We start from the raw sequence: 57,106 nt of genomic DNA, 5'->3' as shown, positions 1-57,106 counted from the left end.
GAACCCGTGTTTCTTGCCGTGCGCGGATCTGAGCCGCGCCGCATAGGCTTCATGCGGCCGCGCCGCGCCGAAATCCTCGATGCGCGGCGCCAGCGCCTGGCAGTGGAGAAAGTGCCGCGCGGCGTGACGGTAGCGGCCTGATCGGACCGCAGCGAGCGTGAAGTCGATCATGGACCGGAGCGCGATGGTGGCTGCCAGCGGATGCTTCTCCTCGAGCGCCTCCGCGGCCGCCGTCATCAAGGGATAGAGATTGCCGTCGAGCTCGGCCTGACGGTCAATGACGAGGCGCGCCGCCGCGTCGAGCGCGGGCCAATGCAGGAGGAAGGCGAGCGCCTGATGGACGTCGGGAAACGCGCGGGCGTGGACCAGGGCCCGTTCCTCCGCCTCCATGTCCTCGAAATCCGGCAGCCGGCGCACAAAGGCGCGCAGGTGCTCGTCGCTCAGCGACTTGGCGAAGCAGGCCCACCGATAGGCCTGCGCCTCCGCGCCGCGCCCGAGCGCTTCGAGCGCCTCGGCGCGGACCAGTTGCCATTCCAATGCCCCCCCGGCGCCGGCCCGGCCCGCCGCGTCGAGCGCCGCGAGAGCCTCCTCCGCCCGTCCCGCCTGCAGCAGGCGGCCGGCGATCTCCGCCGCGACCAGCGGCGTCTTGCGGGTGCGCAGGGGCTGCTGCGCGATATAGGCGTCAACGTCGCCCAGGGCGTCGGCGATGTCCTGCAGGGCGGTGCGGACGGTCAGGTCCCGGGGGGTGCCATGGATCTCGTCGAGATAGATCGGCCCGGCGCTGCCCCAGGCCAGGATCTCGCGATCCTCCTCGGCCGGCCTCTCTTCGGGCTCCATCGACCACGCGGTGAGCAGCGCCTGAAGCTGTTCCAGTCCGCCGCGGCCGAGCGCCGGGGCCATGGCCGCGACGAGCTGGTCATATTGGCCCGATCGGCTGTCCCGCACGGCCGCGAAAACCCGGTCGGCCAGCACATCGGCCGCGACGCCGGCGAGGCCCGCGATCCTGGCGGCGTCGGCGCAGGCCTGGCGGAAGATCTCGAGCAGGGCGCCGCTGCCGTCTTCGGCGCGGTCGAAGACCGGCTCCCCCAGCCCCATGAACTGCCAGATTAGCTCGAAGGCCTCCGCCGGGTCTTCGGCGGCGATCGTCTCGGCGATGATCGTCCTTTGCGTGTCGAGGTCCTTCCGGAACGCCCGGATCTTGCGCCAGTTGATGGCGGTGCGGGCGCGGGCGATGCTTGCGAGCCGCTTGCGCACTTCGGCGGCAAGCTCGCGGCTGCCCTGGCCGCCCGCCAGTTCGAGCCGCAGCCGGCGCTTGCTCGCGGCGCTGCCGGTGCTGACCTCGATCAGCAGCTCCGCCAGCCGCCGGGCCCCGAGCGTCTCGAGGTTCTTTGCATTGAGCGTGGTTCTGGATGCCATTGACTGCCCTGGGTCGCGAAACTGCACATCGGCGCGCGGGCCGCGGGCCCACCTTCGATCCGAATGGCCCCGCGAGTCAACGCAAGGCCGCCGGTCCGCCGTGGGCGAGGCGCGTCCTCCGGCCGCCATCCCGGTCCGCATGCCGCCGCCGCGACATGCCCGCGCGCCGGGCAGGACCGGCCCCACAGCCATCTTCCCCCGGCCACCACGGATCTGCGATTATTGCATTGATGCGCCGCCCGTGATGGGCTAGAAGACCGCGTGTCAGCTGCTTTGCGGCGGGAGTTTTTTCCGGTTCCAGCAACCGCACCGCCCCCCTCGCCAGGCGCCACGGATGCACCCGTAGCTCAGCTGGATAGAGTGCTGCCCTCCGAAGGCAGAGGTCACAGGTTCGAATCCTGTCGGGTGCGCCAATAAATTCAAAAACTTAGCTGATTGCCGATACGCTGTTCGCAGGGATAGACCTGCCAGCGCTTGGCTTCTCCGTCACCGGGCATGGCGCGACTGACGTCGCGACCCACATCGTACTCGCTAGATAGAGAAAGGAAGGAGCACCATGCCGAAATTCATCACCATCGGATACGGCGACCGGGCCGGTTACGAGCGTACACCACAGCCGGTCAAGGACGCCGCCCATGCTCACGACGCCAGGCTGGTTTCGCACGGCGCCCTGATCGGCATCGCCGGCGCGCCGGTGCAGGTACGCAATCCGGATGCCGCTGGCGTGGAGACATGCGACGGCCCATTCATGTCCTCCGGTCTGCCGGTCGCCGGTTTCGCGGTGATCGAGGCTGCCAGCCTGGAAGAAGCCATCGAGAAGGTGTCTCATGTCCCCTGCGCCGTTGCCCACGGCGTCGTCGAAGTCTGGCCGCTGAAATAGCCGTTCAACAATGTGGAGGGAGAAAGGAAATGGCGAAGCTCGTATTCGGTATGAACGTGTCACTGGACGGCTATGTCGACCACATGAGGTTCCAGCCGGACCCCACCCTCTTTCGCCATTTCATTGGCGAGGCCGAGGCACAGGTGGGCAGCATCTACGGCCGCAAGATGTATGAGATCATGCGTTACTGGGACGAGGACCATGCCGACTGGGAACCGGAGGGAGCGGCCTTCGCCGCGGCCTGGCGGAAACAGACCAAATGGGTCGTCTCCCGCACCATGGCATCGGTCGGCCCCAATGCAAGGCTTGTTGAGGATGATCTGGAAGGTGCGGTTCGCCAGCTCAAGGCCGAGCGCGACGGGGAGATCGAGATTGCCGGCCCGAATCTGGCGCGAAGCCTCACCGACCTCGGCCTGATCGACGAGTACCTGATTTACCTTCACCCGGTCGTCCTAGGTCACGGCGCACCCTATTTCGCCGGCCCCCGGCCGCCGCTCCGCCTGCTGTCGCATCAACGGATTGGCGAGGATGTGCTCCGGTTGGCCTACGTTCCCGCTTGATCTTGCCTCACGGAGGGATTGTGGCAAAGCAGTCGCGTTTCCACGGACCACCGACCTTCGCATTTGAAAAGAAGCGACCACTAAATTTATCATTACAATATTAGGGACTCTGCATAGTTTTGGGGGTCCTATGCAAATGGGGGCCAATGACGGCTCCAGGCAAAGGAGCGGGTGCGAGAATGAAGCTCGATTTCTCAGCCACCGGAAGGGCCAGGGTAATCGCCGGGACCGTGATTGGCACGTTGTTCTGCATCGCTGCGGCAGTTTTTGTCGACTCCTATAATTTCCCCGATCTTTCGGAGCCCAAGATAAGACGTGCACTCTTGATCGACATCCTGCTGCCCACCGTGTTGGCGGCGCCACTGCTGTTCCTGCTTCTGCACAAGATGCGGCACTTGTCGATCGCACACCGGGATATCGCCATCACTGCCACAACCGACAGCTTGACAGCGGTTCTCAATCGCGGTGCATTCAAGATGCTGGTCGATGCCTATCTCGAACAGGCTCTCAAGCGGCCAGCGCAATCAGCAGGGGCATTCTTGGTCATTGACGCTGACCATTTCAAATCGATCAATGACCGGTTTGGTCACCAAAGGGGGGATGACGCCCTGCAGCTCATCGCACGATCGATCCAGAACTCGTTGAGATCGGGCGATCTTGTCGGGCGGATAGGTGGCGAGGAATTTGGGGTCTTCCTGCCAAAGGCGGGCGTCGATCAGGCCGGCGTCGTGGCCGAACGCATCCGTGTCAAGATCCGCGAAGTCGAATTTCCGCCGGCCACGAGGACACACACACTCTCGGTGAGCGTAGGTGGCGTGGCGTTTAGCGGGCATGCCGTTTACGATGATCTGTTCCGGGTGGCCGATCAGTGCCTTTACTCCGCAAAGGAGCGCGGCCGTGATCGGGTCATTTTCGAACGCCTTGCTGCCTGACGAACGGTGCGACGCTTGCCTATGCGCGGCGCATGCGGACTCCAACGACCATCATTCGCGTCAAGCAACATCTCCCGATCGGCGAGAACACGCCCTCAACATCATCCGGGCAAGACATTGAACCGCTGTCGAATCAACAAGGATGGATGGAACGAGTTGCTTGTCATCTCCGTGTTCGCTTATTTGCGATAGCGCTGTCTTCAAGGGAACGTATGGGTCACCAGACGTCAGCTTTCCAGCAATGTCTTGTAAACATCCCGGAGGAGGTTCTTCTGGACCTTGCCCATGGTGTTCCGGGGCAGCTCATCAACCACGATCACCCGCCTGGGCTGCTTGAAACGGGCGATCCTGGGCTTGATGTTTTCGAGGATCGCCGCTTCATCAAGCCGTGCGCCGGGTTTGGGGACCACCACGGCGACGACGCCCTCGCCGAAATCGGCATGCGGCACGCCAATGACGGCGGACTCAAGCACGCCGTCCTCCTCGTCGAGCAGCAGTTCGAGTTCCTTGGGATAGATATTGTAGCCGCCGGAGATGATCAGGTCCTTGGAGCGTCCGACGATCTGGACATAGCCGTCGGCATCGACGACGCCAACATCGCCGGTGATGAAGAAGCCGTCGTCGCGGAACTCCTCCTTCGTCTTCTCCGGCATCTCCCAATAGCCGGCAAAGACGTTGGGCCCCTTTACCTCGATGATGCCGATCTCGCCCTGGGGCAGCGGCTTGCCGGTTTCGGCATCGGCGATGCGCAGCTTCACCCCGGGCAGCGGAAAGCCGACCGTGCCGGCGCGACGCTCACCATCATACGGGTTGGAGGTATTCATATTGGTTTCGGTCATGCCGTAGCGCTCGAGGATGCGATGGCCGGTTCGCCCTTCGAACTGCACATGGGTCTCGGCCAGCAGCGGTGCGCTGCCGGAAACGAACAGCCGCATGTGGCGGACAAGGTCGCGGTTGAAGGCCGGTTCGTCGAGCAGCCGCGTGTAGAAGGTCGGCACGCCCATCAGGCAGGTGGCATCGGATATATTGGCAACGATCGCCTCGGCGCTGAAGCCGGGCAGGAAGATCAGCGATGCGCCGGCGCTTAAGATCACGTTGGTGGCGACGAAGAGGCCGTGGGTGTGAAAGATCGGCAGCGCGTGCAGCAGCACGTCGTCGCTGGTGAAATGCCAAACATCGACCAGCGTCTGCGCATTGGAGAGCAGGTTGGCGTGGGTCAGCATCGCGCCCTTGGAGCGGCCGGTGGTGCCCGAGGTGTAGAGGATGGCGGCAAGGTCGTCCTCTGCGCGAGCCACGGTGTCGAACGCAGTCGGCGCGGCAAGTCCGGCATCCGGGATCGAGCCGGCGCTGGTTTCGTGATCCTGCCAGACACCCATTGTCTCAAGCCCAATGCCGAGGCTTTCCGTCAGCGCCTCATAGTCGGCGCGCTTGCCCGGATCGCAGACGAAGATCCGCGGAGTGGCGTTGCCGAGGAAATATTCGATCTCGGCGGGCGTGTAACCGGTGTTGAGCGGCAGGAAGACGGCGCCGGCGCGGACGACGGCGAGATAAAGCATGATGGCTTCAATGGACTTTGGCACCTGTACTGCGACCCGGTCCCCCGGCCTCACGCCCAGGCCGAGGAGAACGTTGGCAAACCGGCCGGAGACATCTTCGACGTCACCATAGGTGAAACGGCGCCCGTCCCCCGGCAGGGTCGCAAACAACGCATTTCTATTCTGCGAAGATCCCAGCTTGTCTCCGAGCAGTCCGTCAAAGAGATAATTCTCAGCCATGTTCATTTCCTGCCGTTGCTTTGGGTGGCCGCTGCATCGGCCAGCAATTTCACGTCCCTTGACGCAAAGACCGTGTGGTTCTCGGCAAAGCCTTCGTGGAATTGCCCGATCTTTTTCAGATTGTAGAGATAATTGACCATCACCCCGCAGGACTGCCGAAGGCCGTTGGGGGAAAGATCGGCGCCCGCGTGGATGTCGTGCACCATCGCCCCATTGTTTAGGTGGAACCGTGCCACCGGATCGAGAGGCAGGCCCTTCGGATCCTTCTGGTTGATCAGATAGGTCGCGGCCTGCCTGCGCAGCCATTGGGACTGATCCTTGAGTGCGCCAAGATCACCCGTGTCCATCGCTTTCTCGAGGTCCTCGGCGGCAGCGCCTTCATTCGGCTTTTCCGACACCCTGTGCCGCAGCCAACGTCCGAAGCCGGGAATGGGCGAAAGTGTGACGAAGGTGTTGATCGATTTCAGTTCTGCTTGCAGATCCTCCACCACCTGCTTGATCAGGGAATTGCCGAAGGACACGCCGCGCAGCCCCGCCTGGCAGTTGGATATGGAGTAGAAGACGGCAGTGTCGGCGGTGTCGGCACTCAGGATTTCGCGGTTTTCCGCAAGGATCGCCTGAACCGAACCCGGCACGCCCCTGACCAGCGCCACTTCGACGAAGATCAGCGGATCGTCGGGCATGGCGGGGTGGAAAAAGGCATAGCAACGCCGGTCGGAAGGCTGGACCCGACGTCGCAGATCATCCCAGTCATCAATGGCATGGACGGCTTCGTACTTGATGATTTTTTCGAGAATGTTGGCCGGGCTCTGCCAGTGGATTCGTCGCGGGACCAGAAAGCCGCGGTTGAACCAGGAGCCGAAGAGGTGCTGGAAATCCAGGTCGGTCCGACCGAAGGCCGGATTGTCCTTGAGCAGCTTGAGCAGACGGGCACGCATCTTCACCAGTTCGCCGGTGGCGCCGGGAACCCGGTTGATGCGGCGCAACAGCTCCTGTCGCTTGGGCTCGGCGGCCTCCAACAGCACGCTGAGGTTCTCCGGCGACCGGTCGTTCTGATATTCTGCGATCGACACCTGCAACCGCTCGGTGTCGATGTCCATCTGCTCGGTGAGATAGTGGAAGAACTCGACTTCCGCCTCCGGCGTGAGTTCGCTGAAGCGGGACAAGATCTGCTGCCCCATGGTGTAGGACGCCCCCTCGCTCGACGTGGTGATGAGAGCCTCGCAGAGCGCGGAGATCGATCGGCCGTCGCCCTTGACGCGGGCGAGGCCGGGCCTTTCGAACAGGGTTGACAGCAGGTCGTAGAAGAAGCCCGGCCGGTTCAAAGCGCGCCTCCCATTACCAGGTCGGGCAGGAAGGTGGCGATCGACGGAAAGATGCACAAGAGCACGATAGCGAAGATCATGCACAGGACATAGGGCAGCGAGCCGCGCAGGATGGTGCCGAGCGATATGTCGGGCGCAATCGAGTTGATGACGTAGAGATTAAGCCCCACTGGCGGGGTGATCAGCCCGATTTCCATGTTGATGGTCAGGATCACGGCGAACCAGTAGGGGTCGAAGCCGGCACTGGTGATGATCGGCAGCAGGATCGGCGCGGTCATCAGGATCACCGCCACCGGCGGCAGGAAAAAGCCGGCGATCAGCAGAAACACGTTGATGATCGCCATCAGCACCCAGCGGTTGACCTCGAGATCCGAGATCCAGCCGGCGATGCTCTGGGTGACGAAGGTCGAGGACAGGGTGAAGGCGAACAGTTCCGAGGCTGCGATGATCATCATGATCATCACCGATTCCCGCGTCGAATCGCGGAACATCGAGATGAACGGCCTGGCCGAGAACATCTTGTAGACCACGATCACCAGCACGAGGCAGAACAGCGCGCCGACGCCGGCGGCTTCCGATGGCGTGGCCACCCCACCGTAAAGCACGAACAGGATGCCGACGACGATAGCCAGGAACGGCAGCACCCGCGGCAGGATCTCGAATTTCTGCCGGAGGGAATAGTGCTGGGTAACGTCCGACAGTTTCAGCCCGCTGCGCCAGCAGGAATAGAGTGTCCAAGCCATGAAGATGGCCGTCAGCATCAGCCCCGGGATCACGCCGGCCAGAAACAGCCGGCCGATCGAGGTCTCGGTCGAGATGCCGTAGACGATCATGGTTATCGACGGCGGAATAAGGATGCCAAGGGTGCCGCCGGCGGCGATCGAACCGGCGGAGATCTCGTCGGGGTAGCCGCGCTTGCGCATTTCGGGAATGCCCATCTTGCCGATGGCGGCGCAAGTTGCGGGCGACGACCCGGAAAGGGCGGAGAAGATCGAGCAGGCGCCGAGGTTGGACAGCACAAGCCCCCCGGGAACCCGGTTGAGCCACCGGTCGAGCGCCTCGTAGAGGTCCTTGCCGGCCGGCGAATTGGAGACCGCGGCCCCCATCAGGATGAACATCGGGATCGACACCAACGTGAACGAATTGAGACCCGAAAAGAAGGTCTCGCCCAAAATGTCGAGCGACCGGAACCCGTCGATGAGCAACAATGTCCCGATGGAAACGGCGCCCAGCGCAAAGGCGATCGGCATACCGATGGCGAACAGCGCTATCAGGACCACCAGAATAAGAAGTCCGATTTCAAGCGGGCTCATGCGGAGGTCTCCCCGGCGTCGGTCCAGTTCTTGTGGATCTCAACGACATATTGCAGGCACAGGATGATGATGCCGAGCGGCAAAGGCAGCAGCGGGATCCAAAGCGGCAGCGCCCAGACCGTATCGGTGGTCCAGCCCCTCGACAGCGCTTCGTAGAAATAGTGCCAGCCGGACCAGCCGAGCAGGCCGCAGAACATCAGGCTCAGAGTTGCGGCCAGGACGTCAAGGATACGCTTGCCATTGCCGCCGAGCATGTTGGGCAGAAGATCGACCGAGACATGTCCCCTGAGCATCAGCACGTAGGGCGCTCCGATGAAGGTGGAGGCGATCATGGCGTAGACCACGAACTCTGTCTGCCAGATGGTGGAGGCGCCAAGGAAATAGCGCATGAATACCATCTGGGAGACGACGAGGGTTGACGCGGCAATCAGCAGCATCGACGTCAGTCCGCACAGTCGCGACAACGCTTCGACCATCGAAACAAACCGATTCATCTAGTCAGTCCTGAACAAATGGTGGGATCGGGATTTGATGGGGACGAGGGGAGGCGGACCTCCCCTCACCTCCTGATCATTCGACCGCGAGCGCGTCGTCGATCAGCTTCTGGCCACCGTCCACCTTCTCGGCGAACTCCTTGTAGGCCGTCTCCTTGGCGATCGCCAGCCAGGCGTCGTAGTCTTCCTTCGACATCGACACCACTTCGACACCGGCCTGCTTGAAGGTCTCGACCATCTTGTCGTCGAGACCGGCTGCTTCCTTGTCGAAATATTCCTCGGCCTTCTTGCCGGCCGCCATCACGGCTTCCTGCTGTTCCGGCGTCAGCCGGTCATAGGTCTCCTTCGAGATCAGCATCGGCTCGTACATGAACCACAGCGAATTCTCGCCCGGCTCGGTCAGGCAGGTGACCTGCTCGTAAAGCCGGTAGGAGACGAAAGAGCCCGACGAGGTGTTGGTCGCGTCGAGCACGCCGGTCTGCATGCCGGTGTAAATCTCGGATGACGCCATCGAGGAAATCGAGGCGCCGGCGCCGACCAGCATCTGCTCAAAAGCGGGACCCGCGGCGCGGGTGACCTGGCCCTTGATCGATTCCGGCGAGGTAATGCAGTTCTTTTTCGATGCGAAGGCGCCGCCGAGCCAGGCGTCGGCGATGACGATGGCGCCGTTGTCCTCGATCAGCTTCTTGATCTCGGTCATGAAGGGCGACGAATTGAGCCGCTTGGCGCGGTCATGGTTGCGGACCAGACCGGGCATCAGCGTGGCCGAAAACTGCGGCACCCGTCCCGAAGCATAGTCGAGCGGGAACGAGGTGATGTCGAGCTGGCCCTTGGTCAGCGCCCCCCACTGTTCCTTTGCCTTGTAGAGCGACTGGCCCGGATAGACCTGAACATCGAGGCCGACATTTGCGGCCGCCAGTTCCTTGGCGAAGAGCTGAACCATTTCGTCGCGCGCGTCGCCCTTGCCGCCCGGAAACTGGTGCGACGCCTTCAATGTCTCGGCCTGCGCCAGGCCGGTCAGTGCGATGGATGCGGCGAGCATGCCCGCAAGCGAAGATAATCCTAGTTTCATATCTACCTCCCAGAAGATGGTTTGTCAGAACCTCCTCCGGTCCTGGCACCCATCGAGGGGACCATCTTTGGAATGCAATGTCAAACCCCTTGTATACAAAAATATTGGATTTGCATTTCTCTGCGGATCGGCGATGATGCCGCAATGAGCCCACGGATTGCAGATTCGGTTCGCGAACGTATCGAGCAGATGATCGTCACCGGCGAGTTCGCCGATGGCGAACGGCTGGACGAGGTGAAGCTTGCCGAACAGTTCGGCGTGTCGCGGACGCCGCTCCGCGAGGCGTTCCAGTCGCTCGCAGCCTCCGGGCTTCTGACGCTCGAAGCCCGCCGCGGCGCCTTCATAAGGCATCCGGACTTTGTCGAACTGGTCGAGATGTTCGAGGTGATGGCCGAGATCGAGGCAATGTGCGGGTTCCGCGCGGCTCGGCGGGTGACGCAGGACCAGATGGTTGCCATCGGCCTGACCATCGACGCCTGCGAGGCGGCGATCGCGATGGGCGATTTCGACGAATATTACCGCGAGAACGAAAAATTCCACCATCTGCTCTACGATGCTAGCGGAAACCGATTCCTGGCGCGCGAAGCGGCTCGGCTGCACAAGCGGCTCAAACCCTACCGCCGCATGCAATTGCGCACCAGTGGACGCATGCCCCAGTCAATGCGGGAGCACCGCACCGTCTACGCCGCGCTTCAGCGCGGCGATCCCAAGGCCACCGCCCTGGCGCTGCGCCTCCATGTCGCCATCCAGGGCGAACGCTTCAACGACCTCATGGTCAGTTACCGGCAAATGGCATCGCTCAAAACGGGGTGACAGGTTGTGCGTGTGAACGACCGGGCTGCCTATTTTTTGTTCGCCGTCCCGGTTTCGACCCCGGAGCGCATCCGCGACGGCCCGATCCATCCCGCGCCGAAGAAGCCGATCCCTGGCTTAGAACCGCGGCCCGCGCTGACCTGTTTCAAAGCCGTACTGTTGCTTGCGGAGAGCCTGGATCGCCTTTCCGTGAAAGGGTGAAGCATCAAAGTCTCTTCTCGACTGCGGCCGAACCCGGCAAAGGCCCTAATATTTCTGTTGATCAAGCCCTGCCCCGCCTGTCTCGTCTCTCCCCAGCCGACGGAAACGTCGCGCGCTGCATTTCAGCGCGGCCCTCCTTAGATGAGCCATCGCCTCAATCGCCGAATATGGATCCCCTAACATATCTGCCGCGAGGGAAAACATCAGGCCGCTCCAAGTTATTGACAGCCTGTATTGTAGAGGGTTGCTCCCCAGCCTTGCCGAATTGACAACTCTCGGTCGCTCCCGCGATGGTGACCGATGCGGGAGGTTTGCGTGGTAACAATATATATCGAAGAATCAGTTGATTGCAGGAGCAGGCTGGGCAAGGCAACCTCGCTGATCCGGGCCGGCAGCAGGGGGAACGGCACATGCAGAAGGAAGAGATCGGTAACGTTACAGTGGTCGGAACTGGGATCATCGGCGCCAGTTGGACTTGCCTCTTCCTGGCGCACGGCCTCGACGTGGTCGCCACCGATATTCGTCAGGGTGCGGAAGCCGAATTGACAGCCGCGGTCGAGCGGTTCTGGCCTACCCTGCCCCAATCCGTTCTCGCCAGCGGGCAGCGCGGAACGCTGCGCTTCGCGGCCGATCTCGAGGCTGCCTGCGCGCAAACCGGCTTCGTTCAGGAGAACGCGATCGAACGGCTGGACGCGAAGATCGAGCTGATGCGCCGCATCGACGCGGCCACGCCCGCGGATGTGGTGATTGCCTCCAGCTCCTCGGCGATTTCGGTGAGCGACATGCAGAGCGCCTGCGCCCGTCCCGAGCGGGTGGTGCTGGGCCATCCCTTCAACCCGCCGCATCTGGTGCCGCTGGTCGAACTGGCCGCCGGCGCGCGCACGCAAGCCTGGGCCCTGGACCGGGCCGAACAATTCTATACGCAGCTTGGAAAGGTCCCGGTTCGGCTCAACAAGGAGATCTACGGCCACATCGCCAACCGCATGCAGGCAGCGATCTTCAGGGAAGCAGTTCATCTACTGGAGACCGGTGTCGCCTCGGCCGAGGACATCGATCGCGCCGTCAGCGAGGGGCCCGGTCCGCGCTGGGCGTTGATGGGACCGCTGCTCACCTATCGCCTTGCCGGCGGCGACCGGGGCATGCAGGGTTTTTGGGACATGTTTGCGCCGATGCAGGACAAGCTCTGGGGGGAGCTCGGGGCGCCGGTGCCGGACGCCGCCCTGCAGGCGCGCGTGACCGAAGCCGTCGAGCAGTCCTATGGGGATCGCTCCGTGAGCGCGCTCGTAAAGGAGCGCGACATCCGTCTGCGGCAGGTGCTGGCGGCGAAGCGGCCACCGCAGGACTGAACGGCGCACCGTCGCAAGCAACTCCGATGGCCTGCGCGGATACTCCTTCGACACGAAAAGGCACGGCGACCGGAGCCGCCGTGCCCTGTCTTCTCGGGCGTTGAGCTTGGCTTATTTGCCGACCATCAGGCTCTGCGGCGCTTCGTCGCTCGCCATCCATGTTTCCAAGGCACCCAGCGGATCGAGGTCCGCCTGGGTTACTCCGCTCGGTCCGGCAGCGATGCCGCAATGGTCGAGGCCAGGGATCATGAAGAGTTTGACGTTCTTGGCAAGCTCCTCGGCGCCGCCCGCGGCCTCCGCCGCAGCCTCATGCCAAGCCACCGTGGTATAGGGCGGGACGATCGCATCGGCCCAGCCGTGCCAGACGATCATCTTGCCGCCCGCCTCGCGGAAGGCGGAGAGGTCGGGATCGTCGGCATTGTACATCTTGGCGGCCGCCGCCATGCGGGCCGGATCCTTGTCGAAGTCGAACTCGGTCGCCTTGTAAGCCGGGCCGGGATCTTCCGGATAGGCCATGTAGGAGCCGAAGGTCTGGGCGAAGAGCGGATTGAGGGCGGGGGATCCGGCCTCATTCCCGGTCAGCCAAACACGCCAGAACGGTTCCGAACCTTCCGGAACGCCACCGACGAACAGCACCTTGCCGGAGGAATCGACGGGCGACTTGCGCCATTTCTCCACCACTTCCCTTTCCTCGGGCGTAATGCACTGATTGCCCTCGGCTCCGGCTTCGCAGGTGATCGTGCTGAGATCGATTGTGCAGGCGCGCGGGTCGTCGATGGTTTTGTCTTCCTTGCCGTCGACGCCGTCGCACTGGCGCAGCACTTCCTCGGCGATCAGATCCACCTTGTCGGCCTTCAGGATCTGCTCGCCGTCGGGACCTGTATTGGCCTGGACCTGCCAGGCAAGCCCCGGTCCGGCGAGGCCGGTTTCATTGAGCGCCGGCGCCCCCGAGATGATGCCCTGGAACATCTCGGGATAGCGCAAGGCCGCCATGTGGGCCATCCGCCCGCCGGTGGAGCAGCCCTGGAAGATCGCCTGGTCCGACGGCTTGTCGTAGAACGCCTCGATCATCAGCTGCGCCACGCGGTTGGTCTCGCCGATGGAGCGCCAGCCCCAGTCCCGCTCGGCATTGACATTGCCATCGGCCCAGTCCGCATCGATGACAGTGAGCCCGTGGTGGCCGCTGTCGGTGGTCGCCGTCGCATAGCCCTTCTCGAGCCCCGGCCCCATGGCGTTGACGAAGCCGCTGCGGCCGCCGAGACTGCCGCAGAAACCGCCGCAGCCGACCTGGTAGTATTGCCCGTTCCAGCCCGAGAGCGGCAGCCGCACCTCGATGGCAATTGCCGGCAACGCCGTGGCGCGGACTTCGCAATAGGCCGGCGCAGTCCCCTCGGCGGAAACGACCCGCGCCGAGGTCACGAAGCCGGCCTCGAAGACGGTATCGCGCAGTGCGGCGCAGTCCGCTTCCGACTTGTCCTGGGCATGGGCCGCCGTGCCGATCATGGCGCCGGCGCTGATCAACGCCAGCATGGCGCCTCTTCGAAATAGATGCTGCATGGTCCTTCTCCTCCCGGGTTGGCCGGAGCGCGCGACCGATCCTCCTCGGTCGTCGCGTACCGGAATCCGTTCTGCATCCCCGCCGGGATCAGAAATTCACCTGATCTCCGCCCTTCAGCGCCAGCATCGCGCGCGCTTCCGTGGGCGTTGCGACATCGAGACCGAGTCCCTCCAGCACCTGACGGATCCTGCGCACCTGCGCGGCATTGCTTTGCGCCAGCTTGCCGGGTCCGTCCCAGAGCGAATCCTCAAGGCCGACGCGGACATTGCCGCCCATCGCCGCCGCCATCGTGGTGATCGGCATCTGGTGGCGCCCGGCGCCCAGCACCGACCACACGTAATCCTCGCCGAACAACCGGTCGGCCGTGCGCTTCATGTGCGAGACGTCGTCGGGATGGGTGCCGATGCCGCCAAGAATGCCGAAGACCGTCTGGATGAAGAGCGGTCCCTCGACGAGGCCGAGATCGCGAAAATGCGCCAGCGTATAGAGGTGGCTGGTGTCGTAACACTCGAATTCGAACCGCGTGCCGTTGCCGCCGCAATGCTCGAGAATATGCTCGATGTCCTTGAACGTGTTCTTGAAGACCGTATCGCGGGTCTTTTCGAGATAGGCAGGTTCCCAGTCATGCTGGAACTTCTCATAGCGGTCGAGCATCGGGTGAAGCCCGAAATTCATCGATCCCATGTTGAGCGAGGCGACCTCGGGAGCAAATTTCAATGCCGGCTGCAGACGCTCTTCCACCGTCATTGTCGGGCTGCCGCCGGTGGTCAGGTTCAGCACCGCATCGCTTGCCTGCTTGATGCGCGGCAGGAAGGCCGCAAACGCCGCCGGATCCTGCGTCGGACGTCCGTCCTCGGGATTGCGGGCGTGCAGATGAAGGATCGCCGCGCCCGCCTCCGCCGCCTCGATGGCCTGGGCCGCGATCTCATCGGCGGTCACCGGCAGGTGCGGCGACATGCTCGGGGTATGAATACCGCCGGTGATGGCGCAGGTGACGATGACCTTGCGAGGGGATTTGGCCATGTTCTCTTCCGTCCTTGCTGTCAGATGTTCTCGACATTGCCGCAGACGCTGATCGCCTGGCCCGAGATGTTGGCTCCCCCCGGCGAGGCCAGGAACAAGGCCGTGGCCGCGATGTCTTCGGGATCGACCATGCGCCGAAGCGAGATATTGGCGAGGTATTGCGCCTCCATGTCCTGGTAGCTCATGCCCGCAGCCTCGGCGCGGTCGCGGATCACCGCCTCCATGCGGGCGCCGCGCACGATGCCCGGAAGGATCGCGTTGACGCGAATGCCGTCGGGGCCCATCTCCTTGGCGAGGCTCTGGGTCAGTCCGACGATGCCCCATTTGGACGCGGCGTAAGGGGTCCGGAGCGCATAGCCCAGGCGTCCGGCGACGGACGAAATGTTGAGGATCACGCCGTTCTGGCTGGCGCGCAGCAAGGGCGCTGCGCGGCGCACCGTGAGAAACTGGCCGAGCAGGTCGATGTCGAGGGTCCGGCGGATGTCCTCGACAGAGAGTTCGTCGATCGATCCGGTCGGGCCGGCGATGCCGGCATTGTTGACCAGGACGTCGAGCCCGCCGAGCACTTCGGGGACGGTATCGAACAGGCGGCCTACCTGCGCCTCGTCCGACACATCGGCGCTGAGAATCCCTGCATCGGGATGCAAGGCGGCGAATTCGGCCAGGGCCTCCTCGTCGATATCGCAGACCAGCACTTTTGCGCCGGCTTCGAGAAACGCGCGGGCGATGGCGGCGCCGATGCCCGATGCGCCAGCCGTCACCAGCACCCGCAGGCCGGAACGCGGCCGCATCCGTTCAATGATGTTCATTGTCTGTCCAGTCCATGTGATTTCGGCAGGGAGGTCATGTCATGCCACCTCGAGCCAGTTGCGGCGCACGTCGCGATTGGCGTCGAGTTCGGCGGGCGTGCCGCGGAACACCAGTTCGCCATGGCCCATGACCATGACCTGCTGGGCCACCTTGAGGGCGATGGTGAGCTTCTGCTCGACCAGCACCACGGCGACGCCGCGGCGGCCGATATCGAGGATCACTTCCATCACCACCTCGACGATCCGCGGGGCCAGCCCCTCGGTCGGCTCGTCGATCAGCAGCACCCGCGGATTGCCGAGCAGCGAGCGGCAGATGGTCAGCATCTGCTGTTCGCCGCCGGAGAGATAGCCGGCGCGGATGGAGCGCCGTTCCCTGAGACGGGGAAAGTAGTCGTACATTTCCTCGACAGACCAGTGATGGGCGCCGGGGGCGCCCTTCTGGATCCCCATGGACATGTTCTCGTCAACCGTCAGGTTGGGAAACACCAGCCGTTCCTCCGGAACATAGCCGATCCCCTGCCGGCAGATCGCGTAAGGCCGTTGGCCGGCAAGCGGCTGGCTGTCCAGCGTCACCGTTCCCGATGTCGGCGGCACCAGGCCCATCATCGCTTTCAGCAGCGTCGAACGGCCCGATCCGTTTCGACCCAGCAGCGAGACGATGGAGGATTCGGGCACCTCCATGTCGATGCCGTGCAGGATGTGGCTCTTACCGTAATGGGCGTGAAGCCCCTTGACCTCGAGCAAGCTCATGACGCCGCCTCCTCGCCCAGATAGGCTTCCTGGACCGCCCGGTTGGCGCTGATGCGTTCGGGCGTGTCTGTCGCGATGATGTCCCCGTAGACCAGCACCGAGACCCGGTCGCAGAGGCTGAAGACGACGCCCATGTCGTGTTCCACCATCAGCAGTGTCTTGCCTTCGGTGACCGTGCGGATCAGCTCGATGGCCTTTTCGGTCTCCTCCCGGGACATGCCGGCTGTCGGCTCGTCGAGGAGAATGACCTCTGCGCCGGTGGTCAGCGTCATGCCGATCTCGAGCGCCCGCTGTTCGGAATAGGTGAGGTCGCCGGCGAGATCATGCCCGCGCGACTCGAGCCCGACCCGGGCCAGCACCTCGGCGGTCTCCTCATTGACCTGCCGCATGCCCGCAACCGGCCGGAACAGGCCGTAGCGCACCCCATGGCGCGCGAGCACGCCGATGCGCAGGTTCTCGAACACGCTCATGCGGTGGAAGATGTTGGTGATCTGGAAGGACCGCGCCAGACCGGCCCGGTTGATCAGATGCGGCGAGAGACCGGCAATGCTGTTGCCGTTGAGAAAGATCTCGCCCGAAGTCGGCGCGAACATCCCCGAGATCAGGTTGAAAAGCGTGGATTTTCCAGCGCCGTTGGGACCGATCACGGCGTGGCGTTCCCCGGCGCGGATATCAAGGTTCACGCCCTTGATCACCTCGATCGGCCCGAAGGACATGGTGATCGCAGCAAGGCGAAGGGCCGTCTGGGTTGTCGGTGTCGCGGTCATTTCGCACCTCCCGCGAGCAGCGGTTCTGTCGCTGTCGCATTGCTCGGGCCCTTGCGATCCCAGATGGTGCTGATCCTGCGTCGGGCGCGGATCAGAAGTGCGCCACCGCCGATCAGAAGAACGATCGGAAGCAGCCAGGTGAGAAGCCCGGTTGGATTCCAGCTGGCGCCAAAGAGTTCAAACGGCGGCAGGCCGCCCTCGGCATTGTGCCGAACCATGGCGTAGTCCTCGCCGAACAGCACCGCGACGGTTTCGGTCAGGAACACCACGCCCGCCGTGAGCAGCAACGCGCCGACAAACGCCAGCACGTAGTGGCCAGCCATGTTCCGCCAGTCGAGCTGCCGGCGATTGTGGATATGGTGCTGGATGACGCCGCCGATGCCGGTGGGGACATAGAGCATCACCAGGACGAAGATCAGGCCCTGATAGAACACCCAGGAGCGGGTCAGGTCGGAGACCAGGAACGAAAACAGCGTGAACGCCGTAGCCCCGATGACCGGCCCGAAGAACACGGTGGATCCGCCGACGAAGGTCTGGAGCACGACCTGGGCCGACACGTTGCTTGCGAACAGCGAATAGTTCGCGGTCTCGATCGAGATCGCCTGCAGCGAGCCGGCCACCGCGGTCAGCATTGCCGAGACCGTGAAGATGATCACCTTGGCGGTATGGGCGCTGTAGCCCAGGAAGCGCACCCGCTGCTCATTGTCCCGCAACGCCAGCGTCAGCCGTCCGAAAGGCGTGCGGGTATAGGCCCACAACGCCAAGCCGCAGACCAGGACCCATGCCAGGGTCAGGTAATAGACCTCGAGCATCGAGCCGAAGACGATGCCGTTCCACGGCATCCGCATCGAGGATATGCCGGATTCGCCGCCGAAGACCCCTTCCAATTGCGGAGCCAGCGAATGGAACAGCTCGGCGATCGCCAAAGTGACGAGGGCGAAATAGACCCCCGACCGCATGGTCGCGAAGTAGCCGGCGATCAGGCCGATGAGCAGGCCGGCCGCGGCGCCGGCCAGGGGCACGAGCGGAGTCGGAAACGGCAGCCCGCCCTCGATCGCCCGCATGAGATGGAGCGCGGCGAAGGCGCCCACCCCGAAATAGGCGGCATGGCCGAAGGAAAGCAGACCGGCCTGGCCGATCAGCAGGTTGAACGCCAGAGCAAACAGGCTGGCGATCAGCACATTGACCAGCATGTTCTGCCAGCCCAGTCCCAGGAAGGGCGGGACGATGACGAGCAGGGCCAGCGCGACTGCGAGAAGGAGAAGGTTTCGCATGGTCATCATCTCAGTTCCGCTCGCCCATCAGGCCGGCCGGACGCACCAGCAGGACGATCAGCATCAGCGCGAAGGGGATCGTTGCGCTGATCGAGGACAGCTCCAGGGTCAGCAGCCCGCCGACGGACCGGGCCCAGTCACCGAGACCGACGACGCCCAGGAGGTTGGCGAGAGACCAGTCGAGGCCCACGGCGAACGAGGAGAAGAGCCCGATCATCAGCGAGGCCAGCAACGATCCCTTGAGAGAGCCGAGCCCGCCGACGACGACAACCACGAACACTATCACGCCAAGTTCGAGCGCCATGTTCGGGTTGGTCGGGTAGAACGCTCCCGCCACCGCCCCTGCCAGTCCGGCAAGCGCTGCGCCGGTGCCGAACACGAACATGAAGACAATCGGAATGTTGTGCCCCAGGGCTTCCGCCATGGCTGGAAGCCGCTCGGCGGCGCGCACCACGATGCCGGTGCGGGTCCGCGTCAGCAGCACCCACAGGGCAGCGAACATCACCACGGCCACGGCTCCGATAAACAGCCGGTAGAACGGGTAAGTGGCGCCGAAAACCTCGAAGGCGGAAAACCGCAGCTCGGCGGGCATCTGATAGTTCACCGGAAAATCGCCGAAGAAGATCTTGATCAGTTCCTCGATGATCAGCGCCAGGCCGAAGGTCAGCAGCAGTTCATGGGCATGACCGTGGGCATGGACCCGCGGCAGCAGGAAGCGCTCCACCGCCATGCCGGCGAGGCCGACGACGATCGGCGCCACCAGGATCCCGACCCAGAAGCCGAAGACCGAGGAAACCGCATAGGCGACATAGGCGCCCATCATGTAGAACGACGCGTGGGCGAAGTTGAGGACACCCATCATGCCAAAGATGAGGGTGAGGCCGGCGGAGACCATGAACAGCAACAGGCCGTAGGTCACGCCGTTGAGCGTGGAGATGATCGCAAATTCCATGGGACTTCCGGGATGATGGGGCACGGGTGACCCGGCCGGCGGCTTGCGCCGACCGGGTCACGGTCCTGGGAGGATTACTCTGCGGGGCGTTCCATCTTGCAGCTGTCCTGCACCGGATAGATGGCGTCCTCGCCGGCAATGACCTTGACGGTCTCGAAGCCCATGTTGGTTTCATCTGCCGGATATTTGGGATTCTCCACGACCTTGGACACCACCACAGGGCGGATCGTCTGGTGATCTTCCTTGCGGACCGAGACCGGACCGAGCGGAGTTTCATAGGTGGTGTTTTCCAGCGCCAGGGCGATCTTGGTCACGTCGATGTCGCCGCCGCCGAAATCGACCGTGCCCAGCGCCTGTTGCAGCGCGCCGAGGGCAAAGGCGGAATGGCCTTCCACGAAGATCGGGTAATGCCCGGTCGCCGTCTTGTAGTCCTCGGCAAATTTTCCGTCGGTGGCCGCATTGTCATAATTGTTGGCGATGTAATGGCCAATCGCCGTCTTGCCGGCGTTCGCAATGTTGCCGGGCTGGTCGAGGAAGGCCGTGGCGAAGGTCACGTCCAGGCCTGCGTCGCCTGCGGCCTTCATCAGGAGCAGCAGGTCGTTCGACCAGTTGCCGGTGAACACCGTATCGGGAGCGGCTGAGCTGATCCGCGCCACGAAGGGCGCGAAGTCCTGGATCTTGTTGACGTCGTGCAGGACTTCATCGACCACCGTATAGCCGCCGTCCGCGGCGGCCGCGGCGGCCGCGGCCTGCATGTCCTGGCCCCAGGAATAGTTCTGGTTGATGGAATAGACCTTGGTCCCCAGATCACCGGATTCCTTCATCGCGCCGACCAGCGCGTTCACGCGCATCGGTGCGGTCGTCGTGTAGCGGAAATGGTAGAACTGGCACTTTTCGCCGGTCAGCTCCATCGCCTCGCCGCCGAGGTTGATGAAGATCACCTCGTCGCCGGGATTGCGCAGATTGTGCTTGCGCACATCCTCGGTCAGTTGGCCGGCAATGGCCGACGAAGCGCCCTGGAAAATGATGTCGACGCCGTCGGCCACGGCATTGCGGAACTTGTCCGCCGCATCGGGCGCTCCGCCGGCATTGTCATATTCGGTAACCACGACAGGCTCGCCGTTGAAGCCACCGGCTTCGTTGATGCGATCAACGCCGTATTTGACGGCATTGGCGTAAAGACGGCCCGTCGACGTCTGTGCGCCCGACAGGCTTTCGATGATGCCGATCTTCAAGGGTTCGGCGTGAAGCGGGGACGCGGTCAGGGCCGCTGCGGACGTGGCCGCGATCATGGCGAGACGTTTCAAGTTCTTCTCCTCCCGGATGATGTTTGCATGCGTGCCGTTGCGACCGGGTGGTTTGCATTTCCCGGTGCCCTCCTCGGACACGGCGGCAGTCTAAACACAGGAATTCTACTCTGTAAAGATTTTTGATATGTGATCACACATCAAATACACCGCGAAGAGGACGAGAGCCCGAAACCGTTGCCTGCCCAGGCGATTGCACGTACAACGCCCCCAGCGTGGCCGTTGGCGTCAGGTCCGCGGCCCTCTTCTCCTCCTGCAGAGGCAAGTCAACTTTCGACGCAGCCCAGTGAGGCCCCCGACACGTGAACACATTCAAATTGATGAACAAGGGTCAGCGCACGCTTGTCCCGGTAGATGTGTCCACGGTGCAGGAGCGTGTCTACCAGAGCCTTCGGCTGGGTCTTCTCAGGGGCGAATTCCTTCCCGGCGAACAAATCTCGATTCGTTCCCTCGCCGAGGTGCTCGGCACCAGTGCTATGCCGGTGCGCGAGGCGCTCGCCCGGCTGATCGCAGAACGCGCGATCGAGCAATCCGGGCCGCGAACCCTTCGCGTCGCGCCCTATCTGGCATCGGATCACGAGAATTACATCCGCATTCGCATGCAGCTTGAAGGCTACGCCGCCGAGCGGGCGGCGAGCGCGCCGAAGGACCCGGCACTGATCGATTCGCTCAAGCGCCACAATGACAGCATGGCCGAAGCTCTGGCCGTCGGCGATTTCGATGCCGCACTGGCAGGCAACCAGGCTTTCCATTTCGAGCTTTACCGGGCCGGCGGCTATCCGCAGCTCCTAGACCTGATTTCCACGCTCTGGCTCCGGACCGGGCCGATCGTGGCGTCCGCGCGCAAGGACGCAAAGCTCTTCGACAGGCTGTTCCACATAGGGTTCCGCATCCATGACGATGCGATCGAGGCCGTAGAGCGAAGAGACCGGGCAGCAGCGCGCTGGGCCATCAATCTCGATATCCGGTCAGCTCATCTGGCGATCAGGCGATTTTACAAGCATGCTGCGGACCAAGCGGACAACGAAGGGTCCTGACCCGTCGCACATCGTTCCGTGCCCTGGCTGATCCCCTTAGTCCTGCGGATCCCTGCGCACTATTTCGCGCGGGGACATTCCATATTTGCGGCGGAAGGCCGTGGAAAAATGGGCCGAACTGTTGAATCCGTAGTTGAAGGCTATCGATGTGATCGACGGACCCTCCCCCTTGGCGAGCCGGTCATAGCAAAGCTGAAGCCGCCGGCCCCAGATCCACTCCGACACCGACTTGTCGCAGTGCCGGAAAATCTGGTGCAGGTATCGCAGCGACATGCCGTTGGCCGCCGCAACCCGCTCGAGGGAAAGGTCGGGGTCGCCGATATGGTCCTCGATCCATTGCTGCACGGAGCGAAGGCGCGCCTTCTGCACCGAGCCGTCGAGCATCGGCATGTCTCCCTCAGGCGCCATCAAGGCCGCAGCCAGCAGATCCACCAGCTGCTCGCCCAGCTGGCTGCGCATGGCGGCGTCGAGACGTGAGGCCTCTGCCGCGAGCATGGAGCAGAACTCGGCCGCGATCCGCCCCAGCCCCTGCGTCGTGTTGAGTGTGCCGGTGATGGGGACCTCGCCATTGGGGAACCGGCGGGCGAAAGCGAGCCGTGGCACCTCCACATAGAAGGATCGGGCCTGGCCGATGCACTGCAGCTCGTATTGTTCGGTGGCGTAGAAAATTGCCCCCCGCGCGGCGTTGGACGAATGGGTTTCCCCGCGCTGCAGCACATTGAGATGCCCGTGATGGATCAGTTGCAGGTAGTAGCAATCCTTGTCGAGCCGGGAAATGTGCTGGCCGTTGCGCCGGATGCTTTGTTCCGACAGCAGGATGTCGGTGAGCACGACGTCGCCGAAACAGGCCTCGCGGATGAAACCGCGATAATCCTCGGGCTGCGTCGCCCTGACATCGACATGAACGTAAAAGTCGCAGATCGCCGCCTGCCAGGCGGCATAGCGCTTGGCGCGCGCAAGATTGTCCGTCGTAAAGACAAGTTCCATGGCCCCCTCCTCACCCAGCGATCACGGGGTTTAGGAGCCGACCTCCCGTCGACCGTTCTCACCCTTTTCCTGATCGTGCAGCCATTTTCAATCGCGGGAGAGTAGCGCTGCCCGAGCCTGTCCGCAAGCGGCGGCCAGAATGCACGCTCAAGCAAAAATCCTGCATTCTGAGAAAAGACGGCTGAAGCTGCATGAATTTAGGCTCCCGAAATGACCCTTCTCTTGCGGAGATTGACGGTCATGCTCTGTGGGAGGAGAACATGCAAGGTCTCGGGCGCCTGAGCCAGGAACAGATCGTCTTCGGGTTGGCACTGTTGCTGTGCGCCGGCTTCGCCGTGATGCTGCCCGGCTTCCTGACCACCAACAATCTGCTCAACCTCGTGCGCAGCGTGTCGATCCTCGGCATTCTCGGCGTGGCGATGGGGCTTGTCGTCATCGGCCGCGGCATAGACCTGTCGCTTGTGGCGCTCATGGCCATCTCGGTGGCCTGGACGCTGCAACTTGTCGCCAACGGCATGAGCCTGCCGCAGGCGGTCGCGCTCGGCCTCGCTTTCAGCCTCGCCGTAGGCATGATCAACGGCATCCTGATCGCCTATGTCGAGATCCCCGCGATCTTCGCAACGCTCGCCATGGGGATCGCGATCTACGGTTTCGGCCGCTACTTCCTCTTCACCCTCGACGTCATCTACATGCCCGAGAGCGCCCAGGCCCTGCAATGGATCGGGCAAGGCTCGCTGCTCGGCATCCCGGCCCCGATCCTCGCCTTCATCGCGGTCTGCGCGGCAGCCACGCTGTTCCTGCGCTGGACCACCTACGGGCGCTATTTGCGCGCGGTCGGCGACAACCTTCCCGCGGCCCGCATCACCGGCATTCCGGCGCGCCCGATCATCGTCCTGCAATACATGATCTCATCGCTGATCGGCTTTGCCGCGGGCCTGGTGACCGCCGGATCCATCGCCAGCATGAACACCCGCGTCGCGAATTCCACCATGGTCTACGACATCATCCTGGTGGTGGTGCTGGGCGGAATCGGACTGTCGGGCGGTCGCGGCAATGTCCGCAATGTCGTGGTCGGGACGCTGCTCATCGGCGTGCTGCTCAACGGCATGACGATCATGAACATCGAGTACACGCTGCAGAACGTCATCAAGGGCGTCATCCTTCTTACGGCAATCGTGATCGACACGATCCTCAACCCCCGCGACGAGCAGACCGCTCAGCAAGGGGACATCTGAAGCAGATCTCATCGGGAGGAAAACATGAGACCTATCAAGACTTGCATGATCGCGGCCACTTTTGCGCTGAGCGCCGGCGCTGTCCTGGCCCAGGGAATCGACGACCCGACCCGGGCCGAATATTTCGAGGCCTTCAAGGGCAAGACGGTTGCCTATGTTCCCGTCGCCATGGGCTTCGACCTGACCGAAGGCTGGGCCGCGGGACTTAAGGAGGCGCTCGAGCCGCTCGGCGTCAAGTTCGAGATCCGCGATCCCAACTGGAGCACCGACGCGGGAGCCCAGGCAATCACGTCGCTGATCTCGGAGAAGCCAGACGTGCTGGTGGTCCACAATCCGGATGTCCAGTCCTATGCGCGGCTGCTGAAGAAGGCCGAAGAGGCCGGCATCTATGTCGTCCAGGTCAATATGCGCTCGAGCTATTCGACAGACGCCTTCATCGGCGCCGATTATGTCGGCATGGGCGGCCAGATCGCGGAGCGGCTGGTCGAGATATGCTCGCCCGCCAATGGCGGCAGCGGCAAGATCGCCGTCACCCAGGGCGTGTTGACGGCCGCGGCCAGCGCCTACCAGATGAAGGGCATCATGGATGTCCTGGCCGAGCATCCCGAGATCGAGCTGGTGTCCAACCAGGCCGCAGACTGGGACGCCACCAAGGCCCGCAACATTGCCGCGACCGTGATCCAGCAGCATCCGGACCTGTGCGCCATCGCCGGATTCTGGGACGTCATGGATGTCGGCACGGGTGCTGCGATCAAGGAATCGGGCAAGGATGTCTACCTGATCACCCAGGGCGGCGGAAACCAGTCGGCCTGCGACGGGCTCGAAAACGGCACCTATTCGGAGGTTGTGGTCTACAACGTCCCCGGCCAGGCCCGCGACATGGCCAACATGATCAAGCAGATGCTGCAGCTCAAGGCTGAGCCGGGCTCGATGAAGACCACGCTCTTCACCCAGCTCGAGTTCCTGACCAAGGACAACATGCAGCCGGGCTCCTGCTGGAAAATGCCGTCCCAGCAGTAGGCCTGCGACACCGGAACGGGACCGAAATCCCGTTCCGGCTCCCTTTTGCGAAAGATTCAACGACCATGTCCGTATCCGACACGCTCATGCGCTGGCGCTATCGTGCCGTGCCCGATCACCTCCTCGGCGAGATCCTGACCAAGCGCTGGATCGACAACGCCATTCCGGTTCTCATCCTGATGGCGGTGGTGACGGTGTTCGGCTCCGCGATCCCCGATTTCTTCGGCGCATCCAGCCTTGCCAACCTGCTCAGGCAGTGGGGAGAGTTCAGCCTGCTGGTGCTGGCGCTGATGATCGTGATGGTGGCAGGCGGCATCGACCTGAGCGTCGGCTCGACCTTCGCGCTCGGCAACATCGTGGCCCTGACCCTGATGTCGGTGGCGGAATGGACCATGCCGGCGGCCATTGCCGCGACCATCGCCTGCGGCGCGGCGGTGGGCCTCGTCAACGGTATCCTGGTCGGCTACCTCAGGCTGCGCGCCTTCCTGACGACCCTGGTGACGCTGATCATCGTGCGCGCCATCGTCGACATGCTGCTGCTGAAATATTCGGTCGCCATCGCCGGCGGCTTCATCGATTCCGACGCCTGGTACTATCTGGGGGAAGGCTTCCTGCTGGGCATGCCGTTCAGCGTCTTCATGACCCTTGTCATCGCCGCCATCCTGCATCTTGTTCTCAGCCGCACCCGTGCGGGATGGCACATTCTCGCCACCGGCGGATCCCGCCGTTCGTCCCACAATGTCGGCATTCCGGTCCGCCGGGTCGTCTGCATCACCTATGTCGTCTCCGGGGCGCTGTGTGCGCTCGCGGGCCTGCTGTTCGCCTCGCGGCTCGGCGGAGCGGGCGCCGATACCGGCATCGGACTCGAGATCACCGCGCTCACCGCCGCCGTGCTTGGCGGCAACAGTCTCGGCGGCGGCCGCGGCTCCGCCGTCAAGGCGCTGATTGGCGCGATCACCGTGATGATCATGGTCAATTCCATGGTGCGGCTCGGCGTGAGCAGCGGCGCCAACTCGCTGCTTCTGGGGCTGGTGCTGTTGGCTGCGGTGGCCATCGATGTGCGCTGGCTCAAGAACCGCCACAAGCTGTTGTCGAATGTCTATGTCTCGCCCACCTTCGCGCCGCTGCCGCCGGCGCCTGCGACCGAAGGAGACTCGCCCTATGCGCTCAACGACAAGCTGCGCCCGGTCGAGCTGATCGGCCTTGGCGCCATCGACGGACCCGAGGACGTCATCCTCGACGACGACGACCACATCTACGCCGGCAACCGCACCGGCGACATCGTCCGCTTCCTGGCCCCCGACTACAAGGAGCAGGAAATCTACGCCCATATCGGCGGCCGGCCGCTCGGCATGGCGTTCGCGCCCGACGGCGCGCTGCTGGTCTGCGTCGGCGGCATGGGGCTCTACCGCGTGACGAAGGACCGCGAGGTCGAGAAGCTGACGGACGAGACCAACCGCTCGCTGTTCACGATCATCGACGATTCCCGTTTGCGGCTGGCCGACGACCTCGACGTCGCGCCCGACGGGCGGATCTATTTCAGCGAGGCGACCGTGCGCTACGACATGCACGAATGGCCGGTCGACAGCCTGGAAGCGCGCGGCAACGGTCGCATCATCTGCTACGACCCGAATACCAACACCACGCAGACGATCCTGAAGAACCTGGTGTTTCCCAACGGCATCTGCATGACCCATGACGGCCAGTCGTTCCTGTTCGCCGAGACCTGGGCCTGCCGCGTCAGCCGCTATTATTTCGCCGGGCCGAAGAAGGGCAAGGTCGAGCCGGTGATCCCGAACCTGCCCGGCTATCCCGACAACATCAACCGGGCGTCGGACGGCACCTTCTGGCTGGCGCTGGTGGGCATGCGCACGCCTTCGGTGGACCTTTCGATGCGCATGCCGGGCTTCCGCAAGCGCATGGCCCGGCGCATCGCGCCCGACGAATGGCTCTATCCCAACATCAACACCGGTTGCGTAGTCCGCTTCGACGAGACCGGCCAAATTCTCGACGTGATGTGGGATCTGGGCGGCGAAAACCATCCGATGATCACCTCGATGCGCGAGCACAAGGGTCATCTCTATATCGGCGGCATTTCCAACAACCGCATCGGCCGGCTCAAGCTCGACGGCGCGGATACAGGCTGGACGGGGCCGAAATCCTATTGGGGGCGGACATGATCGGCGCGGTTCTGAGAGCCATCGACAATCTGACCGGGCGCGGCGACGCGGCGGTCACCGTCCCGGCGCTCGACGGCGCGTTGCGGCCGAACCGGCGGCTCGATGAGGCCAGGACGCGCTGGCCGCTTCCGGGCGTTGATGCAATTGCCGTGCTTTTCGGCTCCCCGGTTGCCTCAGCCGGCACCACGCTCTACCGGCTTGCGGATGGCACCGCCTGGCAGCCCTGGCGCAAATTCGACGGCCGCATCGCCTGCATCGCGGCCATCGGCGACGAGGGGCTCGCGGTCGTGCTCGAGACCGGCGACATCCTCATCGAGGGCGGTTCCTCCGAGGGGCGCAGCTACCGGGTTCCCGAAGGCCTGCGCTGCATCACCGCCATCGCCACCTCGCCGACCGCGATCTTTCTCGCCAACGGCTCGGCCACCAATCCTGCGCCGGATTGGCAGCTGGACCTGATGCAGCGCAACGCCTCGGGCAGCCTCTGGCGCATCGACCGCGACAGCGGCAAGGGCCGACGCCTCGCCGATGGGCTTGCCTGGCCGGCCGGACTGGCGCTGGACGGGAACAGCCTCGTGTTCAGCGAGGCCTGGAAGCACAGGCTGGCGCGCCTGCCGCTCACAGGCGGGGAGCCGGTGGCGGTCCATTCCGACCTGCCTGGGTATCCGGGCCGGTTGGCGCCCGCCGAAGACGGCGGCGCATGGCTGGCGATCTTCGCGCCGCGCAGCCAGCTCGTCGAATTCGTTCTGCGCGAGCGCGCCTACAAGACGCGGATGATCGCCGAGGTGCCGAGACCTTTCTGGATCGCGCCGTCCCTGCGCAGCGGGCGCAGCTTCTACGAACCGCTGCAGGGCGGCAGCGTCAAGCAGCTCGGCCTGCTCAAGCCCTGGGCGCCGGCTCTATCGGCCGGGCTCTGCGTGCGCCTCGACCGCGGATTCCAGCCCACAGCCAGCCTGCACAGCCGCGCCGATGGCGACACCCATGGCGTGACCGACATGGCCGAGCATCAGGGCCGCGTCTTCATCGCAGCCAGCGGCGACGGAGTCGTCGTCGCATGCGATGCCGGAACCGGTGAGGAAGGATCGCTCCGATGACCGTACTCTTGGAACTCAGAAACGGCACCAAGACCTATCGCGGCGTGCCCGCGGTAAAGGATGTCACCTTCACCCTCGAGGAGGGCGAGGTGCACGCGCTGCTGGGCGAAAACGGCGCCGGCAAGTCGACGCTCACCAAGATGCTCGCGGGCGTGGTGCAGCCGAGCGCCGGCGAGATCCTGCTCGACGGCAAGACTGTCGATCTGCCGACGCCGTCCGACGCGCTCAGGCGCGGCATCGCCATGGTCTACCAGGAGACCAGCCTGGTGCCGTCGCTGACCGTGGCGCAGAACATCTATCTCACCGACGACAAGCACTTTCACCGCCTGCGCGGCATCTACATCGCCGGCCAGCAATTCCTGCAGTCGCTGAACTTCCACGTCGACCCGACGGCGCTCGTCTCCAGCCTTGGCGCAGGCCAGAAGCAGATGGTCGAGATCGCCCGCGCCGTCCACCACAACGCCCGGGTCATCATCTTCGACGAGCCGACCGCGACGCTGACGCCCGAGGAAAAGCATCAGTTCTTCTCGCTGGTCGAGCGGCTCCGCAAGCGCGGCGTTTCGATCATCTTCATCAGCCACGCGCTCGAAGAGGCCCTGCAGATCTCCGACCGGCTCACGGTGATGCGCGACGGCGAACATGTGATCACCGACCGGACGGCCAATTTCGACCGCGAGAAGATCGTTCGGGCCATGGTCGGGCGCACGCTGTCGGACGAACTCTACGGCGCGCACGCTGAACGCAAGGTGCGCCGCGCCGGCGAGAAGGTGCTCAGCGTGCAGAACCTGTCGATGAACAACATCGTCCGCAACACCTCGTTCTCGATCTTCGCCGGCCAGATCACCGGCATGTTCGGGCTGATCGGATCGGGCCGCACGGAAGCCGCCAAGGTGATCGCCGGGGTGATGAAGCGCGACTTCTTCCACGGCGGCCAGGTGCGGCTGTTCGGCCGGCCGGTGCGCTACCGGGTACCGCGTCCGGCGGTGCGCGACGGCATCATCTATGTCACCGAGGATCGCAAGCTCGAGGGCTTCTTCGAAACCATGTCGATCGCCGAGAACATTCACCTGGGCGCGCTCGCGGGCGGACAGACCAAATCCTGGACGGTCAGCATCCGCGAGATGAAGGCGATCGCCCAACATTGGAGCGAGGCGCTGAGCGTGCGCGCGCTCGACAACGACACCCGCGTGATCGAACTGTCGGGCGGCAACCAGCAGAAGGTGGTCGTGGCCAAGGCGCTGGTGCAGAAGCCCAGGCTGGTGATCTTCGACGAACCCACGCGCGGGGTCGACGTCGGCGCCATCGCCGAGATCCACCAGCTCATCAACCGGCTCGCCGACGACGGTGTCGCGGTCCTCGTGATCTCCTCCTATCTGCCGGAAATCCTGCAGATCTCCGATCGCATCCTGGTCTGCCGCCAGGGCCGCATCGTCGAGGAGTTCGAAGGCCGCAAGGCCGACGAACACACGATCATGTACGCGGCGGTGCACTGATGGAGAGGCCACTCAAGACCACGAGGCCCGTGGCCCGGGTCCGGACGATCGAGGACATCGTGGCCATCGAAGGCCGCCCCTATGACGAGCTTGTCACCGCCAGGAACATCCACGACCTCTTCCGCGCCACCGCGTTTCACGCCGGCGACGCGAAGGCGCTGACGGTGCAGCGGTCGGAAGACCCGGACGGTGGGGCGGCGGTTCTCACCCACCGCGACCTGCTGTTGCAAGTCACGCGCGCGGCGAACCTGTTCCACAAAATGGGCCTGGCTCCCGGCAAGGGCGTGGCGGCGTTCCTGTCGCCGACGCTTCCCGAACTGCCGCCGTTGCTCTGGGGCGCGCAGGTGGCGGGCGCCGCCAGTTCGATCAATTATCTTCTCAGCCGCCACGCGATTTTCGATCTTCTCGACGCCGAGCAGGCCACCATCCTGGTCGTACCGGCCAGGGCCGTCGACGAGATGTGCTGGTCGAACGCGCTGGGCGCGCTCGAGGCGGTGCCGTCTCTGCGCCAGGTCATCGTCATCGGCGGCGACACCGAAGGCCTGAGCGGCTACATGCGGCTCGACGAAGCCCTCCAGAATTGCGACGGGGACGCACTCGCCTTCGAGGCGACTTCGGACCGCGACGCAATCTGCGCGCTGTTTCACACCGGCGGCACCACCGGACGGCCGAAACTGGTCCGCCTAACCCACGGCAACCACATCCACGCCGCCTTCGGTTTCGCCCAGGTTTTCGGCTATGACGAGGGCGACACCGTCATCAACGGCTTCCCGTTCTTCCATGTCGGCGGAACCATGACGGTCGGCCTTTCGGTCATTGCCGCGGGCGGTCATGTGATCGTGCCCTCGCCCTACGGCATGCGGCTTGCGCCGGTTGTCGAGCGCTACTGGGATATCGTCGTCCACCACAGGGCGACCGTGGTCGGCGGCGTACCCACCTCCATCGGGGCGGTCACCAATTCCTGGAAACCTGGCACGGACGTGTCATCCGTGCGGATGGCCGTCACCGGCGGCGCGGTCCTGCCCAAGGCAATCGGCACGCGGTTCACCGCCACCACCGGGATCCGGCTCTACGAGACTTATGGGATGACGGAGACGGCGGCAGCCATCGCCTTTAATCCCGGTTACGGGACTCCGGTTGCTGGCAGCGTGGGATTTCGCGCGCCCTTTTCCGAGACCCGGATCCTGCGGCTTCATTCCGACGAGCCCGAAATCTGCGCTCCCAACGAGAGCGGCATCGTCCAGGTGCGCGGGCCGCAGGTCTTTCCCGGCTATGTCGATCCCGCCCACAATCACGGCACGCTCGACGCCGACGGGTGGCTCACCACCGGCGATGTCGGCTATCTCGCGCCGGACCAGCGGCTGTTTCTCACCGGGCGGGAGAAGGACCTGATCGTCCGTAGCGGGCACAATATCGATCCGGCGGCGATCGAGGACGTCGCCAACCAGTTCGAGGGCGTCGAGATCAGCGCCGCAGTCGGCATGCCGGACCAGTATGCCGGCGAGGTGCCGGCCCTGTTCGTGGTCGCCACAGCCGGCGCGGAGCTGGACATGGCCGCGCTGCGCCAGCATCTGGAAACCCATGTTAACGAACGGCCAGCCTGGCCGAGGAGCATCATCATGATCGATGCCCTGCCGGTCACCGCCGTCGGCAAGCTGTTCAAGCCGGCGTTGCGCGACAGGGCGATTGCCGAGAAGGTTCGGCTGGAAGCGGAGCGGATTTGCGGCTCCTCCGTCGAGGTTCAGGCCGATGTGCGTCTGGATGAGCGGAAGCGAACGCGCGTGGAGGTGACGATTGCCGGCGCGACCGCCGAACAAGCCGGCGCCCTTGACGCGGCGCTGAAGCCGCTACCGCAAACCTACGAGATACGACGGACCCAGGGGAGCACTTAGGATGGAATCGGTCACGCTCGCCTACGAGGACGGCATTGCCGTTCTGACGCTGAACCGCCCCGAAAGCCTCAACGCCATGTCGCAGGCGATGATGAAGTCGCTGGACGGCCAGCTGGTGCATCTCGCCACGCTTCCGGGCCTTCGCGTGGTGATCCTCACCGGCGCCGGACGCGCCTTTTCCGCCGGCGGCGACCTGGTCGAATTCGAAGAGGCGCTCAGCACCGGCAAACAGACACTGCTCGACTATCTGCGCTACAACATGGGCGTGCTGCAACGCCTCGAGGACCTGCCGGTACCGGTGATCGCGGCGATCAACGGCACGGCCGTCGCCGGGGGCCTGGAGACACTGCTCTGTTGCGACATTCTCCTGGCCGCTCAGGGTGCGCTGATCGGAGACGGGCACACGCTCTACGGCGTGGTGCCGGCCGCCGGCGCCACCGTCCGGCTCGGCGAGCGTATATCGCATTCGCGGGCGTCCGACCTGTTTTACACCGCCAGGCTCGTCGAAGCGGAAACGCTCAGGGACTGGGGCCTGGTCAACGAAGTTGTCCCTCCAGAACAGCTGATGGCCCGGGCGCTGGAAATAGCCCGGAACATCAGCCACCGCAGCCCCGAGGCCGTCGCCCACATCAAGTTCCTGACCGGCAGCAGATCGCGTTCACCGGATCGTCAAGGCCGGATTGAAGCCGAACTCGAACGGTTCGCCCTGCATGTGGAAGGCAAAGACCTGGCCCGGGGCCTTACCGCCTTCAAGACAAAGCAACCGGCGCAGTACACTTAGGACGATTGTTCCCCGCTGGAGCCGGGAGCTCCAATCGCCGCATAGTTCACGTTCCGACTGACCTGAGATCCGAGTTCCCCCGGTTTTCGGGAGAGTTTTGGGCTTGTTGGCGCCGAGCTCTTCCCCGACCTCGTCGATCTAATAGATGTGCGTCAGCAGGAAGAAGGGATCGAGCCGCCCAGTTTCAATGGCCCCGATCTCCTCCCTGACCCCCCTTGCATAGACGGTGGCATTGCGTTCATGGGCATTGATGAGGCCGGGTCCGCGCCAATTCCAGAGCTGCATGTTGACCTGCCTCGGTCTGTCCTGATGATGGAAGGCGATGACGAGTTGCCCACTCGCGGGTGAGTTCCGCGGAGAGGTCGAGCGACTATTGCACCTCCACGATTCGCATCGCCAAGCTCTGCCAGTCTGCGACATCGAGCAACCGTTTCGCTGTGCGGCATTCAACAGCTTCGTCAGGCCAGGACGATCACGTCAAGAACGCTGCCTTCCTCATGAATCGGCATGGAGAATGGCGACTATCACCGGCATTCAACGCCCGCCACGCCTACAATCTGGATGGAGCAGGACTCAGCAGCACCGGATGAGCCCGAGCGGCAAGCACGATCATTTCGAGCTGCCCGATCTAATCCAAATCTGCGCTTTCTGCGGCCTCAAGCGTAGGGAGGCCGAAGACATTATCCGCGAGATGCATAAGCAAATCGAAAACTGACCGGCGCTTGCGGAGCAGGCCCGCGTAGCCGAGAAGACTGCGCAATCTGCGCGACGGGCCATGCGGCGGGGAATCATCATCCCAACCTAAGTGCTGGGGATGGGGCGCCAGCCAGCGGGCCGACGCGCAGATTCAATAAGACCGTCCTTTGTGCGTCCGACAAGCGCACGGCGCTCCAACTATCAGCCACCAGACCGAGGTGTATGGCCAAGGGTTCGTTTGAAGGCATGAGAAAAGGCGCTTTGTGAGCTGTAGCCCACTGCGGCGGCAACTGCCGCGACGGTCTGACCCGCATTGAGCTTTCGCTGCGCCAGAACCATGCGCCAGCGGGTGAGGTAGTCGAGCGGGGGGCGGCCGACACGCTCGGCGAAGCGCTGCGTGAAGGCCGAGCGCGACATGCCGACCGCCGACGCCAGCATCGGCACCGTCCAGCTGCGCGCGACATCGCCGTGCAACAGTCTGAGGGCCTTGCCGATTCGCGGGTCAGCCAGCGCGGTGATCCAGCCTGTACTGGTTGTCGGACTGGTGGCCACGAAAGCGCGGACTGCTGCGACGACGAGGATTTCGGCCAGCCGCTCGGCGACGAGGGAACCACCTAGTTCCGCGCTACCGATCTCCGTCCTCAGAAATCTCAGCGTCTTTGAAACAACCTCGGCAGTGGAGGAGGTCCGGTCGACGCGCAGAAACCTCGGAAGCGCATCCAGAACGAACGCGGCGCTGCCATCCGCAAAGCCGCTGCCACCGCCCATCAAGGCCGTCTCGTCTCCAGTGCCAAGGCGTACCATGTCGTGTCCCGGCAAAGCGTAGAGGGGCATGCCGTCGATCGGTTCGACCGCCGGGTCACTTGCCACCGTGTAGCGCGTGTTGCTGAGGAGAACGACATCGCCTTCCACAAGCGCTTCCGGCGAATAATCCGGAAGCAGAAGCCAGCATCGGCCTCGTGTGACGGCGACGAACTTCAACCGCATTCGCCCATCGAAGGCGAGCGCCCACTCTCCCGCCGCTTCGAGGCCGGTCCCGCGCACGCTCTGCGCGCCGAGCGCCGCAAGAACGTCGGAGAATGGATCGGGGGCGATTTCGGAGAATCTCGACAAAGACATGGCCATCTCAGCATAGATCATCCGACTGGCAACGCATAGGTCTAGCTTCTCACTCAGAAGACGGAGCCTATACCATGACCATAGAGAACAAGATCGTCGCCATCACCGGAGCAGGACGCGGCATCGGCCGGGCGACAGCTCTTCATCTTGCCGCGCGCGGCGCGCGGCTTGTGCTCGGCGCGCGCAGCGAAGCTGAGATTGCCGCAGTGGCTGGAGAGATCGAAGCGGCGGGCGGCGAAGCCATCCATCTGGCAATCGACGTCACCAGACGCGCGGATCTGGACGCGCTGGTCAACCTTGCCTGCGAGCGTTTCGGGCGGCTTGATGTCATCGTCAACAATGCCGGCATCGGTCCGCTCTCGCGTTTCGACGCTGTAAAGGTCGATGACTGGGACGCCATGATCGACGTGAATCTGAAGGGCGCGCTGTACGGCATCGCTGCGGCGTTGCCGGTGTTTGGTCGCCAGGACAGCGGGCACGTTGTCAACGTTATCTCGACGGCCGGCATCAAGATCGTGCCGACAATGGGCGTCTACGCCGCGACCAAGAACGCACTTCGCACCGCCACCGAAGCCCTGCGGCAGGAATCGGGCCCAAACCTGCGCGTGACGGAAATATCGCCAGGGTTCATCGACACGACCTTCGCGGATGCCGCCATAGCCGATCCGGACATCAGGGCGGCGATCCTGAAGCGCAAGCAAGAGCTTGCCATTTCCCCGGACGCGATCGCGCGCGCGATAGCCTTCGCAATCGACCAACCCGGTGACGTCGAGATCGGCAGCATCGTGGTGCGCCCGACTGCGCAGGATTAATGATAAAGAAGGAAATCCGGCGCTGCCGCCGCATGCGGTCCACAGGCATTCGGCTCCACTTAAAGCCCCGGAGCGCTTACAGGGGCTGTTCTCGGGAGTGGCGGTGCACGAACACCTGACCTTCGAGCAGTTTACGCGCGGTGCGGGAATAGCTTGCTTCGCGCACCGTGCCATCCGCGGCAATGCTGATCCTGACCGGGAAGACGCCGCTCGGGTGCCCGATCTTGACCACATCGCCGTGTATCGGCGACGAAAGTCCGGCCAGAACCGTACCGGGCAAGACCGCCGCCGCCGCAGTGCAAATCGCCGTGGTCGACGCATAGGCCTTGTGCAGGCTTGGTGGCGGACCCGCAACCTGCCGCGCCACGAACGAGACATCCTCGGCGCGAATTGGCGCTTTCGTGAGCTCCGTTTGATAGTCAGTGGCAGGGATGACCGCCACAGCCGAGGGAAAACTGGAATCTTCGGGTAGGCCGCTGGCCACTGCGGCGACCTTTCTGATCGCCAGGAAGCGGTTCATCTGCTCCTGTGAAAGCCCCGCCGGCCCCTCTGTCCCTTTGATTCCGACAACCTCGGCGCGGAAGAAGCAGGCTGCCTTGCCGATGTCCACGATCGACATCTCGACATGCTCCCCGAGCTCGGGCACGTACAGGGTGTCGCGAAGATTGCCCGTGGGCAGCAACGCCCCGGTGCTCGCGCCAATCGTTCGGGAATAATCCATCCTGACTTCGGCGCCATAGCCCGGTACGCCCGAAATCGCGAAGCTGCCGCGCACTCGCGGCATGCCATTCAGGGTGGGGACGATCGCGGTCAGGATTTGCCGCGTGTTGGTATTGTAGATCCGCACCGTGGTTTCAGGGTCGCTCGCCCGCACGAAACCGGCCTCGATGGCATAGGCCCCGACCGCTGAAGACAGGTTGCCGCAGTTCGCGCCATAGCCGAGGGTCGGCTTGTCGATGCCGACCTGAATGAACTCATAGGTGACATCCGCGTCGAACGCCCGGCCCGGCCCGATCACGCACACCTTGCTGGTCAGGATGTCGGCGCCGCCGATGCCGTCGATCTGCCTCGGATCGGGAGAGCCGAGCGCAGAGAGGATGAAGGCCTCGCGCTGGAACCGATCCAGCGGCAGATCGGCCTCATTGAAGAACACGCCCTTGCTTGTGCCGCCGCGCATGAGCGTGACCTTGGCCGACAGCAATTCGGCGTCATCACGAAGTTCTGGCATGATTGGCTTCTCCGACATGTTCAACCCATTTCTATGGCAATAAGCCCGCTTGCGGCATTGCGTGAGGCGCGCCCTCCGAGTCCCTTCACTGACGGCCGCCGCGGTACATCAGCCCCGCCCCGAGGACTACCATTCCGATCCGGCTGATATGGCTGACCACCACGAAGGACACCTCCACATTGAGCGCCAGCGCAACGAGGCTCATCTCCGCAAGACCGCCCGGGGCGAAGGCCAGAAGTATGCCCTCGATGGGCACGTCGATGATAAACTGCAGCGGCACGGCAAAGACCAGCGCGACACCGAGCAGGATCAAGGTGCTTCCCGCCGATGTCATCAGGATTTGCAGGATCCGCCGGGGCTGCGTTCCGGCAAAACGGCATCCGACGGTCGTGCCCAGCACAACCTGCGCCGCAGCGATGATGGCGCTCGGGACCACGAAACCCGACGTGCCGCTCCAGTGCAGGGCCGAACTCACCAGCATCGGGCCAATCAGATATGGGGCCGGCAGCCGTATCAGCCGCCCTATGACGGCGCCGGCGACGATGGCTCCGAGGAAATAGCCGACATCGATGAGCGCCATGTCGGCAAACGGCCGCCACTTCGCACCAAGACCGCCGGTATCGGTTCCCGTCAGCAACGTCATCAGCGCCGGCAGGCAAAGCACCACAAGAAAGATGCGCGAGGCATGCATCAGCGCAATGGTGCGCTCGTCCCCGCCTCGCTCGGAGCCCAGCAGCACCATGTCGACAAGACCGCCCGGCATGGCCGAGAAATACGCTGTCGCCCTATCCAGATGCATCAGGCGCCGGAGGTAGAGATTGCACAGCACGGCCGAGATCAGCAGGTAGAACGCCAGCGCTATGAGGGCAGGCCACCACTGCACGGCGCTTTCGAGCGTATGCGGCCCGAACTGCGAACCGAGCATCGCACCCAGCACGGCCGACATCGGCGGGCGCGCAAGCGGTTCACCTTTCACAGGCAGCCGCAGGATCGAGGCCAGCCCGGTGGCCGTCATCGCGCCCAGCATCCATGGCAGCGGCATGCCGGTGTAGGCGAACACCGCTCCGCCGCAAGCGCCGATCGCCAGCGCCAGCGCGAAGGTCGGGCGCATCCCGCCGGCCGCCGGGGCCGTCATGCCGCGCTTTGGTCGTTGAGGTGGCAGGCCGAGCGGTGTCCGGGCGCAATCTCGCGCGTGGCCGGCGCCTCTGTCCTGCAGCGCTCGAAGGCAAAGGGACAGCGCGGGTGAAAGTGGCAGCCTTTCGGCGGGTTCAACGGACTTGGCAACTCGCCTTTCATCGCTGCGAACCGCCGTTTTCCCGGACGGATGCGCGGCACCTCGGCCAGAAGCTGCTGGGTGTAGGGATGGTTCGGCCGGGCGAACACTTCCTCGACCGGCGCTTCCTCGATCACCCGGCCGAGATACATGATGGCGACGCGATCGGAGATGTGCTCGACCACTCCCAGATCGTGACTGACGAACAGATAGGTCAGGTCGAGTTGTTCCCGCAGGTCCATGAAGAGATTGAGGATCTGTGCCTGGATCGAGACATCGAGCGCGGCGACGCTTTCGTCGCAGACGAGAAAGTCCGGCTGCACCGCCAGCGCGCGGGCGATGTTCACCCGGGCCCGCTGACCGCCCGAAAACTGGTGCGGCAGACGCCGCTTCATCGTCGGGTCGAACCCCGCCTTGCGCAGGTAGTCGTCGACATACTCGCCAACTGGCCCCTTGATGAGCCCATGGATCTTCGGTGCTTCGGCAACCAGCGTCTCCACGTTCATGCGCGGATTGAGCGCCGCCATGGGGTTCTGGAAGATCATCTGCGCCTTGAGGTCGGCGTCGCGCAGGCGACGACCCCGGAACCCGTTGCGATCCTCGCCCTCCCACAGGACCGTCCCTTCCGAAGGCTGCAGGATCCCGGCGGCGATTCGCCCCAAAGTTGACTTGCCGCAACCGCTCTCGCCGACAAGGCCAAGGACCTCGCCGCGGCGGATAGAGAGGTCCACCCGGTCAAGCGCGTGCACGACCGGCGCGGGCTTGGCCGCTCCCAGGGCGATGGCGATCCGCGCAGCAAGGTCTGGACTGCTGCCAAAGCGCCGCGAAATCTGTCGCAACTCGAGCAACGGCCGTTCGGCGCCGTATGCCGCGGCGTTAGCGCGTTCCTGTGTCATGCTCATCGCAGAGCCTCCTCATGGGGGTGGAAGCAGCGATGATAGCTGTCCTCATCGCCAAACCGTCCCGGGCGCTGGACGCAGGCCGCGGTGGCGCGCGCGCACCGGGTGCGGAAGGCGCAACCCTCCGGCATATTGATCAGGCTCGGCGTCACGCCAGGGATCTGCGTCAGCCGCGTCCCACGGCTATTCTCCGACGGAACGGATTGGATCAGGCCCCGGGTGTAGGGATGGCGCGGGCGCTCCAGCACCTCGGCAATCCCGCCCGCTTCCACGATGCGGCCGCCATACATGACCGCGATGCGGTCAGCGAGGCCGGAAACGATCGCAAGGTCATGGGTGATCCAGATCACGGCAGTGCCACTATCCTCCGTCAACTTCTGGAACTCAGAGATGATCTGCGCCTGAATCGTCACATCGAGCGCGGTGGTCGGCTCGTCGGCGACGATGAGGTCTGGGCGGTGCAGGAAGGCGATCGCAATCGCCACGCGCTGCCGCATCCCGCCGGACAACTGGTGTGGATAGGCATCGAGCCGTTCTTCGGGGCTGGGCATCCCGACGAGACCCAGCGCGTCGCGCGCCCTTGCCCGCGCTTCGGCCTTGCCGATTTTTTCATGAGCGTGCAGGGCTTCGGTCATCTGGGTGCCGACGCGCAACACCGGATTGAGCGTCATCATCGGATCCTGGAACACCATAGCGATCCGTCTGCCGCGCAGCGAGCGGCGGGTTTCCACGCTCGCCTTGGCAAGATCGCTACCGTCAAAGATGATCTGCCCCTCGGCGATCTTGCCCGGCCAGTCAACCAGACCCATGATGGAAAAGCCGGTGACGCTCTTTCCGGACCCGCTTTCGCCAACCAGTCCAAGCACCTCGCCGCGGGCGAGCTGGAACGAAACATCGTCCACAGCCCGCAGGCCCGTGCCGGCGCCGCCGGGAAACGTCGTCACAAGGTTCCGAACATCGAGCAGCGCGGTCATCGGGCATTCCTCGGGTTGAGAACATCGCGGAGCCGGTCGCCCACGAGGTTGATGGACACAATGGTGATCAGCAGCGCGATTCCGGGATAGAAGCTGATCCAGTAGAGCCCCGAGAGCAGGTACTGGTAGCCATTTGCAATCAGCATCCCCAGCGAGGGCTGCGTGACCGAGGCCCCAAGTCCGAGGAACGACAGCGTCGCCTCGAGCCCGATGGCGCGCGCCACCTGCATGGTCGCGATCACGATGATCGGCGCGAGGCAGTTGGGCAGAAGATGCCGCAAGAGCACCCGGTGACCGGGAATGCGGAGGCAGCGCGCCGCCTCGATATATTCCTTCTCCCGCTCCACCAGCGCCGTACCGCGGGCCGTGCGCGCATAGGTCGCCCATTCGGCAACGATGATCGCCAGCACCACGTTGGTCACGCCGTTGCCGAGGATGGCGAGCACCATCAGCGCCATCAAGATCGTCGGGAACGAGAGCTGCAGGTCGACCAGGCGCATCATGAAGCCCTCGGTACGGCCGCCCACATAGGCCGCCATCAGCCCGAGAGTCGTTCCGATCAGAGCCGCAGCGATGGCCGATGCCAGGCCGACGATGAGCGAGGTGCGCAGACCGTACATGATGCCCGACAGGATATCGCGTCCCTGCCCGTCCGTGCCCAGGATGTAGGGCACGCCGGAGAAGCTCTCGGAACCAGGCGGCAGACGGCTGTCGAGGATGTCGAGCTGCATCAGGTCAAAGGGATTCTGCGGCGACAGCCACGGTGCGAAAATCGCAACGAAAAGCACGATCAACAGCCCCAGAGCGCCGACAACGGCCGCCGGCGCGGAGAAAAACCGCAACAGCGCCGGCCAGATCGACCGCGACGCGCTGGCGCCGGCGGAGCCGGCCGCGGTTGGCGGGTTGCCGTGGGGGTCGGCAACGGGGACGGAGTTGGAGTCCATGGCGCCTATCCCTTTCCGTCTAGCCGGACGCGCGGGTCCAGCAGGGTGTAGCAGATGTCAATGATGAAGTTCAGCGACACGAAGAGCACGACCATCATCATCAGGTAGGCGACGATCACCGGCCGATCGAGCAGGTTGATGCTGTCGATGATCAGCTTGCCCATGCCCGGCCAGCCGAAGATGCTTTCCGTCACCACCGAAAATGCGATCAGCGAACCGAATTCCAGCCCGATGATGGTCACCACCGGGATCATCAGATTCTTCAGGATGTGGACGAAGATGATTCTGTTCTCCCGCAGCCCCTTGGCGCGGGCAAACTTCACATAGTCCTGCATCACGACCTCCTGGACGCCGGCGCGCGTGAGGCGCAGGATCAGCGAGGTCTTGAACAGCGCGAGGTTGAGCGCCGGCAGGAAAAGATGCGCCAGACCGTCCGCGGTCAGGAACGACCAGCGCGCCCCGAACAGCAGTTCCGTCTCCCCGCGCCCGTTCGAGGGCAGCCAGCCAAGCTGAACGGCAAACAGCAGGATGAACATCAGCCCCACCCAGAATGTCGGCAGCGAGAAGCCGAGGATCGAGCCCGTCATGATGATTTTCGACGACACCCGGTTGGGGTAGAGGCCGGCATAAAGTCCCAGCGGCAACCCCACCACGATGGCGATCAGCATGGCGCACAGCGCCAGTTCCAGTGTGGCCGGCAGACGCTCGACAATCACGTCGAGCGCCGGTTTCGAATAGACGAAACTGTCGCCGAAATCGCCCTGAGCCAGTCCGTGCAGAAAGCTCAGATATTGCTGCCACAACGGCCGATCCAGGCCCAGACTCTCGACCACCCGAAGCCGCTCCGCCTGGTTCAGGTCGGGGTTGATCAGGATGTCGACCGGATTGCCGATGACATTGACGCCGATGAAAACGATCAGCGTCATCGCGAAGATCACGAATCCGGCCTGTATCGCACGTCTGATGAGGGAGGTTATCATGGCTGCCTGCTTTCTGGCTCGATCAGTCGACGCTGATCGCCATGCCGTCACGCTGCGGATCCGCGGCGCCCGAGGTGACCCCGTCTTCTATGCGGATACCGTGCAAAGCGGCAAATGCATAGGTCTGGGGCGAACGCAACACCTCATAGCCCTCGGAGCGCAGGGAATCTGACACCGAGCGTCGGATGCGGTTGCAAATGTCGATGCTGTTGGAGACGCCCACCAGGCGCGGCGCCGAAACGGCGGCCTGAATGTTCATGCCGAAATCGATGATGTTGACGATCCCCTGCGCAACGGTCGGAGCAATATAGCTGCCCCCCGGCGCACCGATCACGATCGAGGGTGTCTCGCCGTCGAACACGATCGTCGGAGCCGCCGAACTTGCGCGGCGTTTGCGCGGCGCGATCGAGGCCGGACGGCCCGGCCGCGGATCAAAACGCCCCATGAGCCCGTTGTACATGAAGCCGAGGCCCTCGGTGATGGCGCCTGACGGGCTGCCCAGCGAATGGGTCATCGCCACGGCGTTGCCGTCCTTGTCGACCACCGAAATATGCGTGGTGTCGCGCTGCGACAGGTCGAGCCGCTCGACACTCGCCCGCTCGCCATTCTTGATCCTCTCGGCAATCGCCGCGGCATGCTCTTTCGACAGCAGCTCGTCCACCGGTACATGCACATAGGCGGGGTCGCCCATATGCGCATCCTTGTCGATGGTCATGTGCTTCATCGCCTCGAACATCGTGCGCACGTAATCCACCGAGCCGTGCTTCAGCGCGGCGAGATCGAAGTTCTCCAGGATATGCAGCAGCTCGATCATCGGCATGCCGGAACCCGGCGGCGGGCTTGAGGCGACACGATAGCCCCGATAGCTGCCCCATACCGGCGCGGCCTTGGTGACTTCGTACTGGGCCAGGTCGTCCACCCCGATCAGACCGCCATGGGCGGCGAAATCGGCAGCGATCTCCTCGGCGATCTCGCCGTGGTAGAAGATGTCCGACGATCCGCTCCCGGCCACCCGCTTCAGGGTGCGGGCGAGATCGGGGTTGCGCAGGATCTCGCCCACGCCGCGCAGCCGGCCGTCCTCGTGGAAATAGACGCGCTTGCCGGTTTCCGAATACCGCAGCTTGTCCGTCGTGTTGCTCTGACCGTCCGCGCTCTGGTCCTTGGTCCAGTACCAATGCATGTGCGGCCGGATCATGAAGCCGTCCTCGGCGTAACGGATCGCCGGGGCGATCAGGTCCGCCCAATCCCAGCTGCCATAGTCGCGCAAAGCGGTCTCGTAACCTTTCAGCGAGCCCGGTGTGCAGCAGGCGAGATAGCCGATCTCCGAGATATTGTCCTTGAGGATGAAGCCGAAGCCGTCGCGGCTTTGCCCGACCAGCTTGTCGACCCACATGTCCGGCGTGCAGGCGATGGGCGCAAGCGCGTAGAACTCGAGCATCTCGTGGATGCCGCGGCCGGGCATATAGACCTGCATGGACCCGAAGCCGCCGATACCCGACATCTGCGGATCGACCACCCCCTGTACGAAAGCACAAGCGAGCGCTGCATCGATTGCGTTCCCGCCGCGCTCAAGCACCGCGGCTCCCGCTTCGACTGCCTCGGGTTGAGGCGCCACAATGGTCGCGTTGCGGTTCATGAGCGCTTCTCCTTCAGCACGCGGGCAAGAAAGGCCTTCACGTGGCCGATGCATTTCATCCGGTCGTGGGAGATGCCCGGGATTTCATCCAGATGAACCTTGACCCCCGCCTGCTCGAACGATTGTTTCAGTCTGTGCAAGCGTGCCGGACGCGTTCCGCCCGCATCATTGGCGCCCTCCATGTACTGGAAGCTGCCGGGCTTGCGCGTGATCTCCCAGGTTTCCAGGTCGGCGGAACCGACGACCATGTGCACGGGCACGCTCTTCAGGGCTTCCGCATCGAAGGGCTTTCCGAACACCGCGGCAAGATTGCGGACGCCCACCCACCAATCGCGGTCGGGGTCGAGCAAGGAGACGGTACCGGGCGCGCCTATGCTCGCTGCCCAGAGCTTCTCGGGGTGTACAACCGCGAAACGGTTCGTGAACTGGCCTCCGCCGGAATAGCCGAACAGGGCGAATTTCGACCAATCCTGATCGTATTTCCGCGCCATTTCCTCGACCATGGAAAGCAGCACCTGATCGTAGCGTATGTCGCCCTCGATCAGGAACTTGTAGCCGGAGCGCTCGCCATCTCCGAGCACGTTGACCGGAAAGATGGGGCAAAGCACGGCGCAATCGTTGTAAAGCCCGAATTCGGCAAATCCATCGCGGAATTCGACAGCCGAAGTGCGCCCCGTGCCGTGAATGGCGACCAGGAGATCCACCTTGCGTCCCTCGGCCGCGGCCGGCGGCACGTAAAGCAGCATGTGAAAGCGCGGGTCTTCGGTGGAGGCGAATATGGCCGTATCGCCGTAGTCGTAGATGGCGCGAGCGCGCGAAGCGCCATCGCCGGATCCAAGGTCCTGCATAAAATCTCCTGTGAGGAAGGGTGGTGTGCTGCCGATCTGGGCGCAAGGAAGCGGGGGCGGCATCCCATGCCGCCCCCGCAACCGGATCTTACTTGGTGTTGTCGTGGATCTCGTAGGCGAGCGTGTAGGTATCGGCACGCGGCGCGAAGTCGATGTTCTTCTTTGCTCCCAGCACGACGCTTTCATTGTGCATCGGCAGCAGCCAGGTTTCATTGAAGATCAGGTTCGACAGCTCGCGCTGGATCTGCTCGCGTTCTCCGTCTTCGAGGGTCGACGCGGCCTTCTCGATCAGCGCGTTGATCTCCGGCACGTCGATCCCGCCGCCATTGTAGCGGCCAAGGCCCTTTTCGGCATCGCGTCCGGCGACGATGGCGATCGCGGGATTGGACACCTCGCCGGTGTTCACGCCCCAAGAACCGAGGAAGAGCGAATATTCCCCGTCCGAATACTTGCTCGAGTAGACCGACCACGGCAGCACCTCGACCTTGGTGTCAATGCCGATGCGGGTCAGCATCTGAGCGGCAGCCTGCACGATCTCGCTGTCGTTGAGGTAGCGCCCCGAGGGACCGTGGATGGTCAGTGCGAAGCCATCGGGATAGCCGGCCTCGGCCAACAGCGCCTTGGCGCCCTCAACGTCGTAGGGCACCTCTTCGACTTCGTCGGAATGCCCGAAGAAGCCTTCGGCCACGAACTGGTGCGCAACCGTGCCGTTCTTGCTCATGACCCGGTCGACGATCGCCTCGCGGTTCATGCCCATCAGGAGGGCCTTGCGCACGCGGGCGTCCTTGAACGGGTTGGCCCCCAGCGGCGAGCCGTCCTTGGCGGTGACAAAGGGCGTCTCATCACGCGCCACATCCATTCCGAGATACACAATCCGCGTTGCCTTGCCGCGAATGACCTTAAGGTTGCTGTTGCCTTCGACGCGATCAACGCCTTCGGCGGGAAGCGCCTCGATCACGTCGAGATCGCCGGCCAGCAGCGACGCCAGGCGACCGCCTTCATCGGGCACCTGGCGCAGCGTGACCTTGCTCCAGTCGGCTGGACCGTCGAAGTACTCCTCGTTGCGCACGAGTTCCACGCGGTCACCCGGTTTGTAGGACACGAGCTTGAACGGGCCAGTACCGAACGCAGCGGGTCCATTTTCAAAATCGGTGACGGGCGCATCGGCGAATTCCGAGCTGATGATCCGGATCCGGCTGAGCGAGTTGAGGATCAGCGGGTCGGGACCGGTGGTTTCCACCACGACCGTGTGCGCATCCTCGGCCGTCACCGACTTGATGGTGCGGGTGTAGGACGCAAAGGCCTGACTTTCCTTGTCCCGCGCGCGGATGAGCGACGCCACCACATCCTCGGCATCAAAGGCTGAACCGTCATGGAATTTCACGCCTTCGCGCAGAGTGAACCGCCAGTGCGTATCGTCGACGATTTCCCACTCTGTGGCCAGTTGCGGCTTGTTTTCCGCAGAGCCGCCGCGGTTGATGAGGCTGTCCCAGATATGGCGGCTGGTCGCGTTGTTGGGCGAATTTGAATCTTCGTGCGGATCAAGCGAGGTGATCGGCGATGCCATGCCAATCCTTAGCTCCGCCTCCTGGGCAAAGGCCGGGCTGCAGAAGGCAGTGGCGGCCAACAACGCCATCACCGAAGCGTGAAAGCTGCGCCGGGTCACATAAGTAGTCATATTTTCTTGCTCCCTTGTCGGTTCGGACCAGCGCCTGGCTGGTCGCTCTTGATCGGTCCGCTGGTCTCCGATGCTGCGGAGTAAACAAGGGCGTTCTTGAGACTGTCAATCCGGAATTTTGCTGTGTTTCGCCAGACAAAACAGCTATACTCGCGCCTGCAATCAAATTTCGGGGGCGCGAAAAAATGCAGAATTATACAGTAGAATCAGTCGACAAGGCGTTCGACCTGCTCATGAGTGTGGCACGCAATCCCGACTTGGGGGTGACTGAACTGGCGAAACAAACCGACATGGGCAAGTCCAGGGCCTATCGGTTGTTGCATACAATGGAACAGAAAAGATTTGTGCAACGCTCGGCCAAGGGGGCTTACAAGCTCGGCGACGCGATGCTGATTCTGGGAATCACGGCAAGCTCGCAGAACGATCTGGTCCGGCTCGCCGGGCCTGCCCTCGACGACCTGTGCCGACGCGTGAACGAAACGGTTCTGCTACGGGTGCTTGATGGCTACGAGGCGCTTTGTGTCTCCAAGGTCGAGCCGTCGCGCGATCTACGTGTCAATGTGACGGTAGGCCGGCGCCGGCCGCTGTATGCCGGTTCTCCGAAGTGCATACTGGCGTTCCAGTCCCCGCAATTCATCGACCGGTGCATTCCCCAAAGGATCCCGCCGATCACCAGCAAAACTCCGAAAAGCAGGGGCGCGGTGCTGAACGAACTGGCGAAGATCCGAAGCCAGGGATATTGCGTGAGCACAGGTGAAATCAGCGAAGACCAGATTTCCTGCGCAGCTCCCATCTTTGCCCTGGACAATACCGCCATCGCGGCAATCCATGTGGTCTCCCCCGCCTTCAGGATCCAGGATTCGGATCTGGAACATATCATCCGGGTGACGACCTCCACCGCAGCGCAACTGTCCAAAACGCTGCGCGGCGAACTGCGCCCGGATTGAAGCGCATAGGTCTTCCGTTGTCCCGCGGAAAAACGCGCTGGCCGCCGTGACGTGCCCCTGACCTGCCACTGAACAACCCCGAGTTTTCTAGACGCCCTGCGGAAGGCTACGGAGGTGCGCCATGCGTCATAATCCAGCGAGCGGCGCTATCGTCATCATGCTGCGAAGCCTGAAGATGCACGGCATGGCACAGGCCGTCGGCGAACTGACCGAACAGGGATCGCCGGCTTTTGAGGCTGTCATTCCCATCCTGTCGCAACTGCTTTCAAACTGAGACACTACCCACAAACGGACAGCAGTTACGTGTTGAGTACGCTGGCCCGATTCATCGAAATCCACACCCCAGCCGCCACCCCATTCACCCCGGCGCGCAGACCACCAATATGCGCGCATCCTCGTCGCTGCCCGAGGCGTAGAGGTGGCCGACGGCGCTGTCGAAATAGATGCAGTCGCCCTGGTTGAGCACCACCGGATCGCGGTTTTCCACGAACACCGTCACCTGCCCGGCCATCACGATCAGGAACTCCTGTCCGGGATGGCGCACGAATTCCTCGAAATCGACCAGCTCCCGCGCCTTGAGCGACCCCATCATCGGGCTCATCGCCTTGTGCCAGACATCCGGAAACAGCATTTCATAGACGTAGTTCTTGGTTTCCTGCATCTTGAAATCGCCCTTGCGGGCGACCGCGAAACTGCCCGGCGCGAAGCTTTGCCCCTCGGCATTGAAAAACGCCGCCAGATCCACCTCCAGCGCCTTGGCCAGCATGGCGAGCCGGTCATAGGTCAGCGCAATGATGCCGCGCTCGGCCTTGGAGATCGTCGAGATCGCCAGTCCCGACCGCTCGGCCAGTTCTGCCAGCGTCCAGCCCTTGTCCAGGCGCAGCTTGCGCAGCCGGCGGCCGAAGTCCAGTCTGGGATTGCCGTTGTCAGTCTGTTTGTTCATGCAGATACCCTAAGGGACAAACCGGATACGTGCCACAAATTTTCCAATAGGAAATAAGCCTCTTTCCAAAAGGAAAATTGGTGTTAACCTCTTTCCACCTGGACATTCAAGGGGAAGGCATGGCCGCGCATCAAGACTATGACATGATTGTCATCGGCGCCGGAATGGCGGGCGCCTCGGTCGCAGCCGAACTGGCCGGTGCCGGACGCATGGCGTTGCTGGAACGAGAGAGCCAGCCCGGCTACCACACCACCGGACGCTCCGCCGCTCTCTACACCCAGGCCTATGGTCCGCCGGTCATCCGGGCGCTGTCGTGCGCCTCGCACGAGTTCTTTCTCGGTCAAGGACCGGGCAATCCGCCCGCCAATTTACTCCGCCCGCGTGGCGCGCTGTTCATCGCCCGCGGCGATCAGGCAGACAAGCTCGAGGCGATGCGGATCGCGCTGGGCGCAACGGTGCAGCCGCTCGATGCCGCAGGCCTGCGCGCCCGTTCGCCGCTGCTGCGCGAGACCTATGCGAGCGCCGGACTGCTCGACACCACGGCCGCCGATATCGAGGTGCACGGCCTGCACCAGCATTACCTCAGCCGCTTCCGTGCCAGTGGCGGTACGCTGATCACAAAGGCCGAGGTGACCGGCCTGAGCCGCTCCGGGTCTGACTGGCAGGTCGAAATCCCGGGCCAGATCTTGAGCGCCCCCATCATCATCAATGCGGCGGGCGCCTGGGCCGATGTGATCGCCAAGATGGCCGGCGTCGCCACCAAGGGGCTGCGCCCGCTCAGGCGCACTGCGCTTCTGGTCGATCCGCCTGCAGGCATGGCGACGGAATCCTGGCCGATGGTCGTCGATGTCGAGGAACAATTCTATCTCAAGCCCGACGCCGGCAAGCTCCTGATCTCTCCCGCCGACGAGACCCTGTCGGAACCCTGCGACGCCCAGCCCGAAGAGCTCGACATCGCCATCTGCGTCGATCGCATTGAAACCGCCTTTGACCTGCAGATCCGCCGCATCGACCACAAATGGGCGGGCCTTCGCAGCTTTCTGCCCGATCGCAATCCGGTGGCGGGATTTGATGCGGATGCGCCCGGTTTTTTCTGGCTGGCCGGCCAGGGCGGCTATGGCATCCAGAGCGCGCCCGCCATGGCACGCAGCGCTGCAGCGCTTGTTATGGGTCGGAACCTGCCTGCCGATGTCGCCGATCTCGGCGTGACTGCTTCCGCCCTGTCGCCCGCGCGGCTGCAGGTGGCGGCATGATGGTGCTCGTCGCCCTCTTCGCTGCCGCCCTGTTGTTTTCCGGGCTGGCGATTGCCTATGTGATCGGCGGCGCCGCGGTTCTGGCCTTCATCGCCACCGATAATGCCCGCTATCTGGCGGTTCTGCCGCAACAGATTTTCTCCAAGATCGACGTTTTCGCGCTGATGGCGATGCCCTTGTTCATTCTCGCCGGAGAACTGATGAACCGCGGCGGCATCACCGGCGCGCTGATCAACCTGTCGATGGCGCTGGTCGGCCGCATCCGCGGCGGCCTCGGTCACGTCAACATCCTGACATCGGTGTTCTTTGCCGGAATCTCCGGCTCGGCCGTGGCCGATGCCGCTGCCCTGTCCAACACTTTGGTTCCGGAGATGACCCGGCGCGGCTACACGCTGACCTACGCCAGCGCGATTACCGCGGCGTCTTCCATCATCGGGCCGATCGTGCCGCCGTCGATCATCCTGATCTTCTACGGCGCGCTGATGGGCACATCCGTCACCGCGCTGTTTCTGGCCGGTATCGTGCCGGGCCTCATTCTGGCCGCCGCCCTGCTGGTGCTCAATGCCTTCTATGCGATGCGGGAAAACCATCCCCGGGTCGAGAAAGCCGACATGCCGCCGCTGCTGCCGACGCTGTTGCATTCGCTCCCCGCCCTCAGCCTGCCGTTGATCATTATGGGTGGCATCGTCTTTGGGCTGATGACGCCCACCGAAGCCGCGGCCGTTGCGGTTTTCGCCGCACTTGGAGCCGGATGGTTCTATGCCGGGCTCGGACCCACCGATGTGCTGCATAGCCTGCGCCGCACCGCCATGCTGTCGGGATCGATCTTCATCATCATCTGCGCCGCCTCGGCGCTCGGGCATCTTGGTGCGCTCGAACGCATTCCCGAGATGATTTCCGGCATGGTGATGGACTGGGGTCTGGGTCCGGTCGGCTACATGCTGGCGATGAACGCGATCTTTCTGTTGGCCGGCATGGTGCTCGACATCCCGGTGGCGCTGGCGCTTCTGGTGCCGCTCCTGGCCCCCGTTGCGCTCGAACAGGGCGCAGACCCGGTGCATCTGGGCATCGTGCTGTGCTTCAACCTTTGCATCGGGCTGGTGTCGCCGCCGATGGGCGGCTGCCTGCTGGTGGTCTCGACCGTCACCGGCGTCAACTACTGGAAACTGGCCCGCGCCGTCATTCCTTTTGTATTGGTCCAGATCGCGGTGCTGGCGCTGCTGATCCAGATGCCCGTCCTCAGTCTGGCCTTGCCCCATGCCTTCGGCCTGGGTGGAGGCTGAGCCTCGATGAAGAGAAGACCCGAACATAAATCATAATGGAGAGGAACTGACATGACTTACTCGAAAATCCTGGGCGGCGCCCTGTTCGCCGCAGCCCTGACACTGGCCGGCGCGGCCAATGCCCAGATCAAGATCGCGCTCGACAGCCCGCCTGACCTGGAAGGCTCCGGCAGCTATGTCTGGGCCCACGCCTTCAGCACCTATTTGAATGAAAACGGCATGCCGGCCGAGGAATTCGCCCGCGGCAGCATCGGCGGCGACGACGAACTGTTCGACCAGGTCAGCCAGGGCCTGCTGGAAGTCTCCCTGTCCCCGCTCAACATTGTCGGTTCGCTCGACAAGCTGATTTACGGCCTGCGCCTGCCCTATTTCTTCGCCGATGCCGCCGAGGTGGATCGCGCCATCAATGAAGGCGGCATGCTGGCCAGGATCAACGAAGCCACCACCAAGGGCGGCGTCCGCGTCCTCTCGCTCAACCATGTCGGCCAGGCGACCGGCATCTTCAACACCAAGCGGCCAGTGAAGTCAGTGACCGACATGGCCGGGCTCCGGATGCGGGCGCTCGATGAGAGCCAGATCGAGCTCTACAAGGCCTGGGGTGCGGCGGGCACCATCGTCAGTTGGGCCGAAGTCCCCAATGCGCTGCAGACCGGCGTTGCCGACGGCTACATGAACCCGGCTTTCGTGCCGCTGTTGTTCGGGCACACCGATTTCCTCAAGTTCTTCACCGACGCCGCGGTCTCGCCGTCGCTGCGTATCACCATCGTCTCGGAAGACTGGTATCAGGGACTGAGCGAGGCTGATCGCGCCACGGTCGACGCTGCAGCCGCAGCCGCAACCGCGGCCAACCGTGAGTGGCTGAAGACCCAGGATGCGGTTCTGGGCAAACTGGAAGCGGCCGGCGTCGCCATCGAACGTCTCGATCAGGCGGCTCGCGACGGCTTCCGCGATGCATCGGCGCCTGCCTACAATTCTGACCTCCTGACCCAGGAACAGATCGCGGAATGGGAAACCGCGAAGAGCAAGTAGGTTTCATGCAACTCTTCGCACAGCGCCTGAACCGGTTGTCCGCCGGTCTCAACAGTATCGCCCTCTGGGGGGCGGTACTGGCCGTGTTGGTCATGGTCTTTGCCGCCGGTTGGCAGGTCATTGCTCGCTACGTCTTCGAAGCGCCGCCGATCTGGACCGAGGAACTGGCCCGCCGGGCCATGGTCTGGACCGGCATGCTGGGCGCGTCCTGCGCCTTCTATGCCGGGACCGACCCGACACTGTTTCCCGCCATGCGCCTCCGCCGCGGCGGCCCGGGCGCGGCTTTGGCGGTGATCCGGGCAACCGGTGTGCTGGCCTTTGCGATCCCGATCCTCTGGTATTCGGTCTTCAATGCCGGCATGGACCCGGCCCGCGGCTTTCTGGGACGCTCGCTCGCGCGCCAGGCCGAGATGCTGGATATGTCGATGATCTGGTTCACAGCCTGCGTCCCCCTGGCCCTTCTGCTGATCCTTGTGCATCTGAGCGCCCGCCTGGCGCTCCGCTTTTCCGGGCTGGTGCCCGATACGCAGCCCCCTGAATTTTAGGACACAATCATGAAACTGTTTATTGCCGGACTGACAACCGAAACCAATTCCTTTTCACCCATGCCCACCGGGCACGCCAGTTTTGTGGAAGGCGGCATCTTCCACGGTGACGCCACCGCCCATCCCCTGCAATACTGGAACGCGGCGCTGCATATCTGGCGCGAAATGGCCGAAGCCAAGGGCTGGGAGGTGGTCGAATCCCTCTGTGCGGCAGCCCAACCCGGCGGCCCCACAGTCAAGCCCGAATTCGAAGCCTTCCGCGACGAGATCCTCAGCGATCTCCGCGCAGCAGGCAAAGTGGATGTCATCTTGTTTGGCCTGCATGGCGCCATGATCGCCGATGGCTATGATGATTGCGAAGGCGAGCTGATGGCCGGCGCGCGAGCCATCGCGCCCGGCGCGGTGATCGGCGGCCTGCTCGATCCCCATTGCCATCTGACCGAACAGATGCTGACCAAGGCCACCTTGCTGATCGCCTTCAAGGAATATCCGCATGTCGACGTGCCCGACCGCGCCCGCGAGCTGTTTGCGCTGGCCGAGCGCACTGCCAAAGGCGAGATCACGCCGGTGATGCGCGACTGGGACTGCCGCATGATCATCGCCATGCCGACGCCGCAGCAGCCGATGCGCGGCTTTGTCGACGCCATGTCGGCGCGCGAGGCCGAGGACGGCATCCTGTCGCTGTCGCTGGCGCATGGCTTCCCCTGGGGCGACCACGAGCGCACCGGCACGCGCGCGCTGGCGATCTGCGACGGCAATGCCGATCAGGCCGCAGCCGAGGCCGAGCGGCTGGGCCGGGCGCTTTATGGCCTGCGCTTCGAGTTGCACCGCGATATTCCCGGTATCGAGGCGGCGCTCGATCTGGCCGAGTCCGCGCCGAAAGGCCCGGTGGTGTTGGCCGACATGTCCGACAATGCCGGCGGCGGCGCGCCGGCCGACGCCACATTCCTGCTGCGCGCCATGATCGAGCGCGGCATGCGCAGCATCGCCACCGGCATCTTCTGGGATCCGATCGCGGTCCGCATCTGCAAGGAGGCCGGGATCGGCGCCACCCTCAAGCTGCGCCTGGGCGGCAAATGCGGTCCGATGTCAGGCGATCCGCTGGACCTGACCGTGACCGTGCGCGCCATCGCCGACGAGATGACGCAACGTTTTGGCGAACTGCCCTCGCCGATGGGCCAGACGGTATGGGTCGAGGCCGACGGCATCGACATCGTCATCAACGACAATCGCAGCCAGACCTTCCATCCGGACGCCTTCGAGAAAATGGGGATCGATCTGTCGCAGCGTCGCTATGTCTGCGTCAAATCCTCCAACCACTACCAGGCCGGCTTCAATCCGATCGCCGCCCAGGTCATCCCGGTGGCCGGCCCCGGCGCGATCACGCCGGATTTCGCCAATATCCCCTACACCAAACGCGCCCGCACCTACTGGCCCGCAGTACAGGATCCCTTCGCATGAGGAATCCCCTGATCGAGAGCCGCGATGCCTTTGCCGCCCGCCATCCCGAACAACGCATTGATCTCAATGGCCGCGAATGGGGACTGGTTGATGTGGGCTCCGGCCCGGCTCTCCTGCTGATCCCCGGCACGCTGGGGCGCGGCGACATCTTCTGGCAGCAGATCGAAGCACTCAAGGACCGGGTGCGGATTCTCGCCGTGACCTATCCGGGCACCGGCGGCGTCGCCGATTGGAGCGGCGATCTGGTGACCCTGCTCGATCGTCTCGGCGTCGAGCGGGCTGTGGTTCTGGGGTCGTCGCTCGGCGGATATCTGGCGCAGTACCTTGCCGCCAACGCCCCCGCTCGGGCGGTCAAACTGATCGGCGCCAACACGCTCTGTTCGGTTCAGGGAATTGACCAGCGCATGCCCTACGCGCTGGACCTGATGAATGCACCGATCACCGAGCTACGCGCGGGCTTTGGCATGGGCCTGAGTGCCTGGGCCGCCGCCCATCCCGACCAGGCCGATCTGGTGGCGCTGCTGATGGCCGAGGTCAACGGCCGCATTCCCGAAGCCGAGCTGCGCAACCGCCTCAACGCCACCAAGAGCGCGCCGGACCTGCCACCGGTGACGCTGCCACGCGGCGACATTTTCACCATCGAGGCCGACGACGATCCGCTGATCCCGCCCGAGATGCGCGCCGCCGTGCGCGAGCGGCTCAATCCCGGCTGCGCCTACCGTTTCCTCTCCGGCGGGCACTTTCCCTATGTGGCGCGCCCAGCTGACTACATCGGGCTTCTCGAACAGGTGATGGACCTGAACCTGACCGGGACAGATTGGGGTACTGGAGACGAGCGCGCGCTATGATCATCCTCAGCCATGACGACGTCGCCGATCTTTTGCCGATGCACGAGGCCATCGAGGTGGTCGAGGCGGTGATGCAACAGGTCTCGCGCGGCGAAGCATCCCTGCCCTTGCGTTCGGTCACGCCGGTGGGCGGCGCCAACCGGATGGGGCTGATGCCCGGCGCCATCGCGAAGCCTGCCTGTTTCGGCGTCAAGATGATCAGCCTGTTTCCCGGCAACCCGGCGCGCGGCCTGTCCTCGCATCGCGGCGCCATGGTGCTGTTTGAAGCCGAGACTGGCGGCGCCGTCGCCATGATGGATGCGAGCCTCTTGACCGCGATCCGCACCGCAGCGGCGAGCGCGGTGGCCACCCGCGCGCTGGCGCGGCCGGAAGCCACACACCTGGCAATCATCGGCACCGGCGAACAGGCCGAGCATCACCTCGACGCCATGATCTGCATACGCAAGATCACCCGCCTGTCGGTCGCCGGGCGCTCGGCCGAAAAGACAGCCGCCTTCGCCGCTCGCGCAGCAAGCCTCTACCCGGATCTCAAGATCGACCACGGTACCGACATCCAAGCTGCAATCACCAGTGCCGACATCCTCTGCACAGTCACCGCCGCACCCACCCCGATCGTCAAGGGCGAATGGGTCAAAAGCGGTGCGCATGTCAATATCGTCGGCTCCTCGATTCCGACCATGCGCGAAGTCGATGACGAGATGGTCAGACGTGGAGCCATCTGGGTCGATTATCTGCCCTCAACGCTGGCCCAGGCCGGAGAGATCATCGACATGATCAAGGCCGGCAGCTTCAGCGCGGATCAGATCAAGGGCGAGATCGGCGCCCATCTGTCGGGCGAGATCCCCGGCCGCACCAGCCCCGCCCAGATCACCATCTACCGCTCGCTGGGCATCGCCGCTCAGGACCTTGCCGCCGCCCACCACGTCCTGACCCGGGCTCAGGCCGAAGGCCGCGGTCAGAAGGTCAATTTCTAGAAGGACGCTGTCGCCCGAGCTGACGAATTCGGGGCTGAACATCTGGTGTATCCGTTGTGATCACGCAGTTCTTGGCATCCATTTTCGGATCTGTCGAAGTGTCTGACGTCAGCGCCCGATAAGGGGGCGAGCGGCAAAAAATCCATACCAGTGACGCTACGCCGAATGTGAGATCTCTCGATTTTTGGATTATCCGCACCGCATGTCGCGGTCTTTGCCCTCCTCTCCAAAATGCGCCCGACTTTGCCCGAGCACTCCGGGTGAGTACAAAAACAGCACAACTTTGAGCACTTATTGGCCCTTGCTTCCTTGGCTTGTGTCAAAATCTCCGAGACAATCCGACCTTTGCACCAACCGATCTTTCGCCTTCTCCTTCGATGTTGAACAGAAGGTTGCCCTCGATTGCCCAGTCCTCAATGGTTTTCAGCGACGCGCCAGCTGTGACCGATCCGAACATTCCGGCCCCATCCAAGCCGGAGAAGCCTGCGGAAAAACCAAGCTTCGGCGTCAGCGTCGAGCCGTTTTCCAGCGCAAAGGATCGGGCGATTTCAGCGCCGAGGCTGACCCTTAACTGTTCCGAGGTAAACCCTTCGAGAACGACCACATCGCCTGACCCGTTCTTCACCGTGTAATCGTCGACGGTTTCGGAGAAATAGACGGCCCTGAGCTTCGGTGTCACCACGGTCGCTTCGTCCAGGACCCACTGTCCCTTTATGGACGTGTCCATCATCCAGCGTCGGGTCTCAAAATTGCCATCCCAGAACTGCGTATCGATGGTGTTTGAGGCCCCGCCATAGAGCAGGCTCGTGTCCCAGAACACACCCTTGACGATTTCGAAGGAGGTATAGGGACCCGCAAGCCAGCCATTGCCGGTCAGCGTGGCGTTCTCATCGGTCGGATCGGTCATCCGGTCATAGTGGACCGAAAAGCCCAACAGGGCCCGATCGCTCACCAGATAATCGGCCCCCATGTTGATCATGGCGAAGCTGCCCCATTTGCTGCCGTCGGTTTCCCTGTCGTTGTGGACAAGCAAGGCGCCGTCTATCCAGATATTGAATGGTGACGCATAGGCTCCGGCCACGCCGTCGGCCATGTCCCGGGCGGATTGGGACTGCGCGAGACTGGTGGCGAAGCCGAGTGTCATGCCCCGGGTGGAAGGGGACATTCTGGTGGTGACAGGGGTCCTTCCGCTGACCATTCTGGCCCGCTCCATCAGTCCCGGCACGTTGATCGTGGAAGCGATCATGTTCTGGCGCGATTCCACAAAGCCATGCACGAGATCATCAATGTCATCCGCAACCTGCGACGCATTATGGTTGATGTTGAAGATGACCGAGCCCGTGTTGGAGGCTCCTAATGCGCTGACGAGACGATATCCGACACGGACTTGGCCCGAATAGGCAGGATTAGGAGTAAATTTCAAATACCAGCCGACCGGCTTGAACGTTGCTGACGCGTCCGCAAGCTCTCCCTGGACAAGGGCCGCCGTTCCACCCACGGGTGGCTCGACGGAAAAGATATCGGCCTCGGTGAACGGACCTCCGGTGGCTTCCCTGTTCAGGTACACATTGTTCGGCGTGGAGCCTGCGGGAACATCGACCACATGATTGGCCACAGTCACCGCGCGCCGCGCGACCTTGAGGGAGTAGCTTGCCGTGGCGGTCGCGCCCATGCTGTCACGCGCCTGGATGGAAAAGGCGTAGTCACCTTCCGTTCCTGCATCGAGAGGGCCATTGAGCGCACCGGTCGAGACGTTCAACACCATGCCTTTCGGCAGGCTTCCGGACGCCAGGCTGTAGAGCAACGATCCCGTTCCACCCGTCGCCGATACCGGCTGGCTGTAAGCCTCACCCGCCATGGCTTCCTTGAGGGCTCCGCCAATCGGCGAGAAGACAATGGATGTGGCTGCGCCAACCGCCAGCGTATAGCTGCCGGAGCCACGGTTGGCGGGAGACGCGCTGTCGCTAACCGTCACGACGATCGTGTAGCTTCCCGCCCTTGTCGGCGTGCCCGTGATGGCGCCGGTGCTGATGTCGATGGAAAGGCCGTCCGGCAGCCCTGTTGCCGAATAGGCATAAGGCGCACTGCCGCTCGTTGTCGCAACTGACTGGCGATAGCCAACGCCGACTGTCGCTGTGGGGAAGGCCCCTGAAGCGGGCGACAACGTCAGCGTGACCGATGGCTGGGCCACGGCCAGCGTATAGGCTGCCGATCCGGTGACGCTGTTGGCGTCGGTGGCGGTGATGGTGAAGGCGGCATTGCCGCCGGTGGTCGGTGTGCCGGTGATGGCGCCGGTCGAGGTGTTGAGGCTCAAGCCGGCAGGAAGCGTTCCGGCCGTGATGGCATAGGTATAGGGCGCGGTGCCGCCCGAAGCCGTGAGCGCCTGGCCATAGGCGGTGCCAACGGACGCCGCCGTCAGCGCGCCGGCGGCGGGCGAGAAGGCGAAGGTCGGA

At 63.7% G+C, this 57,106-nt stretch carries 51 protein-coding genes, 1 tRNA gene and 2 pseudogenes (1 of these 54 cut by a window edge); 26 read left to right on the top strand and 28 right to left on the bottom strand.

What is annotated here, in order from left to right; all coding sequences use genetic code 11:
- A protein-coding gene (locus tag LL06_RS02200; protein WP_035521631.1) for a DUF6880 family protein crosses the window boundary here: on the bottom strand, positions 1-1,416 show its 5' portion. 18 nt of this gene lie to the left of the window's left edge; 1,416 of the gene's 1,434 nt are visible here — the first part of the coding sequence; its start codon is at positions 1,414-1,416; the stop codon falls past the left edge of the window.
- A 336-nt stretch (positions 1,417-1,752) separates the two neighbouring features.
- On the opposite strand from LL06_RS02200, the gene LL06_RS02195 reads away from it, so the two are divergent.
- From LL06_RS02195 to LL06_RS02180, 5 genes and pseudogenes are all read left to right on the top strand, one after another.
- Positions 1,753-1,829 (top strand) — tRNA-Arg (locus LL06_RS02195).
- A 27-nt stretch (positions 1,830-1,856) separates the two neighbouring features.
- A pseudogene (locus tag LL06_RS28170) lies at positions 1,857-1,955 on the top strand (dihydrofolate reductase); the annotation flags it as partial.
- A gap of 17 nt (positions 1,956-1,972) precedes the next feature.
- Positions 1,973-2,296: a YciI family protein gene (locus LL06_RS02190; protein WP_035521629.1), complete on the top strand. Its 324-nt coding sequence runs from the start codon at positions 1,973-1,975 to the stop codon at positions 2,294-2,296.
- A 29-nt stretch (positions 2,297-2,325) separates the two neighbouring features.
- Positions 2,326-2,856, top strand: a complete 531-nt coding sequence (locus LL06_RS02185) for a dihydrofolate reductase family protein (RefSeq protein ID WP_035521627.1) — start codon at positions 2,326-2,328, stop codon at positions 2,854-2,856.
- Between the two features lie 179 nt (positions 2,857-3,035).
- Positions 3,036-3,788: a GGDEF domain-containing protein gene (locus LL06_RS02180; protein WP_035521625.1), complete on the top strand. Its 753-nt coding sequence runs from the start codon at positions 3,036-3,038 to the stop codon at positions 3,786-3,788.
- A gap of 227 nt (positions 3,789-4,015) precedes the next feature.
- Here the strand turns inward: LL06_RS02180 and LL06_RS02175 are convergent, their stop codons facing one another.
- The 5 genes from LL06_RS02175 to dctP form a co-directional block, all read right to left on the bottom strand.
- Entirely contained in the window at positions 4,016-5,569 is a 1,554-nt protein-coding gene (locus LL06_RS02175) for a malonyl-CoA synthase (protein ID WP_035521623.1), read from the bottom strand.
- On the bottom strand, positions 5,566-6,888 hold the full coding sequence (locus LL06_RS02170; RefSeq protein ID WP_035521621.1) for a malonyl-CoA decarboxylase: 1,323 nt from the start codon (positions 6,886-6,888) through the stop codon (positions 5,566-5,568). The genes LL06_RS02175 and LL06_RS02170 overlap by 4 nt, the downstream gene beginning before the upstream one ends.
- The gene (locus tag LL06_RS02165) at positions 6,885-8,201 is read right to left on the bottom strand and encodes a TRAP transporter large permease (RefSeq protein ID WP_035521619.1); all 1,317 of its coding nucleotides are present in this window, start codon (positions 8,199-8,201) and stop codon (positions 6,885-6,887) included. Before LL06_RS02165 ends, LL06_RS02170 begins: the two co-directional genes overlap by 4 nt.
- Positions 8,198-8,695: a TRAP transporter small permease gene (locus LL06_RS02160; RefSeq protein WP_035521617.1), complete on the bottom strand. Its 498-nt coding sequence runs from the start codon at positions 8,693-8,695 to the stop codon at positions 8,198-8,200. The genes LL06_RS02165 and LL06_RS02160 overlap by 4 nt, the downstream gene beginning before the upstream one ends.
- A gap of 76 nt (positions 8,696-8,771) precedes the next feature.
- A complete protein-coding gene (dctP, locus tag LL06_RS02155; protein ID WP_244447023.1) occupies positions 8,772-9,737 on the bottom strand; it encodes a TRAP transporter substrate-binding protein DctP in 966 nt (321 codons plus the stop codon).
- A 174-nt stretch (positions 9,738-9,911) separates the two neighbouring features.
- On the opposite strand from dctP, the gene LL06_RS02150 reads away from it, so the two are divergent.
- The 3 genes from LL06_RS02150 (at position 9,912) to LL06_RS02145 (ending at position 12,127) form a co-directional block, all read left to right on the top strand.
- Positions 9,912-10,580, top strand: a complete 669-nt coding sequence (locus LL06_RS02150; protein ID WP_035521614.1) for a GntR family transcriptional regulator — start codon at positions 9,912-9,914, stop codon at positions 10,578-10,580.
- Positions 10,581-10,592: 12 nt separating this feature from the next.
- Complete coding sequence (locus LL06_RS27180) at positions 10,593-10,781, top strand: hypothetical protein (protein ID WP_152599467.1); 189 nt, start codon at positions 10,593-10,595, stop codon at positions 10,779-10,781.
- A 410-nt stretch (positions 10,782-11,191) separates the two neighbouring features.
- Positions 11,192-12,127, top strand: a complete 936-nt coding sequence (locus LL06_RS02145) for a 3-hydroxyacyl-CoA dehydrogenase NAD-binding domain-containing protein (protein WP_035521612.1) — start codon at positions 11,192-11,194, stop codon at positions 12,125-12,127.
- Positions 12,128-12,238: 111 nt separating this feature from the next.
- Here LL06_RS02145 and LL06_RS02140 read toward each other — a convergent pair whose 3' ends face one another.
- From LL06_RS02140 to LL06_RS02105, 8 genes are all read right to left on the bottom strand, one after another.
- The gene (locus LL06_RS02140; protein ID WP_035521610.1) at positions 12,239-13,684 is read right to left on the bottom strand and encodes a tannase/feruloyl esterase family alpha/beta hydrolase; all 1,446 of its coding nucleotides are present in this window, start codon (positions 13,682-13,684) and stop codon (positions 12,239-12,241) included.
- Positions 13,685-13,772: 88 nt separating this feature from the next.
- Positions 13,773-14,708 carry a 3-keto-5-aminohexanoate cleavage protein gene (locus tag LL06_RS02135; protein WP_035521608.1) on the bottom strand — a complete coding sequence of 312 codons (936 nt, stop codon included), beginning with the start codon at positions 14,706-14,708 and terminating at the stop codon, positions 13,773-13,775.
- A 20-nt stretch (positions 14,709-14,728) separates the two neighbouring features.
- Positions 14,729-15,517, bottom strand: coding sequence for an SDR family oxidoreductase (locus tag LL06_RS02130; protein ID WP_035521606.1), 789 nt, complete (start codon positions 15,515-15,517; stop codon positions 14,729-14,731).
- Between the two features lie 39 nt (positions 15,518-15,556).
- Positions 15,557-16,267: an ABC transporter ATP-binding protein gene (locus LL06_RS02125; RefSeq protein WP_035521604.1), complete on the bottom strand. Its 711-nt coding sequence runs from the start codon at positions 16,265-16,267 to the stop codon at positions 15,557-15,559.
- Positions 16,264-17,034: an ABC transporter ATP-binding protein gene (locus tag LL06_RS02120; RefSeq protein ID WP_035521602.1), complete on the bottom strand. Its 771-nt coding sequence runs from the start codon at positions 17,032-17,034 to the stop codon at positions 16,264-16,266. Before LL06_RS02120 ends, LL06_RS02125 begins: the two co-directional genes overlap by 4 nt.
- Positions 17,031-18,314 carry a branched-chain amino acid ABC transporter permease gene (locus tag LL06_RS02115; RefSeq protein ID WP_201772295.1) on the bottom strand — a complete coding sequence of 428 codons (1,284 nt, stop codon included), beginning with the start codon at positions 18,312-18,314 and terminating at the stop codon, positions 17,031-17,033. Before LL06_RS02115 ends, LL06_RS02120 begins: the two co-directional genes overlap by 4 nt.
- Positions 18,315-18,318: 4 nt before the next feature.
- Entirely contained in the window at positions 18,319-19,260 is a 942-nt protein-coding gene (locus LL06_RS02110) for a branched-chain amino acid ABC transporter permease (RefSeq protein WP_035521599.1), read from the bottom strand.
- A gap of 74 nt (positions 19,261-19,334) precedes the next feature.
- Positions 19,335-20,552 carry a branched-chain amino acid ABC transporter substrate-binding protein gene (locus LL06_RS02105; RefSeq protein ID WP_035521597.1) on the bottom strand — a complete coding sequence of 406 codons (1,218 nt, stop codon included), beginning with the start codon at positions 20,550-20,552 and terminating at the stop codon, positions 19,335-19,337.
- Positions 20,553-20,887: 335 nt separating this feature from the next.
- Between LL06_RS02105 and LL06_RS02100 the strand changes: the two genes are divergently transcribed.
- Positions 20,888-21,604, top strand: a complete 717-nt coding sequence (locus LL06_RS02100) for a GntR family transcriptional regulator (RefSeq protein WP_052161122.1) — start codon at positions 20,888-20,890, stop codon at positions 21,602-21,604.
- A 36-nt stretch (positions 21,605-21,640) separates the two neighbouring features.
- Here the strand turns inward: LL06_RS02100 and LL06_RS02095 are convergent, their stop codons facing one another.
- Complete coding sequence (locus tag LL06_RS02095; RefSeq protein WP_035521595.1) at positions 21,641-22,591, bottom strand: helix-turn-helix domain-containing protein; 951 nt, start codon at positions 22,589-22,591, stop codon at positions 21,641-21,643.
- A 260-nt stretch (positions 22,592-22,851) separates the two neighbouring features.
- On the opposite strand from LL06_RS02095, the gene LL06_RS02090 reads away from it, so the two are divergent.
- From LL06_RS02090 to LL06_RS02060, 7 genes are all read left to right on the top strand, one after another.
- Entirely contained in the window at positions 22,852-23,826 is a 975-nt protein-coding gene (locus LL06_RS02090) for an ABC transporter permease (RefSeq protein ID WP_035521593.1), read from the top strand.
- Positions 23,827-23,850: 24 nt separating this feature from the next.
- Entirely contained in the window at positions 23,851-24,846 is a 996-nt protein-coding gene (locus LL06_RS02085) for a sugar ABC transporter substrate-binding protein (RefSeq protein ID WP_052161121.1), read from the top strand.
- A 65-nt stretch (positions 24,847-24,911) separates the two neighbouring features.
- Positions 24,912-27,026, top strand: a complete 2,115-nt coding sequence (locus LL06_RS02080; protein ID WP_035521591.1) for an SMP-30/gluconolactonase/LRE family protein — start codon at positions 24,912-24,914, stop codon at positions 27,024-27,026.
- Complete coding sequence (locus tag LL06_RS02075; protein ID WP_035521752.1) at positions 27,023-28,117, top strand: hypothetical protein; 1,095 nt, start codon at positions 27,023-27,025, stop codon at positions 28,115-28,117. The genes LL06_RS02080 and LL06_RS02075 overlap by 4 nt, the downstream gene beginning before the upstream one ends.
- Positions 28,114-29,610, top strand: a complete 1,497-nt coding sequence (locus tag LL06_RS02070) for a sugar ABC transporter ATP-binding protein (RefSeq protein ID WP_035521589.1) — start codon at positions 28,114-28,116, stop codon at positions 29,608-29,610. The genes LL06_RS02075 and LL06_RS02070 overlap by 4 nt, the downstream gene beginning before the upstream one ends.
- Positions 29,610-31,502 carry an AMP-binding protein gene (locus tag LL06_RS02065; protein ID WP_035521587.1) on the top strand — a complete coding sequence of 631 codons (1,893 nt, stop codon included), beginning with the start codon at positions 29,610-29,612 and terminating at the stop codon, positions 31,500-31,502. The genes LL06_RS02070 and LL06_RS02065 overlap by 1 nt, the downstream gene beginning before the upstream one ends.
- Position 31,503: 1 nt before the next feature.
- The gene (locus LL06_RS02060) at positions 31,504-32,283 is read left to right on the top strand and encodes an enoyl-CoA hydratase/isomerase family protein (protein WP_035521585.1); all 780 of its coding nucleotides are present in this window, start codon (positions 31,504-31,506) and stop codon (positions 32,281-32,283) included.
- Between the two features lie 138 nt (positions 32,284-32,421).
- On the opposite strand, the gene LL06_RS27590 is transcribed toward LL06_RS02060, so the two are convergent.
- Positions 32,422-32,568: a hypothetical protein gene (locus tag LL06_RS27590; RefSeq protein WP_161784918.1), complete on the bottom strand. Its 147-nt coding sequence runs from the start codon at positions 32,566-32,568 to the stop codon at positions 32,422-32,424.
- Between the two features lie 612 nt (positions 32,569-33,180).
- The gene (locus LL06_RS02050; RefSeq protein WP_035521582.1) at positions 33,181-34,119 is read right to left on the bottom strand and encodes an AraC family transcriptional regulator; all 939 of its coding nucleotides are present in this window, start codon (positions 34,117-34,119) and stop codon (positions 33,181-33,183) included.
- Between the two features lie 53 nt (positions 34,120-34,172).
- Between LL06_RS02050 and LL06_RS02045 the strand changes: the two genes are divergently transcribed.
- Entirely contained in the window at positions 34,173-34,910 is a 738-nt protein-coding gene (locus tag LL06_RS02045) for an SDR family oxidoreductase (RefSeq protein ID WP_035521580.1), read from the top strand.
- A gap of 76 nt (positions 34,911-34,986) precedes the next feature.
- Here the strand turns inward: LL06_RS02045 and LL06_RS02040 are convergent, their stop codons facing one another.
- The 9 genes from LL06_RS02040 to LL06_RS02000 all read right to left on the bottom strand — a co-directional run bounded on the left by LL06_RS02040 (position 34,987) and on the right by LL06_RS02000 (position 45,370).
- A complete protein-coding gene (locus tag LL06_RS02040; RefSeq protein ID WP_161784917.1) occupies positions 34,987-36,138 on the bottom strand; it encodes a PrpF domain-containing protein in 1,152 nt (383 codons plus the stop codon).
- An 85-nt stretch (positions 36,139-36,223) separates the two neighbouring features.
- A complete protein-coding gene (locus LL06_RS02035; RefSeq protein WP_035521578.1) occupies positions 36,224-37,249 on the bottom strand; it encodes an AbrB family transcriptional regulator in 1,026 nt (341 codons plus the stop codon).
- Positions 37,250-37,269: 20 nt separating this feature from the next.
- Positions 37,270-38,313: an ABC transporter ATP-binding protein gene (locus LL06_RS02030; RefSeq protein WP_052161117.1), complete on the bottom strand. Its 1,044-nt coding sequence runs from the start codon at positions 38,311-38,313 to the stop codon at positions 37,270-37,272.
- On the bottom strand, positions 38,310-39,284 hold the full coding sequence (locus tag LL06_RS02025; protein WP_035521576.1) for an ABC transporter ATP-binding protein: 975 nt from the start codon (positions 39,282-39,284) through the stop codon (positions 38,310-38,312). The genes LL06_RS02030 and LL06_RS02025 overlap by 4 nt, the downstream gene beginning before the upstream one ends.
- Positions 39,281-40,228 (bottom strand): ABC transporter permease, encoded by a 948-nt coding sequence (locus tag LL06_RS02020; RefSeq protein WP_201772291.1) that lies wholly within the window; start codon positions 40,226-40,228, stop codon positions 39,281-39,283. Before LL06_RS02020 ends, LL06_RS02025 begins: the two co-directional genes overlap by 4 nt.
- A 5-nt stretch (positions 40,229-40,233) precedes the next feature.
- Positions 40,234-41,208 (bottom strand): ABC transporter permease, encoded by a 975-nt coding sequence (locus LL06_RS02015; protein WP_035521574.1) that lies wholly within the window; start codon positions 41,206-41,208, stop codon positions 40,234-40,236.
- Between the two features lie 22 nt (positions 41,209-41,230).
- A complete protein-coding gene (gene ggt / locus LL06_RS02010) occupies positions 41,231-42,844 on the bottom strand; it encodes a gamma-glutamyltransferase (RefSeq protein ID WP_035521572.1) in 1,614 nt (537 codons plus the stop codon).
- Complete coding sequence (locus tag LL06_RS02005; RefSeq protein ID WP_035521569.1) at positions 42,841-43,692, bottom strand: hydrolase; 852 nt, start codon at positions 43,690-43,692, stop codon at positions 42,841-42,843. The genes ggt and LL06_RS02005 overlap by 4 nt, the downstream gene beginning before the upstream one ends.
- An 88-nt stretch (positions 43,693-43,780) precedes the next feature.
- The gene (locus LL06_RS02000) at positions 43,781-45,370 is read right to left on the bottom strand and encodes an ABC transporter substrate-binding protein (RefSeq protein WP_052161116.1); all 1,590 of its coding nucleotides are present in this window, start codon (positions 45,368-45,370) and stop codon (positions 43,781-43,783) included.
- Between the two features lie 185 nt (positions 45,371-45,555).
- On the opposite strand from LL06_RS02000, the gene LL06_RS01995 reads away from it, so the two are divergent.
- Positions 45,556-46,317, top strand: coding sequence for an IclR family transcriptional regulator (locus LL06_RS01995; protein WP_035521568.1), 762 nt, complete (start codon positions 45,556-45,558; stop codon positions 46,315-46,317).
- Between the two features lie 121 nt (positions 46,318-46,438).
- Positions 46,439-46,582, top strand: a pseudogene (locus tag LL06_RS26740) (ATP-binding protein); the annotation flags it as partial.
- A 93-nt stretch (positions 46,583-46,675) separates the two neighbouring features.
- On the opposite strand, the gene LL06_RS01990 reads toward LL06_RS26740, so the two are convergent.
- Entirely contained in the window at positions 46,676-47,260 is a 585-nt protein-coding gene (locus tag LL06_RS01990) for an XRE family transcriptional regulator (protein ID WP_035521566.1), read from the bottom strand.
- 119 nt (positions 47,261-47,379) lie between these two features.
- Here LL06_RS01990 and LL06_RS01985 point away from each other — a divergent pair, with 119 nt between their 5' ends.
- Genes LL06_RS01985 through LL06_RS01955 form a run of 7 tightly spaced genes read left to right on the top strand, consistent with a single transcriptional unit; the run spans position 47,380 to position 54,653 of the window.
- Entirely contained in the window at positions 47,380-48,513 is a 1,134-nt protein-coding gene (locus tag LL06_RS01985) for an FAD-dependent oxidoreductase (protein WP_035521564.1), read from the top strand.
- Positions 48,510-49,796, top strand: a complete 1,287-nt coding sequence (locus tag LL06_RS01980; protein ID WP_035521563.1) for a TRAP transporter large permease — start codon at positions 48,510-48,512, stop codon at positions 49,794-49,796. The genes LL06_RS01985 and LL06_RS01980 overlap by 4 nt, the downstream gene beginning before the upstream one ends.
- 51 nt (positions 49,797-49,847) lie before the next feature.
- Positions 49,848-50,825, top strand: coding sequence for a TRAP transporter substrate-binding protein (locus tag LL06_RS01975; protein ID WP_035521561.1), 978 nt, complete (start codon positions 49,848-49,850; stop codon positions 50,823-50,825).
- The gene (locus LL06_RS01970) at positions 50,801-51,370 is read left to right on the top strand and encodes a TRAP transporter small permease subunit (RefSeq protein WP_244447019.1); all 570 of its coding nucleotides are present in this window, start codon (positions 50,801-50,803) and stop codon (positions 51,368-51,370) included. Before LL06_RS01975 ends, LL06_RS01970 begins: the two co-directional genes overlap by 25 nt.
- 9 nt (positions 51,371-51,379) lie before the next feature.
- Positions 51,380-52,831 (top strand): M81 family metallopeptidase, encoded by a 1,452-nt coding sequence (locus tag LL06_RS01965; protein ID WP_035521556.1) that lies wholly within the window; start codon positions 51,380-51,382, stop codon positions 52,829-52,831.
- A complete protein-coding gene (locus tag LL06_RS26240) occupies positions 52,828-53,679 on the top strand; it encodes an alpha/beta fold hydrolase (RefSeq protein WP_052161115.1) in 852 nt (283 codons plus the stop codon). Before LL06_RS01965 ends, LL06_RS26240 begins: the two co-directional genes overlap by 4 nt.
- Positions 53,676-54,653 carry an ornithine cyclodeaminase family protein gene (locus LL06_RS01955; protein ID WP_035521555.1) on the top strand — a complete coding sequence of 326 codons (978 nt, stop codon included), beginning with the start codon at positions 53,676-53,678 and terminating at the stop codon, positions 54,651-54,653. Before LL06_RS26240 ends, LL06_RS01955 begins: the two co-directional genes overlap by 4 nt.
- A gap of 319 nt (positions 54,654-54,972) precedes the next feature.
- Here the strand turns inward: LL06_RS01955 and LL06_RS01950 are convergent.
- The coding region (locus LL06_RS01950; protein WP_035521553.1) for a putative Ig domain-containing protein at positions 54,973-57,106 on the bottom strand (2,134 nt) is incomplete at its 5' end.

Source organism: Hoeflea sp. BAL378, assembly GCF_000759435.1.
In the GTDB taxonomy this organism is placed as follows: domain Bacteria; phylum Pseudomonadota; class Alphaproteobacteria; order Rhizobiales; family Rhizobiaceae; genus Hoeflea.
Note: the sequence above shows the minus strand (reverse complement) of the source record. Positions and strands in the feature narration are given on the sequence as shown.

Coding starts and splice junctions, on each gene's coding strand:
- LL06_RS02190 (WP_035521629.1), top strand. CDS start 1,973: ATGCCGAAATTCATCACCATCGGATACGGCGACCGGGCCGGTTACGAG.
- LL06_RS02185 (WP_035521627.1), top strand. CDS start 2,326: ATGGCGAAGCTCGTATTCGGTATGAACGTGTCACTGGACGGCTATGTC.
- LL06_RS02180 (WP_035521625.1), top strand. CDS start 3,036: ATGAAGCTCGATTTCTCAGCCACCGGAAGGGCCAGGGTAATCGCCGGG.
- LL06_RS02175 (WP_035521623.1), bottom strand. CDS start 5,569: ATGAACATGGCTGAGAATTATCTCTTTGACGGACTGCTCGGAGACAAG.
- LL06_RS02165 (WP_035521619.1), bottom strand. CDS start 8,201: ATGAGCCCGCTTGAAATCGGACTTCTTATTCTGGTGGTCCTGATAGCG.
- LL06_RS02160 (WP_035521617.1), bottom strand. CDS start 8,695: ATGAATCGGTTTGTTTCGATGGTCGAAGCGTTGTCGCGACTGTGCGGA.
- dctP (WP_244447023.1), bottom strand. CDS start 9,737: ATGCTCGCCGCATCCATCGCACTGACCGGCCTGGCGCAGGCCGAGACA.
- LL06_RS02150 (WP_035521614.1), top strand. CDS start 9,912: ATGAGCCCACGGATTGCAGATTCGGTTCGCGAACGTATCGAGCAGATG.
- LL06_RS02145 (WP_035521612.1), top strand. CDS start 11,192: ATGCAGAAGGAAGAGATCGGTAACGTTACAGTGGTCGGAACTGGGATC.
- LL06_RS02140 (WP_035521610.1), bottom strand. CDS start 13,684: ATGCAGCATCTATTTCGAAGAGGCGCCATGCTGGCGTTGATCAGCGCC.
- LL06_RS02135 (WP_035521608.1), bottom strand. CDS start 14,708: ATGGCCAAATCCCCTCGCAAGGTCATCGTCACCTGCGCCATCACCGGC.
- LL06_RS02130 (WP_035521606.1), bottom strand. CDS start 15,517: ATGAACATCATTGAACGGATGCGGCCGCGTTCCGGCCTGCGGGTGCTG.
- LL06_RS02125 (WP_035521604.1), bottom strand. CDS start 16,267: ATGAGCTTGCTCGAGGTCAAGGGGCTTCACGCCCATTACGGTAAGAGC.
- LL06_RS02120 (WP_035521602.1), bottom strand. CDS start 17,034: ATGACCGCGACACCGACAACCCAGACGGCCCTTCGCCTTGCTGCGATC.
- LL06_RS02115 (WP_201772295.1), bottom strand. CDS start 18,314: ATGACCATGCGAAACCTTCTCCTTCTCGCAGTCGCGCTGGCCCTGCTC.
- LL06_RS02110 (WP_035521599.1), bottom strand. CDS start 19,260: ATGGAATTTGCGATCATCTCCACGCTCAACGGCGTGACCTACGGCCTG.
- LL06_RS02105 (WP_035521597.1), bottom strand. CDS start 20,552: ATGATCGCGGCCACGTCCGCAGCGGCCCTGACCGCGTCCCCGCTTCAC.
- LL06_RS02100 (WP_052161122.1), top strand. CDS start 20,888: ATGAACAAGGGTCAGCGCACGCTTGTCCCGGTAGATGTGTCCACGGTG.
- LL06_RS02095 (WP_035521595.1), bottom strand. CDS start 22,591: ATGGAACTTGTCTTTACGACGGACAATCTTGCGCGCGCCAAGCGCTAT.
- LL06_RS02090 (WP_035521593.1), top strand. CDS start 22,852: ATGCAAGGTCTCGGGCGCCTGAGCCAGGAACAGATCGTCTTCGGGTTG.
- LL06_RS02085 (WP_052161121.1), top strand. CDS start 23,851: ATGAGACCTATCAAGACTTGCATGATCGCGGCCACTTTTGCGCTGAGC.
- LL06_RS02080 (WP_035521591.1), top strand. CDS start 24,912: ATGTCCGTATCCGACACGCTCATGCGCTGGCGCTATCGTGCCGTGCCC.
- LL06_RS02075 (WP_035521752.1), top strand. CDS start 27,023: ATGATCGGCGCGGTTCTGAGAGCCATCGACAATCTGACCGGGCGCGGC.
- LL06_RS02070 (WP_035521589.1), top strand. CDS start 28,114: ATGACCGTACTCTTGGAACTCAGAAACGGCACCAAGACCTATCGCGGC.
- LL06_RS02065 (WP_035521587.1), top strand. CDS start 29,610: ATGGAGAGGCCACTCAAGACCACGAGGCCCGTGGCCCGGGTCCGGACG.
- LL06_RS02060 (WP_035521585.1), top strand. CDS start 31,504: ATGGAATCGGTCACGCTCGCCTACGAGGACGGCATTGCCGTTCTGACG.
- LL06_RS27590 (WP_161784918.1), bottom strand. CDS start 32,568: ATGCAGCTCTGGAATTGGCGCGGACCCGGCCTCATCAATGCCCATGAA.
- LL06_RS02050 (WP_035521582.1), bottom strand. CDS start 34,119: ATGATCTATGCTGAGATGGCCATGTCTTTGTCGAGATTCTCCGAAATC.
- LL06_RS02045 (WP_035521580.1), top strand. CDS start 34,173: ATGACCATAGAGAACAAGATCGTCGCCATCACCGGAGCAGGACGCGGC.
- LL06_RS02040 (WP_161784917.1), bottom strand. CDS start 36,138: ATGCCAGAACTTCGTGATGACGCCGAATTGCTGTCGGCCAAGGTCACG.
- LL06_RS02035 (WP_035521578.1), bottom strand. CDS start 37,249: ATGCGCCCGACCTTCGCGCTGGCGCTGGCGATCGGCGCTTGCGGCGGA.
- LL06_RS02030 (WP_052161117.1), bottom strand. CDS start 38,313: ATGAGCATGACACAGGAACGCGCTAACGCCGCGGCATACGGCGCCGAA.
- LL06_RS02025 (WP_035521576.1), bottom strand. CDS start 39,284: ATGACCGCGCTGCTCGATGTTCGGAACCTTGTGACGACGTTTCCCGGC.
- LL06_RS02020 (WP_201772291.1), bottom strand. CDS start 40,228: ATGGACTCCAACTCCGTCCCCGTTGCCGACCCCCACGGCAACCCGCCA.
- LL06_RS02015 (WP_035521574.1), bottom strand. CDS start 41,208: ATGATAACCTCCCTCATCAGACGTGCGATACAGGCCGGATTCGTGATC.
- ggt (WP_035521572.1), bottom strand. CDS start 42,844: ATGAACCGCAACGCGACCATTGTGGCGCCTCAACCCGAGGCAGTCGAA.
- LL06_RS02005 (WP_035521569.1), bottom strand. CDS start 43,692: ATGCAGGACCTTGGATCCGGCGATGGCGCTTCGCGCGCTCGCGCCATC.
- LL06_RS02000 (WP_052161116.1), bottom strand. CDS start 45,370: ATGACTACTTATGTGACCCGGCGCAGCTTTCACGCTTCGGTGATGGCG.
- LL06_RS01995 (WP_035521568.1), top strand. CDS start 45,556: ATGCAGAATTATACAGTAGAATCAGTCGACAAGGCGTTCGACCTGCTC.
- LL06_RS01990 (WP_035521566.1), bottom strand. CDS start 47,260: ATGAACAAACAGACTGACAACGGCAATCCCAGACTGGACTTCGGCCGC.
- LL06_RS01985 (WP_035521564.1), top strand. CDS start 47,380: ATGGCCGCGCATCAAGACTATGACATGATTGTCATCGGCGCCGGAATG.
- LL06_RS01980 (WP_035521563.1), top strand. CDS start 48,510: ATGATGGTGCTCGTCGCCCTCTTCGCTGCCGCCCTGTTGTTTTCCGGG.
- LL06_RS01975 (WP_035521561.1), top strand. CDS start 49,848: ATGACTTACTCGAAAATCCTGGGCGGCGCCCTGTTCGCCGCAGCCCTG.
- LL06_RS01970 (WP_244447019.1), top strand. CDS start 50,801: ATGGGAAACCGCGAAGAGCAAGTAGGTTTCATGCAACTCTTCGCACAG.
- LL06_RS01965 (WP_035521556.1), top strand. CDS start 51,380: ATGAAACTGTTTATTGCCGGACTGACAACCGAAACCAATTCCTTTTCA.
- LL06_RS26240 (WP_052161115.1), top strand. CDS start 52,828: ATGAGGAATCCCCTGATCGAGAGCCGCGATGCCTTTGCCGCCCGCCAT.
- LL06_RS01955 (WP_035521555.1), top strand. CDS start 53,676: ATGATCATCCTCAGCCATGACGACGTCGCCGATCTTTTGCCGATGCAC.